A 55,895-nucleotide genomic window follows, 5' to 3' on the forward strand; every position below is an offset into this window, starting at 1 on the left:
GCTGCATGAAGTCGACCATGGCGGGGAGCTGGTCCGCGCACGACAGGTAGGCGATGACCCGGATCGCGCCGACCGCGTTGACGAACCGGAGCACCTCCTCGTCGAGCTCGCGCAGGCCGTTCTTGCGCGCGCCGCGGTTGTAGGCGGCCTCGTACTCCAGGCCGAGCCCGGCCAGGTCCCATTCGACCGGACCGTAGGTGATCAGCTCGAAGTCGGAGAACAGCGGGCCGGTCGTGCTCGCGAAGATGTTCGCGGGCGGTGAGTCGCCGTGGATGGGCTGCAGTCCGATGCCGGGGAACTTCGCCTCGAACGCGGCCTGGGAGCTGACGAGCGGCTCCAGGACCTCCCATTCGGCTCGTGCCCGCTGGAGGTCTTCCGCGGTGACGATGTCCAGGCCTTCGAGCTTTTCGAGGCCCTCGCGGACGAACCGCGGTTCCGCCGACGACAGGAACTCGAGCTCGCCGGGGTAGTTCCGCAGTGCCTCGTGCAGGTCGGCGGAGAGCTCGGAGTTCTTGACGTAGTCCGGTTCCGCGGACTTGTCCTCGTCGGTGAAGGGCCAGAAGGTGATCGAGAAACCGTCGCGCTGCACGGGTTCGCGCGGTACGAGCGTGCTCGGCGGGATGACCGGGGTGCCCTGGTCGTGCAGCCACTGCGCGACGTCGAGTTCCTGTTGCTGGCGCCGGGCCAGTGACTCGAGGGTCGTGGTGTGCGGCAGGACGGTCGGGATCCGGGCCACGACGGGCGACGGTGCGAGGTGCACGACGACGGAGAACAGTTCGTAGAGCACCTTGCCCTCGGTGATCTCCAGGCCGAGTTCGCGACCTGCCGCCACCGCGGCGTCTCGTGCGGCAGTGGTGCGGGCGGCGATGTTCTCAGGGGTCGCGAAGGCTGTCATGGCAAGATCGTGTCACGGCCCCGCGGCTCGACGCAGATCATTTACGGTGGGCCCATGGCCGACCGCCACCTGATCGACGTCCACGTCCTGCTCGTGCGCGACGGCGAGGTGCTCCTCTCCCGGCGGCGTGACGCCGACCCCCGGTTCGACGGCCTGTGGCACCTGCCCTCGGGCAAGCTCGACGCGAGCGAGTCCGTGCTCGACGGCGCCGTGCGCGAGGCCTCGGAGGAGGTCGGGGTGGTGATCGAGCCCGGCGACCTGCGGCACGTGCACACCCTGCACGCCAACGGATCCGGTGTGGAACCGAGGCTCGGGCTGTTCTTCGAGGTCCGGCGGTGGAGCGGGGAGCCGGTCAACCGCGAGCCGGAGAAGTGCTCGGAGCTGCGGTGGTTCGAGCTGGACGCGCTGCCGGAGGACTTCCTCTCCTACTCCGCCGCCGGGATCATCGGCTACCTGGCCGGGGAGTCGTTCGGGCTGCTCGGCTGGGCCCGCTGAACCAGCCCGTCCAGCACCAGGGTGATGACGCCGTCGGCCTCCGCCCGCCACTCCGGGCGCTCGTGGGCCGCTCCGATGCCGTGCAGCGCCATCATGACGGCGCCGGCCCCCACGTCGCCCCGGACGGTCCCCTCCTCGGCAGCGGCGGTCACCAGGCCGGTGACGGCCTCTTCCAGTGCCCTGCTGCCCTCGGCGAGCGTCTCCGAGCCGGTGGCCATGAGCGTGGTCAGCGTCCGGGCCAGGCCGTGGTGCTCGTGCACGTAGCCGACGAACTCGCGGAGGAACGTCGACAAGGCCTCCAGGGCGGGCGACGTTTCCCGCAGCCGGTGGGCCCGGTCGCACAGCGCGACGACCTCCTCGTGGTAGACCGCCTCGGCCAGCGCCTCCCTGGTCGGGAAGTGGCGGTACAGCGTGCCCGTGCCGACGCCGGCGAGCCGGGCGAAGTCGTCGAAGCGCAGGTCGAAGAACTCGCCGGACTCGAAGATCTCCCTGGCCTTGGCCAGCAGCGCCTGGCGGTTGCGCTGGGCGTCCGCTCGCAGCGGCCTGTCACTGCCTCGCGTTGACAAACGGCACCTGCCTCCCTAGCTTCGAAAGTGGAGATTGTCTCCACTTACATCGTAACCCACGAGGTGGACCGTGAAGATCCTGATGTTCGGCCGCGGCGTGATCGCCACCGTGTACGGCTGGGCGCTGGAACAGGCCGGGCACGACGTCGAGTTCTACGTCCGGCCCGGCCGCGCGGCGGAGTACGGGGACACGACCAGTCTCGACCTGCTCGACATGCGGCGGAGCTTGCGGGGGCAGCGCGTCGTGCGGGAGTGGCCGGTGCGCCTGCGCGAGGAACTGGGGCCGGACCACGACTTCGACCTGATCGTGCTGAGCGTGGGGCACCACCGGTTGACCGAGGCGGCGGACTTCCTGGCACCCCGCGTCGGCAGGGCCACGGTGCTGGTCTTCGGCAACATCTGGGCCGAGCCGCTGGACGCGATCGGCGCGCTGCCCGCCGAGCAGGTCGCGTGGGGCTTTCCCCTGGCGGGCGGCGGTTTCGGCGAGAACGGTGTGCTGCGTGGCGCCATTCTGCCGTCCGTCCTCTTCGGAACCGTCGGCCCGCAGGCGGAACGGGGACGGGTCGTGCGGCGGGTGTTCCGCGAGGCGGGGTTCCGGATCAGGGAGGAACCGGACTTCCGCGGCTGGCTGCTGATCCACTTCGTGTCGGACGCCGGGCTGTTCTCGCAGGGGCTGAGGCTGGGCGCGCTGGCCGATCTCGCGGGACGCAGGCGCGATCTGCGCGAGGCGTTGCTGGCCGGGCGCGAACTGCTGCCGCTGGTCGAGGCACGGGGTGTCGTCGTGGGACGCCGCGCACTGCTGTTCCGCGCGCCGACCTGGCTGGCGGCTCCCCTGTTCGCCTGGCTGACCGCTCACTTCGGGCCGGTGCGCGACAACTTCGCGACGCACTCCGACCCCACGGCCGAGGAGCCGCGGGCGATCTGCCGGGACGTGCTGGCGGAGGCACGCCGGCTGGGCGTGGCCGCACCGCGGCTGGCAGCGGCGGAACCGAGCTTCGCGGCACCCGTTCAGTGATCGCAGCAGACGCGCTCGGCCCACTCCGGCTCGTGCCACCAGTGCTTGTTCTCCGCGGACGGGAACGGGTCGAGCGCGGCCGACATCGTGAGGGCCTGCGGCTGCTGCCGGTAGGGCGCGAGCAGGTCGGGCACCCGGTGGAGCACTCCTCCGACCATGACCTGCTCGACGTTCGCCGCCGCCTTGACGTCGGCCAGCGGGTTGCCCCGGACGAACGCGATGTCCGCGGGCGCACCGGGCCTGATCGCGCCGAGCGGCAGGCCCAGCCACCTCGCCGGGTTGCGGGTCGCGGTGATGAGCGCTTCCCTCGGCGTGAAGCCGTATTCGACCAGCGCGCGCAGGTTCTGGTGCGTGGCGGTGGCGGGGCTGTCGAGCGGCGCGTCGGTGCCGGTGATGACGAACCCGCCGCCCCGGTGGACGTTCAGCGCGAACTCGACCCAGCCCTTCAACACCGCGCGGGACGCGGTGGCCGCCGGGGTGCCTTGGGCGTTGGCGTCGGCCAGGTACCGCTCGTACTCCCACGACGGGTAGAGCACGCGGGTGCGTTCGTCGGTGACCAACGACTTGTCGTCGTCGTACAGGGCACGTGACTGGAACAGCGTGGGCGTCATCGACATGCCGGACCTGGTGAACAGCGCCACCACGTCCTGGTAGGCCTTGCCCTGCCTGCTGATGGTGTGGGAGTAGCCGAGCCTGTTGGTGGCGCCGACGTGTTCCATGCCGTCCATGCCGATGTTGGCGGCCGGGTACAGGTAGTGGGACGACAGCGGGACCCGGGACCGTTGCACGGCGGCGCGTTGCAGCTCTACGGGCAGGCGGACGTAGGTCTTGATCATGTCGTAGCCGAGCTCGTGGGCGCGGCGCAGTTCGAGGTCGAGCTGGGCCTTGCTGAGCGTCGGACGCATGAAGTTGTAGTAGACGCGTGAACCGTCGACGGCCTCGCCGGTGGCGTAGAACCGCGGCCCCGTCAAGGTTCCCGCCGCCAGCGCCTCCCTGGTCTCGACCATCTGGTAGACCGGGTCACCCGGTGAGCGGACGGTCGTGACGCCGTACGCGAGCCAGACGTTGCCCTGCCGGGCGCCCCACTGGCGGCCGCGCAGGTGCCAGTGGTTGTGGGCGTCGATCAGGCCGGGGATGGCGGTGAGGCCCGACGCGTCGACGTCCGCCTTGCCGCGGTGCGGACGGATCTCCTCGACGGTGCCGTTTTCGACGACGATGTCGACGTTGCGCTTGAGCCCGTGTGCCTCGCCGTCCCAGTAAGCGCCGACGCGAACCACCTTGCGTTCGGGCGCCTTCGGCTTGCGCCAGGTCAGGCCGTGCCGGATGGTCGTGACCTTGCCGTCCAGAGTGGACTTCCGGATCCGGCCGTTGTTCAGGTACACCAACGCGTCGTCGCCGTGCCACGCCAGCGAGTCCGTGACCTCGCGGGTGATCTGGCGCGGCTCGCCCTGGAAGGTGCCCTTGCCGTCGACCGGGACGACCCACGCGACGCTCTCGACGACGAACGCGAGGTGCCTGCCGTCCGGCGACCACACCGGGCCGTCGTCGCCGCGGGTGGCGATCGAGCGGAACGGCATCGGCTCGGTGTACTTCAGCTCGCCGCTCACGAGGTCGATGCTCAGGACCTGGCTGGTGCCTTCGCGGAACCGCCGGGAGAACGGCTTCACCGCGGCGAGGGCGACCGTGCCGCCGTCCTTCGACCAGGTCGGGCGGCCGGGCTGGAACAGCGTCGGCGTGACCTGCCTGCGCGCCTGCCGGTCGGTGATCCACACCTGGCCGTCCTGGTCCAGGTAGGCGACCTTGGTACCGTCCGGCGAGAACCGCGGCGTGATCTGCGCGTGCGGCGCCGGCGCGTACAGCCCCTCCTCCCCGGAAGTGAGATCGCGCAACCACAGCTGCGCGACACCGGTGCGGTCACTGGCGTAGACGATCTTCCCGCCGTCGGGCGAGAAGTCCGGGTCGGAGTCGAAGTACCTGCCGTCCGTGAGCTTCGTGGCCTTGCCGCCGCTCAGCACGTACAGCGCGTTCAACGCGCGGAAGGCGATCTTCCCGTCACTCGACACGACCGGACCGGCGATGCCCTTGACCGCGCCGCCGGTGAGGTTCCTGGCGCGGTGCGGCCTGCGGTTCGCGCGCACCGGAACCGTGGCCTCGAACGGAATGTCCTCAGTGGACCCGTTGGCACGGCTGCGAATCCTGCCGTCGGCAGTGTAGAGAACGCTGTCGCCGGCCCAGACCGGCGCGAACCCGAAGACGTCCTCGCCCGCGACCACCGCGGTCGTCCCGAGCACCAGCTCGGCCTGCCCGGGCCGCATCCGCGTGTAGCTGGGCTGGCCGCCGGGCCCGAACGCCGCCCCGAACACCTGCGTGCCCGCCGGCGCCGTGACGAGCCGTTCGCGGACGCCGTCCAGCGTGACGGTGTCGACCGCCGCGTTGCCGACGGTGAAGATGATCCGCCTGCCGTCCCCCGACCACTGCGGCGCCGCGGCCTCGTCCGGCACGCCGGTCAGCTGCGTGATGGCGCCGGTGGCCAGTTCGAGCAGGTGTACGCCGTAGCTGCCGGCCCGGTCGCTGACGAACGCGAGGTGCCGGCCGTCCGGCGAGAACGCGGGCTCCCGGTGGTCGTACTTACCCCGCGTGAGTTGCTTGAGCCCCTTGCCGTCGAGCCCGATCACGCAGAGGTGGTAGTTGCCGTTCCGATAGGACTGGAACGCGATCTGGCCGCCCGGTCCGAACGACGGCAGCGTGGCGTCCTGCAGCTCGTCGGTGAGCTTGCGCGCCTCCCCACCGGTGTGAGGCAGAACCCAGATGGCGGTGACGAGGTCGATGGCGAGCCACTTGCCGTCCCGCGACCGCGCCACCGAGATGTTGGTGCCCTGCGTCAGCCTCACCCGCTCGCCGGGCTCCGCCTGAGCGGCGGTGCCGATCGTGAGCGCGGACGCGGCGGTGGCGACGGCGGCGGCCTGACCGGTGCGGCTCAGCAGTTCGCGGCGCGACAGTTCCACAGCGGCACTCCCCCGAATGGTGTTCCCCTAGGAACCCCACCCTGGCACCGCGGAAGCGTTGCGCCATCGACCGTTCGGACCAGCGCCCAGCATGCGGGACACTGGTCCCCGCGAACGGACTACAGGGCGAGCGCACCCTCGATGCGGGCCACCATCGCGTCCTCGGCCTCGACGACGACACCGTCGGCCTCGGCCACCTCGCGGCAGATCGCCAGCACCGCGCGCGGGAAGTCCTTGGCGTCCTCCGGCGACTTGGCCGTGAGGGTCTTCATCGAGGAGCGCAGCGCCTCCAGGACGACTGGCTCGATCTCCTCGTCGGTGCCGGCGGGCACGGACGGGCGGGCGCTGCCCAGGACGACGCGCAGGTCGGGTGACAGGTTCGCGAGAGCGCGCAGGCCGGCGAAGCGTTCCTCCAGCACGGGGCCGGGGTCGGCGTGGGAAACCAGCAGCATGGCGCCGTACACGGCGGTGCGCAGCGTGCGGCTCTCCTCGTCGGTGTAGAAGATCATGTCGCCCACTCTATGTTGTCGGGTCAGGCGGTGGTTCTGGCGTTGATAAGAGGACTCTCCAGCCCGCTTCCGGTTGCTCCTCAGCTGCGAGAACACCTGTGATGGACGTCTATCGCGGGCGAAGCGAACAAACTGACCGGTCTGTGCGTTGAGATGGGTTGAGACCGTCCAGCCCAGGAGGATGCACTCATGACGACCACCGCTACCCGGCCCCGCATCACGGTTCGGCGGGTGGTGTTCACGCTCGTCCTCTTCAGCGTGACGACGTTGCTGTTCTGGGTGCCGTTCGAAGGGCTGTTCGCGGCCAGCGCGGAGTGGCCTGACCCGGTCCGGCCGATCGCCGCCGTCGTGTTCGTCGCGGCCGCCATCACGATGATCGCGCTGTTCACCCAGCGCGGCAGCGACCGCGCCGCGCGGATCTCCCAGTTCCTGCTGGGCTTCGTGTGGATCGCGTTCGTGTGGACGCTGCTCACCGACGTCGTGCGGCTCGGACTCGCGCTGGGCGGCGTCGAGAACCCGTTCCGCTCCCGTTTCATCGCCGTGCTGCTCGCCGTCCTCATCGTCACCGTGACGGTCTACGGGGTGTACGAGGCGATGCGCGTGCCTCGGATCAAGCGCCAAGACGTGACGATTCCCCGGCTCGACCCCGCGTTCGACGGCCTGACCGTCGCCGTCATCACCGACACGCACTACGGCGCCATCAACCGCGCGAAGTGGTCGAAGGGCATGGTCGACGCGGTCAACGAGCTCGGCGCCGACGTCGCCGTGCACGTCGGTGACATCGCGGACGGCACCGCCGAGCAGCGCCTGGAGCAGGCCACCCCGCTCGGTGCCGTGAACACCGAGCACCGCTTCTACATCACCGGCAACCACGAGTACTACTCGAACGCGCAGGGCTGGATCGACCTGATGACCCGGCTGGGCTGGAAGGCGTTGCGCAACGAGCACGTGGCCCTGGAGCGCGGTGGCGCCAAGCTCGTGTTCGCGGGCGTCGACGACGTCACGGCCAGCCACTCCGGCGAGCCCGGCCACGCCGCCGACCTCGCGCTCGCGTTGCGCGGCGCCGACTCCGGCGCGCCGGTCGTGCTGCTGGCGCACCAGCCGTCCGAGATCAGGAAGGCCGTCGACGCCGGGGTGGACCTGCAGCTCTCCGGGCACACGCACGGCGGGCAGATCTGGCCGTTCCACTACCTGGTCCGGCTGCAGCAGCCGGTGGTCGCCGGCCTGAGCAGGCACAGCGACCGCACCCAGCTCTACACCAGCCGCGGCGCCGGCTTCTGGGGCCCGCCGATGCGCGTCTTCGCACCCAGCGAGATCACGCTGCTGACGCTCAAAGCTGCCTGAGGTGCACCCCAGGAAGATGACCACTGTCGTTGAACCTGACCAGCCGGGGTGACTCGCCGGTCGTGTAGCGGATGACCGTGAGCGCCGCGTGGTCGTGGTTCAGCGTCAGCCACCGCTCGGGCGGGGCGTCCAGCGCGTCCCGCACGAGCCAGCTGATCAGGAACGAGTGCGTCACGACCAGCACCGGGCCGTCACCGGGCCGGGCGAACCGCGTCTCGGCCTCGTGGGCCAGCGCGGGACCGCGAGTGCGTTCCGACTCCGGGAACCGGTCGAAGAACTCGTCGTGGTCGGGGACGAAGTGCGGCACGTAGTCGCCCGCCGCCGCCTCGGCCCGGCAGGGCACGCGCAGCACGCCGGCGATGATCGACGCGGTCTCGGCGGTCCGGGGCGACGGACCGTGGTGCACGGCCGCGAAACCCGTGCCCCGCAACCGTTCCGCCAGTGCCTCCGCCTGCTTGCGGCCACGCGCCGTCAGCCGGGACTCGTCCTTCGTCGCCTCGCCGTGCCGGACCAGGTGCAGATCTCTCGTCACACCGTGCAGTCTGCCTTGACGGCACTCGCGGCGTGATGGGCGTAGGTCGGTCCGGAGCTGTTCCAGTCCTGACCTCGGGTGACGAGCTGCACGGTCAGGTTTCCGCTGGCCCTGAACTTCCCGGCGGCCACCCACTGCCCCCGCTTGTCGACCTGCTTGATCGCGAACGACGCCATCGGGGTGCCGCCGACACCGTTGCGGTCGAAGACGTAGTACACGGTCGGGTTACCCCCGACCTGCTGCAGATCGCCCTGCGGGATGTGCACGGAGACGTCGCACGTGCCGGTCACCGCGAACGTCCACATGCCGTAGGCCGAGGTGTCGTCGCGGCGGGTGTCGCCGGACATCGGGATCGACACGAACGTCGAGCCGCACTTGCCGTCGCCGTGGTCGACCCAGCCCTTGCGGCCGTCGCGGTACGAGCCGACGCTGGTGTAGCCGCCGCAGCCGGGGCCCGTCGTGAACGACTTGGCGCCGCCGGGAGCCCTGCCGGTGTCCCCGGCGGGCGGCGGAACGGCGTTCTGCGTCGTCGTCGGCATCAGCCCCAGGGCGGACGAGGCGAGTGACGGGTCCATGCCGTTCGCCGACGTCGCCTCCGACGGCAGCTCCTCCGGCGGGGTGATCAGGCCGGGGATGTAGCTGTGCGAGGGCTGCGCGACGTCCGTGCCGCTGCCGGAACCGCCGTTGAACGTCACGATGGCGATCCCGCCGAGGACGAGGAGCGCGGCGATGGCTGCGATCGCGGCGGTACGGGGCTTGAGCGGACCGGGCGGCGGCTTCTCCTGCTGCTCCGGGACGTCACCGGCCGAGGCCCAGCGGGCGGCACCCCTGGCGCGGGCAGCCTCCATCAGCGCTGGGTCGGGCGCCAGGTGGCGCTCGGTCGGTTCGTCGGGGAACTGGGTGGACACGGAGCGCAGTGTGCCAGGGACATAGGGCCACCCAAACGCGTGGTTCTTTCACTAACGGGTTGTTTGAACTCAATGGACCGCACGCTGTGCAGGCGGCTGGGCTGTTTCGTCTACGTAACGTGACGGCAACCGGCGGAGCAGATCCTGATTCCTGACTCGTGAGTCAAGCTAAGCACCGTCCCGCACCTGCGCACACGCGGCAGACCGGACCCGAAAAACCGGATCTTGTCCCGGTTGCCGTGTCACAGAACGAAAACGCCTGCAGAACGCCTTGATCTCGTTGCCTTCCGGGGCGGCAGAACCGGTTCAGCGTCTCGATCTTCCCGCGAGAACGGCGGTAGCCAAGCTCTCCCGGCCCGCTTAAGGTGCCCGCCATGCCCTCAGGTAGACAGGCCGTCGTGCTGCTTGCCGCCCTCGTGGCGGGTTGCGGCACGGCGATCCCCGGTACCCCCGTCGCCGGACCACAGTTACCTCAGACCTCGGCGTCCCAGACCGTCACCGTCGTGACGACGACGCCGCAGCCGAGCACCAGCAGCAGCGCCGTCACGCCGCCTGCTCCTCCGCCCCCGCCTCCTCCCGTCGCGAAGTTCGGCAACCCGAACGGCACCACCGCCGTGCCACCGGAGGCCGCCGCCGAGGACACCTCGAAGCCCACCCGCGTGATCGGCACCGGCACGCCCGCGAGCTGCACGTCGCAGGCCGTGGTCGACGCGGTCGCCGCCGGCGGGGTCGTCACCTTCAGCTGCGGGCCGCAGCCGCTCACCATCCCGCTGGCCGCGACCGCGAAGGTCCGCGTGAGGACCGTTCTCGACGGCGGTGGGCGCATCACGCTGAGCGGCCAGGGTCAGCGCCGGGTGCTCGACCACAACGCGCCGAGGCTCGTCGTCCAGAACATCACCCTCGCCGAGGGCAACTCGACCGGCGACACGGCCGACGGCGGGGGCGGCGGCGCGATCATGGTGCGCGGCGGTCAGCTCAAGGTCGTGAACTCCCGCTTCGCGAACAACAGGTGCGACACCAACGGCCCCGACCTCGGCGGTGCCGCGATCCGCGTGACCGACTGGGCCGAGAAGGCGCCGGTCTACGTCACGGGCAGCACGTTCGAGGGCGGCGTGTGCTCCAACGGCGGCGCGCTGAGCAGCATCGGCGCCTCCTGGGTCGTGCTCAACAGCCTGATGAAGAACAACAAGGCCATCGGCCGTGGCGCCAACCCGGCCCGCGGTGGCACGCCGGGTGGCGGCAGCGGTGGCGCGATCTACAACGACGGCAACACGTTCACGCTGCGCGTCGCCGGTTCGCTGATCGAGGACAACCAGGCCAACGAGGGCGGTGGCGCGGTGTTCTTCGTCAGCAACGACAACTCGGGCTCGATGTCGGTCGAGGGCTCCACGTTGCGCCGCAACCCGAGCCTGGGTTTCGAGACCGTCAAGGGGATCTTCTACCTAGGCGCGGGCGGCAAGCCGAAGGTCACCGCTTCGACGATCCAGTGAGCCCGCGACCAGCAGGAGTGCGAGGCCGGCGACGGACATCGCCAGGCTGAAGCCGTAGACCCAGCGGAACCCCAGCTGCTGGGAGACACCGAGCAACGCGCCCGCGACCATGCCGCCGACGATCTGGGTGTTGCTGAACATCGTCGTGGCGTGGCCGGGGCGGCCGGGGTCGAGGCTCTGGAAGTACGTGATGCCGACGCCCATGATCAGCGAGATCACGGTGGCGTGCAGCAACTGCGCGGCCATCACCTGCCAGATGGAGTCGGTGAACACCATCAGCCCGTGGTAGCCCAACGCGATCGTCGCGCCGATGAGCACGAGTCTGTGCTGCGACATCCTGTTCGCCAGCGAGCCGAACCACAGCATCATCGGGATCTCCAGCGCCGCGCACAGGCCCATCGCGATCCCTGCGTCACCGGCCGTGCCGTGCAGTTCGGTGGTGATGAACAACGGCAGGCCGCTCACCGCGAGGCCCACGGCCCCCTGCAAAAACAGGAAAGCGGCCGAGACGACGACCATGGTGCCGCCCGCGGAGCCGGCGGCTTCCTCGGCCTTCTCCTCCTCCGCCCGCGCGGGTGGCACCGGGAGCGTCAGTGCGAGGACCGCGACGCCGAGTTGCAGCACGGCGGTGGACGCGAAGAGACCGATCCAGCCGGTCTTCGCGACGAGCAGCGCGGCCACCGGCGGTCCGGCGACCCACGCGACCGAGAGCAACGTCCGCAGCACGCTGACGACCATCGACGGCCCCTGGGAGACCTGCCGGCCGTACGCGAAGAGCTGCGGCAGCAGGGCACCCGTGATCGCGATGAACACGACGGACGTGCCGAGCAGGAACCAGTAGTCGCGCAGCACGGCGAACAGGCCGTAACCGATCGCCCCGGCGGCACCGCCCGCGGCGAGCAGGTACCGGCGCTGCACCCGGCCGTCCGAGAGCCTGCCCATGATCGTGCTCGCCACGACCTGCGCGACCGGGCTCACGATCAGGAAGAAGCCGAGCTGGAACGGCGTGACCTTGATTTCGCTGGTGAGGAACAGCGAGCCGAACGGCAGGGCGAACGCCATCGACACGCCCGACACGACGCTGATGCCGGAGAGTTGGAGGAAAGTACGGGACAAGAACGGCGAGGATGTTCTCTCGCGGAGTGCCGTCACCCGCCAATCGTGCTCTTTGAGCAGGCGATCAGGAAACTAGATATCCCATGATGCGGTCAAAGTCTCACACCACGAGGACCGCACCGTCGCGACGGTGATCTGCACCACCCCTGAGCAGGCCTGATTCGGTCATTTCGACCACCTGGCAACCACCGAAGAACATGTTCGGGGCGCGGAATCGGGTAACCGGGAGTTCACTTTCCGGTCGAATTCCCGGTTCGACGTGGAGGTGGTCTCCACTGAGGTGCATTCGCGGCGCGTCGACGGCGTCCTGGGCGGGCATGCCGCGGTCGAGCACGTTCACGAGCACCTGCAGGATCGCGCCGCAGATCCGGCTCGAACCCGCGCTGCCGAGCACGAGCTCGGCCTGGCCGTGCCTCGTCACCACGGTCGGCGCCATCATCGACGGCAGCCGGTCGCCGGGAGCGTGGCTGAAGAACCCGTCCGGCGACAGGTCCTCCTCCCCCATCATGTTGTTCAGGTGCACGCCGGCGATCGAGATCCCGGAGCCCGCGCCGTTCGTCGTGGTGACGCTGCACGCCGTGCCGTCGGCGTCGAGCACGGAGATGTGCGTGGTGGAGCCGAGGCGGTTCAGGTGCGCCTTGGGGGTGGCGAGCGCGCGGATGAGGTCCTGCTGCGACGGGTTGTCCGGCAACGCTTCCAGCATCTGCGTGAGCAACGCGCCGCCCGCGGCGGGTGGCGGGTTCGTGTGGATGTCACGGCCGCGATGCCGCACGTGCAACGGCTCGCGCCGCACGGCTTCGTAGGCTTCCAGGTCCTGGCGGGTGAGGTCGCCGCCCCTCGAGGTGATCCAGTCGGTGATCGCGCCCGCGATGTCGCCGGTGTAGAACGGCGCCGCGCCGTCGCTGCCGAGCCGGTCGAGGGCCTCGGCGAGCGCGGGCTGCACGAGGAGTTCGCCTTCTTCGAACGCGGTGAGGCCCGCGCTGTGGGCGAGCGGCAGCAGCAGCGACGTGACGTACGCCTGGTACCTGTTGACCCGATGGCCTTCACGGGCGTGCATCGCCGCCGTGGCCACCAGTTCGTGCAGCGGCGCACGGCCGTAGGTGGCGGCTTTCGCGGCACCGGCGGGCATGCCGTACGCGGCGACCGAGGACGGTCCCACGTGGAACTCCTGCTGCGCGTCACCGAAGTGGACGGTGATGGGGTCCAGCGGAGCGCGGTCCCCCGTCGTCCCGCGTCCCGGTGCGACGGCCGAGAAGTCCAGCAGCACCGGGGTCTCCCCGGCCGGGGCGATCATCATGTACCCGGCGGAGCCGAGCCCGGTCAGCAACGGCTCGGTGACGCAGGACGTCAGCATCGCCGCCACCGCCGCGTCCACGGCGTTCCCACCGGCGCGCAGCATCGCCGCGCCCGCCTGTGCGGTGAGCGGGTGGCCCGCCGCGATCGCGCCTCGCACCGTCGACCTCCAGAAGAGAAGGCGGTCAACGGTAGACCTGGGCACGGCACGCCGACCACTCGGCCCGCCGAGGTTGGAACCCCGGGCAAAACGGGTAATTCGACGACCATGGAGTGGATCACTCGCCTGATGGAGGCGCTGGGCTCGCCCGGCGCGGGCCTCGCGGTCGCGCTGGAGAACGTGTTCCCCCCGGTGCCGAGCGAGGTGATCCTGCCGCTGGCGGGGTTCACAGCCGGCCAGGGCAAGATCTCGCTGGTCGCCGCGATCCTGTGGACGACGGCGGGGTCGGTCGTGGGCGCCCTGGTGCTGTACGGCCTGGGCGCGTGGCTCGGGGTGGAGCGGCTGCGCAAGGTCGCGGACAAGATCCCGTTCGTCACCGCGTCCGATGTGGACAAGGCCGACGAGTGGTTCGACAAGCACGGCACCAAGGCCGTGTTCATCGGGCGCATGGTGCCGGTCGTGCGGAGCCTGATCTCCATCCCGGCGGGCGTGTCCGGGATGCCGATCCTCAAGTTCACGCTCTACACGGCGGCGGGCAGCCTCGTCTGGAACAGCGCGCTGATCCTCGCCGGCTACGCGCTCGGCGACAACTACGAGCTGGTCGACCGCTACCTGGGGTGGGTGTCGACGGTCGTGCTGGCCGCGCTGGCCATCGCCCTCGTCTGGTTCGTGGTCTCGCGGGTCAAGGCGCGCCGGTCGTAGAGCACCGAGGCGACCGCGATGGCCAGGCCGGCGACCGACAGCGCCACGCCGACCCACGCCGTCGAGGTGTAGCCCCACCCGGCCGCGATGGCCAGGCCGCCGAGCCACGCGCCGGCGCCGTTCGCGACGTTGAGCGACGAGTGGTTGGACGAGGCCGCGAGCGACGGGGCGTCCGGCGAGGCGTCCATCAGCCTGATCTGCAGGGCCGCCGCGAGGATCTGGATGGTGAAGCCCAGCAGGAACAGGAAGAGGAACAGGAAGGCCGGGATGGTCGCGGTGAGCCCGAAGAGCACCAGGATCACGCAGACCGCGACCAGCCCGCCGAACACCGAGCCCGTCGGCGAGCGGTCCACGAACCGGCCGCCGAACGTCGCGCCGAGCGTCATGCCGAGCCCGAACACCGCGAGGACCCACGGCACGACCCCGCCGGGCAGTCCGGCGACCTCGGTCGTCAGCGGGGCGACGTAGGAGTAGACGGCGAACATGCCGCCGAAGCCGATCATGCCGGTGAAGATCGCGAACCACACCGTCGGACGTCCGAACGCGCGGACCTCGGCCTGCATGGACGCGCCCTCGACCTTGGGCACCAGCGGCACCCAGGCCGCGATCGCCGCGGCAGTGAGGAGCGCGATCACCGCGACCGCGAGGTAGGCCGTGCGCCAGCCGATCTGCTGCCCCGCCGCTGTCGCGAGAGGCACACCCACGAGGTTCGCCACGGTCAGACCGACCATCACGCGGGCAACGGCCGTGCCGCGCCGTTCGGGAGCGACGAGCGTGGCGGCGACAACGGCCGCGATGCCGAAGAACGCGCCGTGCGGCAGTCCGGCGACGAACCGCGCGATGAGCAGCAGCGACTTGTCCTGCGCAGCAGCCGACAACCCGTTGCCCAGGGCGACCGCCAGCATGAGGCCGATCAGCATGCCCTTGCGCGGGAGCTTGGCCCCGAGCACCGCGATCAACGGCGCGCCGACGACGACCCCGGCGGCGTAGAGGCTGATCGCGTGGCCCGCTTCGTAGTCGGGGATGCCGAACGTCTCCGCGATCTGCGGCAGCAGGCCCATCGTCGCGAACTCGGTCGTACCGATGCCGAACCCGCCGAGCGCGAGAGCGGTCATGGCGCGGGTGGTGTTCAAGGGTTCCCCAATGGGTGTCAGCAGCAGAGACTAGTTAGCTACTGGAACGATTTTACGGTCTTTCTGACGCGCTTCAGAAGACTCCGGGGCGGTGCCGCTGCTCACACGCCGTTCGAGCAGTACGGACACCCCGGCGATCGCCAGGCCACCGAGCGCGAGCAGGGCTCCGATCCAGCTCGGCGCGGTGTAGCCGAGGCCGTGCCCGATCGCGATCCCGCCCAGCCACGCGCCACCGGCGTTGCCCAGGTTGAACGCCGCGATGTTCGCCGCCGACGCCAGCGCCGGCGCGCCCGCCGCGGTCTGCATGACCCGCATCTGCAGCGGCGGCACCGTGGCGAACCCGGCCGCGCCGAACAGCACGATGGTGATCGCGGCCGGCACCGGCGAGTGCGCGGTGAACACGAACGCCGTCAGCACGGCGGCCAGCGAGGTCAAGATGACGATCACGCTCTTCATGACCGACCGGTCCGCGGCCTTGCCGCCCAGCAGGTTGCCGGCGAACAGGCCGACGCCGAACAGCACCAGCAGCCACGTCACGGCACCTGACGAGAAGCCCGCGACCTCGGTCATCATCGGTGCGATGTAGGTGAACGACGCGAAGACGCCCGCGAACCCGAACGCCGTCATCAGCAGTGCGAGCCACACCTGCGGATTGCGGAAGACGGCGAGTTCACTGCGCAGGTCACCGCCCTGGGCCTTCTGCCGCGGCACGAGGAACACGATGCCGAGCAGCCCGATCACGCCGAGCACGGTCACCGCCCAGAACGTCGAGCGCCACCCGAGTTCCTGACCGAGCGCCGTGCCCATCGGCACGCCCAGAACGTTCGCCACGGTCAGACCGGTGAACATCAACGCGATGGCGCTCGCCCTGCGTTGCGGTGCGACGAGGTCAGCGGCGACGACCGAGCCGACGCCGAAGAACGCGCCGTGCGCGAGTGCCGCGACCACGCGACCGCTCATCAGCACGCCGTAGGTGTCCGCGAGCGCGGAGACCAGGTTGCCCGCGATGAACAGCACCATCAGCCCGAGCAGCATCTTCTTGCGCGGCAGGCGCCCGCCGAGAACGGTCAGCAACGGCGCGCCGATCACGACGCCCAGCGCGTAACCGGAGATCAGCAACCCCGCGCCCGGAATGGAAACGCCGAGGTCAGCAGCCACCTCGGGAAGCAGTCCCATGATCACGAACTCGGTCGTGCCGATGGCGAAGGCGCTGATCGCGAGGGCGAGCAGAGCGACAGGCATGTCACACAGTCCTTGAAGTCGTAGGTTATCGGCGTGAGCAATAGTTGCACACGCGGGCAATTGCCTGCGACTCCTGAATCGGTGAAGCGCGTCACGCGCAAGAGGCCGGTTCCGCGAGGAACCGGCCTCTTTTGTTGTTCCGCTCAGATGCGCGGGACGTCCACGAACGTACGGCCGTTGAGCGGCTGCGTCGCGCGGGCGTTGCCCGCGGTGAACAGCCCCTTGAAACGCGCGATGGTCGCGGCCGACACGTGCTGCTCGCCGGTCAGGTACCACTCGACGCCCTCGGTGAACGGCGCCGTGGTGAGCGAGCCGGTGTAGTGCAGCGTGTGGTGCCCCGAGGGCAGCAACCGGTTGAGGTCGATGGGCTCGACGTCGACCGGGGCGCCGCACTCGGGCGAGAGCTTCGCCAGCACGTCGTCCACGACGGAGTGCGAGCCGACGACCAGCGGAACGCCGACCACCAGCAGCTTGCCCTCGGCACTGCGGTGCACGAGGTGCATCTCGAGCGGGGTGTTGCGGCCGCCGAACTTGTGCTCGGACGGCGTGTGGAAGTGGAACTGGACCAGGTCGTATCTGGTGCCCGCCACCGTGACGTGGCCGGCTCCGGGCTCGACCTCCGCCTCCTCGGTCTCCTCGTGGTCGCGGGTCGTGCAGCCGCCGGCCTGGTCCGCGTCCTTGCGGATGTACTTCAACTCCAGAGCGGAGTGCCCGTAGGTCACGTCGAGCTTGGGCGCGTGCGGGTCGAACCGGATCGCGTTGGACGTGACGTTCACGGGGCTTTGCTTCGGCGTCGCCGACTCGGCCGCACCACTCGCGAAGAAAGTCGCGGTGAGCACCAGTGGAAGAAGCGCCGGAAGGGACCGCTTGATGTTCATGTCGCTACTTTTCACCCGATCGGGTGAAATGGGGAAGAGAGTGTGGTCGCGCTCTCAAAGGCCGGAAGCATTCCCGCCGCCCCAATCAGGACAAAACTGAACTGCTTCAGCCTCCGGACATGCGAACATGCAGGTCAGAATGCCGCAAATTACTTGCAACAACGACTCCGGAGACCAGTTGGTTGACGACACAAATTCGAATTGAGACGGCATGGGTCAGGGGTTCGGAATTGAAGAACGAGAACGTTCTTGATCACTATTGTCCGATTCAAGCTGATTTGCCGAATTTGCCTGAAGTGACTCCGCTGACGCAGCGCGTACGCCAAGATGAACCCATGGTGACCGTCGCCGACATCCGCGCAGTGGCGCTCACACTGCCGCGCACCACCGAACACCTCATCCGCGACCGGGTGAAGTTCCGCGTGGGCCAGATCGTCTACGCGGCCCTCTCCCGCGACGAGACCGTGCTGGGCTTCGGCTACCCGCGCGAGGAACGGGAAGCGCTCGTCGCGAGCGACCCGGTCAAGTTCGCGTTCCCCAGCCAGTCCGACATGCGCTTCCAGTGGGTGCACGCCTCGATGGCCGAGCTCGACGTCGAGGAGATGACCGAGCTCGTCATCGGGGCCTGGACCTTGTGCGTGCCCAAGAAGGTCATCCGCGCACACCTCGGTGAGGACTTTGTTTAGTCAACACTGAAGCTATCGAGCACGCCGTCGTTGAGGGAGACGAACGTGCCGCCGCGGTGCGCGGTCGGCCGGAAGCCCGGCACCAGGCCGATGCGCGTACCGGACAAGGGATCCCAGACCTCCAGCCCATCGGCGCCACACACGTACAGCAGTCCTTTGTGGCCCCACATCGGGCCGGCCGGCCCCGCGAACACGCCCTGCCGCCGCCCACCAGGAAGTTCGAACAGTTGGACGCCGTCGAGCATCGCCTCGTCGTCCTCGCCGATGCGCTGGACGGCCACCAGGTCGTCCGACACCCACGCGACCGGCTGGTCCCAGGCGTACGCGCGCTGCGCCAGACACGTCCCGATCGGCTCGCCGCCATCGGCGTGCCAGGTTTCCAGGTCGATGGCGCGCACCTGCCCCTCAGGACTCCACACCCAGCGATCGTCGAGCAGCCACCGGCCGCCGGGACTCGGGGTGAGGCGTCCGTGGAAAGCACCCGTCCCTTTCGCCTCCCGTTCCGTCAACCGCTCACCGGAGGGCAGGGCGAAGACGTCGAGCACGCTCCACGCCGTCGCCGCGACCACCCGATCTCCGGGCAGGAACGCGAGCGGATACGGCGTCCACTCGGAGCGGTAGGTGCCGCGGTCGACCTCCAGCACCACGGCCTTGGTGCTCAGATCGAGGACAACGGCCCGAGACCCGTTATCGACGCACACGGCGGCATAGCGGCCGTCCGCCGACGTGTGAAGTGCGAGCAGTGGCTTCCGGCGCTGATGCGGTTCGGCCTGGTCGACCTCCAACTCCGCCTCGCAGACGAACCCGGCCTGATCCACCAGACCCGACTCGGTCAGAGCGAGCCAGCCGTGCGGCAACGGGGCCAGGCAGCGCTCGTTGAGGGGCCGGACGTCCCAGGACTCCGCCCGCACGGTCCCCGCCACGAAGCGGTCCTCGTGCCGGATCTCGGGAGTTCCCTTCCAGCCGAGGTTCTCGCCCCCGTCCCCCGCCCTGTCCGCACACCCCTCGCAGACGGTGAGCAGCGGCTTCCCGACGCACTCCTCGCACACCACGTCGTACCGCACGCCCGAGCCGGTCAGCACGCGGTAGAAGTCCGGTGACTCCTCCGCCAGGAGGTGTTCGCACGTGCGGAGGGAACCGGCGACGGCCACGTGACCGCACTCCAGCAGCTTCACAAGATCGAGATTACTCGGCGCAGAGGCAGCCCACCCCAGGCTCGATCCACTCCCGACCGGCCCACTCGGGATGCCGCTCGACCAGCACCTCCGTCACCTCGGCCACGATCTCGTCGAGCCCCGTGGCGGAGTCGCGCCGCCGCCACGTCTCGTCCCGCAACTCCCCGAGGTAGTCCCGAACCCCTTGCAGCACCGCGACATCCCCGACGGTCCCGTGCCCAGGCACGACCACGCGGGGCTCTCCGGAAATCAGCCCGTCCAGCACGTCGATCCACGCGAGCCCGGAGACGTCGGTGTCGTGCGGCGGGAACCACGGGAAGATCGCGAACTGCCCGGTCTCGGCCAGGTCGCCGGTGAAGAGCACGCCCGCGTCCGGCACCTCGACCACCTGGTCGCCGAGCGTGTGCCCGCGGCCGGTCGGACGGAGCAGCACCGTGCGGCCACCCAGGTCGAGTGCGCGGACGCCGTCGAACACCTCGTCCGGCACCGGGACCTCGACGTCCGCCAGCCGTTCGGCGATCGTGCCGCCGAAGCCGCGGAACTGCTGCAGGTAGCCGGATCCCTTGCGCCGCAGGTCATCCGCCTGCGCGCGGTTCACCAGGTAGGAGTTCTCGAACACGGACGCTCCGAACGCGTGCTCGGGGTGGAAGTGCGTCGTCGTCAGGTGGATCCGTCGGCCGCGCGCCACCTCTTCGGCGAAGTCCCGCACCAGTGACGCGTTGGTGAGGCCGAGTCCGGTGTCCACCACGAGGATCGCCTCGGTGCCGCTGATGACGCCGATGTTGGGCACCAGGCTGACGTGCTCGTTGGGGATCACCAGCACGCCGTCGGCCACCTCGGTGGCACCGGGGACGTGGACGGCGGGATCAGAGAGGTTCATGCTCTCCACTCCACCCGCGAGGGCGGGGTGGCGTCCAAGACCATCTGCGCAGTCCCGATACCGCACGAGTATCGTGCCTGATCATGGAGTTGCGGACCCTGCGGTACTTCGTCGCCGTCGCCGAGGAGCTGCACTTCGGACGCGCCGCGCGGCGACTGCACCTGAGCCAGCCGCCGCTGAGCCGGGCGATCAAGCACCTGGAGAGCGACCTCGGCGCCACGCTGCTGCACCGCTCCCCCGCCGGCGTCACGCTGACCGACGCGGGCCACGTCCTGCTCGCCGAGGCGAGGGCGCTGCTCGACCACGCGGACCGCATCCGCGCCAAGCTCGCCAGGACGACGATCACCGTCGGCATGCTCGGTGACCACGGCGCCGCCAGGCTGGCGGCGGCGTTCCGGCGCAAGCACCCGCAGGTCGAGATCCGCGTGCGCGAGACCGACCTGACCGACCCGACCTGCGGTCTGCGCACCGGCCAGGTCGACGTCGCGCTGACGCGCGGGCCGTTCGACGAGAGCGGCCTGAAGACCCTGGTGCTGCGGCAGGACCCGGTCGGTGCGGTGCTCCGGCGCGACGATCCGCTCGCGGGCAGGGAACAGATCACCACGGACGATCTCGCCGGTCGCGACTGGTTCCAGTTCCCCGACGGCACCGACGAGATCTGGCGGAACTACTGGAACGGCGGGAGACCACGCACCGGCCCGACCGTCCGCGCGGTGCAGGAGTGCGTGCAGTCCGTGCTGTGGAACGGTTCCGTGGGCCTGGCGCCGCTCGGCCACGACCTGGGCGAGCTGGTCGTGGTGCCGCTGGCCGACATGCCACCGAGCCCGGTCGTGATCGCGTGGACCTCCGACGAACCGCTCACGCTCGACTTCGTCGAAGCCGCGACGAGGGCGTACCGCTGACCACGGTCCGCGGTCAGGGCCTGTCGAGACGGCTCACGGTCACCGCGTAGTCGCCGCCCTCGAAGGGCTTCCGGTCCCAGGTGGCGAACCGTTCGACCAGCGTGAGACCGGCCTGGGCGCAGTGGTCGTCGTAGTCCTCGGCGGTGTAGCCGCGGTCCAGGCTGAACCCGGCGACGAGCACGTTCCCGACGTGCCGCGCCACTCCCGCGACGAGCGCGGCCTGCGTGCCGGGCGGGGTGAACAGCGGCACGTTGCCCGCCATGACGACCACGTCGAACGTCCGGCCCAGGTCGAGTTCGGCCAGGTCGGACCGCACCCACGTGATGTCCGGCGCCTGCTCGCGCGCGTAGGCGAGCATCGAGGCGTCGACGTCCGCCCCGACCACCTCGACGCCGTGCCTGGCCAGCTCGATGCCGACCCGTCCGGTGCCGCAGCCGGCGTCCAGGACGGAGACCGGCCCGAACGCGCGCACGAACGTCGCTTCGCCGTGCACGTCCATCCCGGACTCGGCGAGCGAGTCGAACCTGCGCTGGTACTCCGCCCCGTTCCACACGAGTCGCATCATAGATCCGAAGATCGGCGGATGGCGGACGCGCAGGGGCGCTGCCAAGGTCGAGGTATGACGCGCTTTCTGCTGGCAGTGGCGTTGCTCGTGGCCGCGGCCTCGCCCGCACAGGCCGCACCTCCGCGGTGGGTGGGCACATGGGCGACCGCGCCGTCCTCGGCGGTCCCCGGTACCGAGAACGGCTATCCGAACTTCTCGGTGCGCAACATCGTGCACGTCAGCGCCGGCGGCAAGGAGATCCGCGTCCGGCTCTCCAACGCCTACGGCCGCACGCCGATCCTGTTCGGCCAGGTCACGGTCGCGCGCGCAGCCGGTCCGGACACTCCCCTCGCGCTGCCCGGCACCATGCGCACGCTGACGTTCGGCGGCGCTCAGTCGATCATCGCCCCACCCGGCGCCGACGTGGTCAGCGACGGCGTGGCGCTCACCGTGCCCGCCGACTCCGACCTGCTGGTGAGCGTCTACACGCCGGAGCCCGGCGGCCCCGTCACGCACCACCAGCTCACGATGCAGAACTCGTACTTCACCCGCGACGGCAACCACACGGCCGACGAGTCCGCCGCCGCCTACCGCGAACGCACCACGAACTGGCACTACGTCTCGGGCGTGGACGTCAGGTCGTCCAGCCTGCGGGGCAGCGTCGTGGCGCTCGGCGACTCGATCACCGACGGCGCGAACTCGACGTGGGGCGCGAACCTGCGCTGGCCCGACCAGCTCGCCGACCGCGTGAACACCCGCCTGGGCGTGCTGAACGCGGGCATCAGCGGCAACCGCCTGCTGCTCGACGGCGACTGGGCCGGCCCGAACGCGCTGGCCAGGCTGAACCGCGACGTGCTCACCCAGTCCGGCGTCCGCTCGGTGATCGTGTTCGAGGGCATCAACGACATCCAGCAGACCCCGCACCAGACCGACCCGGCCAAGATCATCGCCGCGCTGAAGCAGATCGCGTCCCGGTCGCACGACCGCGGCCTGCGGGTGATCGGCGCGACGATCACACCGTTCAAGGGCTGGAACAGCTACACCGAGGAGCTCGAGGCGGTGCGCCAGGCCGTGAACGCCTTCATCCGGACGAGTCCCGACTTCGACGCCGTCGTCGACTTCGACGAGGTGATCCGCGACCCGGCCGATCCGCAGCGGATCAGGCCCGACTACGACCAGGGCGACCACCTGCACCCCGGTGACAAGGGCTTCGAGGCGATGGCGAAGGCGGTGCGGGTCGCCACGCTCTGACACCCGATCGAGCGGTGCGGGTGTGCGAGCCCCCCTGGCCCGGTTGTTCGATGGAGATCAACACGAACCACCGGGTCAGGGGTCCACGCATGCGTCTCACGATTCTCGCCGCCGCTCTCGCGCTCGGCGCCACGGCCTGCGGCTCACCGAGCCCGGCACCCCAGGGTGAGGCGGCCGGCGCGAACACGCTGGCGAGCGCCACGAGCGACAAGCAGCAGCCCGCGGTGAAGGCCGAGCTGACCATGCAGGGCAAACCCGGTCTCGGCCTGCTGGTCGCGACGAACCAGGGTGGCGCGGCCGGACTGCCCGCATACCGGTGTTGTACGTGGGCAGTCCGGCCGCGCCGCCGGGGGCCGCCTCGGGCCCGGCTATCGCGGATCAGACTTCGATACAGGCCCTAATTCTTCATCCAGCGGTACTGCAGGCGCACTTCCCACGGGCGGGCGGCCCGGTCGAGGAACATCAGGCTGTCCATCCGGCAGTTGCAGGCGTTGCCCTCGCGGGTGTTCTGCGGGTAGCTGCCCCCGATCTTGTACCCGCGCGGGTCTGTAGCGGACGCCAGGTCCGGTTCCGGTTCGCCTTCGAGCTTCCACGGGTCACCGGCGGCGACATACCGGCCCGCCAGCGGATTCCCGTTGCGGTACAGGGCCATCGTGCCGGTGTCGAAGTCGAACGTCGCCGCGAGGAACACCCATTCGTTCTGCGGCAACAGCTTCTGCCACGGGTCGGTGGCCGCGAACGTCTGCGAGTCGCCGCCGTCTATCCGACGTGCCAGGGCGACCAGTTTCAGCTCGCCGTCAACCTGGATCAGTTCCAGCAGAGCGCGCACCGCGTGGCCGTTCGAGTCCCCCGTCAGGACGCCGGCCAGGCCGATTGCGCCGTAGAGGTCGGAAGGGTCGACGGAGTTCGAGTTCGGGGCCGGGTTCTGGCCCGTCATCTTCACCCAGCCCATGATCGACGCCTGGCGCGCTCCGTTGAACGCCTTCAGCGTGGGCACGCCGGTGTCGCTGTACAGGCCCGCCTTCCAGTCGTCGTTGCCGGCGGCCGCCGGGGTGATCTGCTGGAGCTGAAGCGAGTCGCGGCTGTGCCGGAACGCTCCATCGCGCACGCGCATGCCGGCTCCGCCGTTGATCAGCTGCAACGTCGTCCCCGAACGGCCGCTGTCCTGTTCCAGGGCCTTGTCGCCGCGCACCGGGTGTTCGAAGTCGTAGTAGGACACCAGGTTGTGTTGCAGAGTCGGCAGCACGGTGCCGAACGTGGCTTGCGCGGGTGCGGCCAAGCCGGTGCAGAACACCGCGGTGAACCCGAGAACGACCAGCCGCCTCATCGGATCCCCTTGCCCTGCACGCGCAGGTCGCGGACCCTGCCGACGTTGTCGAACGAGCCGAAGCCGACGCGGCCCGAGGCGAACGTCTTGTCCACGGCGGTCATCAGCGGGTACGGCGAACCGTCCAGGTACACGGCGATCTCGCCCGAGTCGGTGCACTGCTTGACCCGCACGCGATGCCAGGCCGTGTCGGTGACGGCGGGGGCCGCGCCGACCGAGCGGACCGCGTCCCACTGGTGGTCCAGGCGCAGCCGGTCGGCGTTGTTCACGACGAAGATGCCGTTGTGGGGGTAGATCTTGTTGTCCGACGAGAGGTGCGCGTAGTAGAACTCGGTGTCCGACCGGTGGCCGAACACGATGATCACGTCCCGGTTGGACTCCCCGACCGGGGTGTCCAGCCGCACCGAGGCGTCGACCTGCACCGAACCGAACTCGGGGCCCTTCCGCAGCACCGCGTACTCGAACGGGCGGCGCGGGCCCGGTCGTGCGGCGCCGGGCTGGGCCAGTACGACCTCACGGCCGGGGAACTGCCAGAGCGCAGGGGTCACCGGCTGCCACGACCGCGCCGAGCCGGTCCCGGCGACGACGTCGTGGCCGGGAGCGCAGGAGGCGAAGGTGCGGGCGCCCGTCACCTTCCAGACCTTGCCGTTCGCCTTCGCCAGCACGTAGAGCTCACCGGCCGCGTCCTGACCGAAGCGCAGGTCGACGCGGTTCGGGTCGTTCACCAGAGCCTTCATGGTGGTCAGCTGGCCGTTGACGTAGACCATCAGTTCGCGCGACGCGGCCATGGGCCCGCCCGCTCGCATCTCTCGTTCCTCGGCGTAGTAGAGCAGGCCCTTCACGCCCTCGCCGTAGACGTACTTGCCGCGCAACGCCGGGATCTTCGAGCCGCGGTAGACGAAGCCGCCCATCAACGCGTTGCCGCTGTCGGCGCACGGCCGCTGGGACGACAGCCGGTTGTGGTCGAAGCCGGTGACCGGGTAGGTGTAGCCGTACTTCGCGTCGTCGGCGGGCAGCGGGAACACACCGCACGACGGGTCGCCGCGCCGGTACTCCCAGATGCCCTCGCGCTCGCTCCAGCCCAGGTTGGCGCCCTTGCGGACCTCGTAGACCGCGTCGACGGCCTTCTCGCCGATGTGGCCCATGTACATCCGGCGGGTGACGCGGTCCCAGCTGAAGCGGTACGGGTCGCGCATGCCGTACGCGTAGATCTCGCCCAGCGCGCCTGCCTTGCGCACGAACGGGTTCGCGCGCGGGATGCCGTACTGCCCGTTCACGCCGTCGCGACCGGCCGGGTCGATGCGCAGGATCTTGCCCTGCGGCAGTGCCAGGTCCTGCGGCACCGTGGTCGAGACGCCGATGCCGCCGTCGCCGGACGCGATGTAGAGCAGGTGGTGGTCCTCGTCCCACCAGCGCGCCGCCGGGTTGAAGCCGATCTCCTGGAAGCCGTGGATGTACGAGGCGAAGCCGACCCGCAGCAGTTCGCGGTGCGTGCCGGCGAAGACGTCCGCGCGCGGGTCTGAGGCCGTCCACTCGGTGATCACGCCGTGCACCTGCGTGTCCACGGGTGAGGGCAGGTCGGGCTTCTTCGTGGTGAGCGCGGAGCCGGTCTCGGTGTGCACGGTGTAGAACTTGCCGTTGCTCCTGAAGTCCGGGTGGAACGCGGCGAACCCGAAGCCGCTGCCCAGGCCGCGGTGGGTGTGGAAGTCGGGGCCGATGGCCGCCCCCAGGTCGAGGAACGCGTGCTGGATTCCCCCGTCCAGCAGGTAGAGCTCGCCGTTCATGTCCGGCACGAACATCCGGCCGGAGCCGTCCGGCACCTCGCCGAGGTAGTTGACCCTGTTGTAGCGCACCAGTCTGGTGTCGGTCGGCGGTGGCACGGGCTGCGACTTCGGCAGCTGTGCGACCTCGGTCAGCTCCAGGCCGATGCCGGAGGCACCCGGCGTCGGCAGCGGGTCGGCGATCGGCACGTCCGGCTGCGCCGAGGCGATGGGCACGAGCAACGTCGAGAGCACGAATGTTGTCACCGTCAAAAGGGATAAGCGTCGGAACATCCCCACCACCCTGTGGGCCAGGCCGTGCAGCACGGCGACGGAAAGCGCTTTCCAACGCGGCGGAACCCGAACGCTACCCAGCTGATGAAGTGGTTACAACCTTCGCCGCACGATCAGTCCTGTCCTGTCACGGCTCCCAGCAGATCGCGGATGTGCGCGGTCGCCGACGCGAACTCCGGACGCGCCATCGTCGCGGAGTAGTCCCGTTCGGTGGGCAGGTCGACCTCGATGACCTCCTTGACCACCGCGGGCCGTTGCGTCAGCACGATCACCCGGTTCGCCAAGTACACCGACTCCGCGATCGAGTGCGTCACGAGCAAGACCGTCGTGCCGGTCTCCCGCCACACCCGGTGCAGCTCGACGTTCATCTGCTCGCGAGTCAACGCGTCCAGCGCGCCGAACGGTTCGTCCATGAGCAGCACGCGCGGCTGGTGCAGCAACGCACGGCACAACGCCACGCGCTGCTGCATGCCACCGGACAGCTCGTGCGGCAGCGCGTTCTCGAACCCGGAAAGCCCTGTCATCTCGATGAGCTCGTCGGCTCGCCTGCCCGCCTCGGCCGAGTTCATCCCGCGCATCTCGGCCTGCAGCAGGATGTTCCTGCGCGCCGAACGCCACTCCAGCAACGCGGCGCGCTGGAAGACGAAGCCGATGTCGTGACGTGGTCCGCGCACCTGCTCGCCGAGCAACGTCACCGTGCCCGACGACGGCTTCAGCAGACCGGACACCAGCTTCAGCAACGTCGACTTGCCGCAGCCGGACGGCCCGACGATGGACACGAACTCGCCCGGCGCGACGTCGACGGAGACCTGCTGGATCGCGGTCACCTCCGTGCGCTTCGACTGGAAGCGCACGGAGACATCGTCGATGGCGACAGCGGAGGCGGTTCCCAGAGTTGTGCTCATCCCTGTTGCGCTCATCCCTTCGGGGCAACGCTTTCTTCCCAGTAGGCCGACGGCTCGGAAGCCTCCTTGATGATGCCGGTCTTCTGGAAGGTCTCGATCGTCTTCTTCCAGTCCTCGACCGTGTTGACGCCCGGCGCCTTGCCCTTCGTCGCGTCGGTGTGCAGCAGCGTCAGGGTCGTCTTGAACTGCTCCAGCACCACGGTCGGCGACGGCAGCTGCTCGGCGGCGCCCTTCATCGACTCGGCCGCGGCCTCCGGCGCCTTCTCGGCCTCCGTCCACGCCTCCTGCGTGGCCGTGACCATCTTCTTCACCAGCTCGGGGTCCTTCTGCAGCATCGACTTCGACGTCAGCAGCCCGTTGCTGAAGTAGTTCAGCCCGAACTCCGAGAAGCGCAGGTAGCCCACGTCCTTGCCGGACTTCTCCTCGATGGTCGGCCCCTGGTCGGACGCGAACCCCAGCAGCACGTCGGTCCGGTTCGAGATGACCGCGGCCATCTTGCCCGCGGGGTCGATGTTCTGGATGGAGACGTCGGACTCCTGCATGCCGTTCTGCTTCAGGAAAGCCGGGAACGTCTTCGTCAGCGCGTCCCCCGCCGTGGTGGCGACGGACTTGCCCTTCAGGTCCTCCGGCTTCTTGATGTTCTTGTCGGTGAAGAACTGCACGGACGCCGGGGTCGTCTGCAGGAACACCCCGATGCTCCTGGCCGGCACGCCCTGCTCGACCGCGGTGGCCAGCGCGGACGTGTCGGCCCAGCCGAAGTCGGTCTGGCCTGCGCCGGTGGCCGTGACGGTCTTGCCGGAGCCCTGGCCCGCCTGGATCTTCAGCTTGATGCCGTGCTTCTCGTAGATGCCCTGCTTGAGGCCGTAGTAGAACGGCGCGTGCTCGCCGTACGGGTACCAGTTGAGGGTGAGCGTGACCTCCTTGGCCTCACCAGCGGCCCCGGACGTCGTGTCGCCGCCGTCACCGCAGGCGGCGACCACCAGCAACGCGGGAAGAAGACCTGCGAGCAGTTTCTTCATGCCGTGCCTTTCGCGAGAAGGGTTGTGACGGCGGCGCCGCGCCGGCTGGCGTGCCACGGCAGCATCAGCTTCTCGGCGAGGTCGAGCAGGAGGAAGAGCAGGACGCCGACCAGCGAGATGACGATCAGGCCCGCGAACAGCATCGGGGTGTCCATGTTGCCGTTGGCCTGCAGGATCACATAGCCGAGGCCTTCGTTGGAGCCGACGAACTCGCCGACCACGGCACCGGTCACGGCGAGCGTGACCGCGACCTTCAGACCCGCGAAGAGGTGCGGGAGCGCGGCCGGGAAGCGGATCTTGATGAACGTCTTGACCGGACCGCCGCCCATCGTCGCGGCGAGCTCGAGCATCTCGGTGTCGACGGATTTGAGACCGGTGACGGTCGAGATGACCACGGGGAAGAACGCCATCAGCACGGCCACGACCACCTTGGGCTCGAAGCCGAAACCGAGCCACACCACGAACAGCGGCGCGATCGCGATCTTCGGGATGACCTGGGCGAACAGCAGGATCGGGTAGGCGGTGCTCTCGATCGTCCTCGAGTAGACCATCGCGACGGCCATGAGCACGCCGAGGACACCCGCGATGACGAAGCCGAGGACGGTCTCGTAGGTCGTCACCCAGGTGTGACCCCAGAGGTACGACCACTTGTCCACCAGCAGGCCGAAGGTCTTGGCCGGTGAAGGCACGAGGTAGGCCTCGACCATGCCGGTGGCGGTGATGAGGTGCCAGATGGCGAGGCAGGCGGCGAGCAGCGCGACCGGACGCCACGTCCGCTCCACGACACCGCGCCAGCGGTCCGTCCGATTCGTGTCCACGAAACTCCCCGGGGTCTCGGAAAGCGCTTTCCAAATACGCTATGTCCGGTCCACTGAACGGTCAAGACGGGGGATCGCCGAAGCTGGACCTCACGGACAGTCGCATCGAGGGATTCCTCCCACGCCGCGCTCGTTCACCGTGTCGGGCGGAAGCGTCGCCGTCGCAGGTCATCCGAGCACCAGCACCCTCGCCAAGATCACCGCGGCCGAGGTCCGCGGATGGGGCGCGCCCGCCCCGATCCCGGTCTGACGCGTGAGACGACTGAATCGATTTTCTAGACTATTAGCCATTATCCGGTCGAGCTGTAGGTGTTGCCGGCGTGGTCGCGTCCGCGCGCGAGGTAGATGCCACGGCCGCCGGGCTCGAGGTACCGGACCGTCGTCGGCATGTACCGCATCGTGTAGCCGCAACGGCGCGAGGTGCTGCGGTTCGGCGGGCTGCCGTGCACCAGCATGGCCGAGTGCACGCTGCACGCCCCGCGCTCCAGTTCCACGTCGACAGCGCGTGACTCGTCGACGGCCGTCTCCTGGTTGAAGAACGAGTCGGCGGTGCCGGTGTGCTCGGCGGCCGCGAGGTGACTGCCCGGGATCACCCGCAGGCAGCCGTTCTCGACGGTGGACGGGTCGATCGCCAGCCACACCGTGATCGCGTCGCTCGCGGGCGAGATGCTGTCACGCCAGAAGTGCGCGTCCTGGTGCCACGGCACGGGTTTGCCGTCGCCGGCGGGCTTGCAGATGAAGTGCGACGAGAACAGCGCGATGTCCGGGCCGATCAGCGACTCGACGAGGTCCAGGACGTCCGGGTCCAGCAGCCACTCGAACAGGGCGGGGTCGGTCAGGTGCGGCACGTCCATGTGCTCGGGACGCCGCCCCTCGGGCAGGGCCGCCAGCCTGGCCTCGAAGTGCGCGGCCAGCGCCTCGAACTTCGCCGGCGCGAGCACGCCGGCGTGCGTCTCGTAGCCATCGGTCTGGAACATCGTCACCTCACGAGTAGGCCGGTCTCCTTGTCATAGCGCAGAACGCGTGCGGGCGAAGCGCCCACGGTCACCTTCGAGCCGATCTCGGGCTCGTCGTCCTCGGGTACGACGTAGCCGATCTGGTCCTCGCCGCAGTCCAGCGTCACCAGCGACGTCACGCCGAGATTCTCCACAATGGACACTTCGCCGGTGAACAGTCCCCCGGCGGCGGGCGACAGGTACTCGGGTCGCACGCCGATGATCTCCGAGCCGCGCGGCACCAGGTTCATGGGCGTCGAGCCGATGAAGTTCGCGACGAACGTGTCCGCGGGCCGCTGGAACACCTCCCGCGGGGTGCCGAGCTGCCGGATCCGGCCCGCGTCCATGACCGCGATCCGGTCGGCCAGCGCCAGTGCCTCGGCCTGGTCGTGCGTCACGAACACCGTCGTCAGCGCCAGCTCGCGCTGCAGCTTCTTGAGGAACGTCCGCGCCTCCAGCCGCAGCCGGGCGTCCAGGTTGGACAGCGGCTCGTCCAGCAGCAGCACCTCGGCCGACGCCGCGACCGCGCGGGCGAGCGCCGCCCGTTGCTGCTGGCCGCCGGAGAGCTGGCCGGGCCGCCGGTCCAGCAGGGCGCCCAGGCTCAGCCCCTCGGCGGTGCGCACGGCCGTCTCCTGCTGCACCGACTTCGCGACGCCCCGCACCCGCAGCGGGTAGGCGATGTTCTCCGACACCGTCATGTGCGGGAACAACGCGTAGTCCTGGAAGACCATCGCGATCCGCCGCTCGCCGGGCTGCAGCCGCGTGACGTCGCGGTCGCCGATCGCCACGGCTCCGTCGGTGGCGCCCTCCAGGCCCGCGATCGTGCGCAGCAACGTGGTCTTGCCGCAGCCGGACGGGCCGAGCAGGGCGAACAGCTCGCCGTCGGCGATCTCCAGGTCCAGCCCGTCCACCGCCCGCACCCCGTTGGGGTACACGGTGGACAGGTCCTCGACAGTGATGCCCGCCATCAGCTCTTGATGCCTCCGTGGAATCGGAACCCGTACCGCTTGCTCACGAACAGGTACAGCACGACCACCGGGATCGAGTACAGCAGCGAGAACACCGGGATCACCGTCAGGTTGGCGCTGCCGCCCTCGTCGTAGAGGGTGCGCAGCAGCACGGCCGCCGGCTGCTGGCCGACGTCGCGCAGCAGCAGGAACGGCAGCAGGAAGTTGCCCCATGCGTTGACGAACGCCCACACGAAGATCGTCGCGACACCGGGCCGCGCGACCGGCAGCACGACGTGGGCGAGCACCTGCCGGGGCGAGGCGCCGAACACCCGCGCCGACTCCTCGTACGACCGCGGCACGGCGTCCATGAAGTCCTTGAGGATGAAGATGGCCGCGGGCAGCATGCCGCCCGCGATGACCAGCGCCGTGCCGAACTGCGAGTTGATCAGGCCGAGCTGCAGCATCATCACGAAGATCGGCACCATCGCGGCCGTGCCCGTGACGACGCTCGACAACAGCAGGAGCAGGTACAGCAGCAGGTCCCGGCCGGGGATCCGCACCCGCGACAGCGCGTAGGCCGCCAGCGCCGCGAGCACCGTCGTCACCACGGTCGCGACCACGCACAGCACCAGCGAGTTCACCAGTGACGTCAGCGTGTACGGGTGTTCGAAGGTCGCCACGACGTTGCGCAACGTCCAGTCCGGCCAGCGCAGCCCCAGGCCGGGCTTCGCGTCGAACGGCGCCGAGGCCAGCCACAGCATCGGCACCGCGAAGAACGCCAGCACCACCGTGATCAGCACGTAGAAGCCGATCCGCCGGACGATCCACAGAGGACTCATGGCCGCCTCCGCAGAAGCCGCAGGTACACCAGGGCGATCGCCAGGTTGCCCACCAGCAACAGCATCGACATCGCGGAGGCGTACCCGAGCTGACCGCCTTCCAGCGCCTGCCGGTAGATCAGCACCGGCAGCACCTCGGACTGGTGGTTCGGACCGCCGGACGTCAGCAGGAACGGCGTGAAGTCGTTGGCCGTCCACAGGCTGATCAGCAGCGTGTTCGTCAGCACGTGCCCGCGGATGTGCGGGAACACCACGTCCCGCACGGTCTGCCAGCCCGACGCGCCCACGAGCCGTGCGGTCTCCAACTGCGAGGGCGGCACCGCGGCCAGCGACGAGGTGTAGAGCAGCATCGAGAACGCCGTGCCGCGCCAGATGTTGAAGACGATCAGGCTGGTCATCGGGTACTGCACCAGCCACGACGTCTCCGGCTGCCCGAGCAGCAGCCCCAGGGTGCCCGTGTCGCGGCTCAGCACGGCGAACCACAGGAACGCCACGACCGTGCTCGGCAGGATCCAGGAGAGCAGCACCAGGCCCTCGGTGGTGCGCCGCAGCCACGGGCTGACCGAGCGCAGCAGCCACGCGAGCAGGAAGCCGAGCACGTTCTGCCCGATGACGGCCGAGAACAGCACGAACATCGCCGTGAGCCACACCGAGTTGGTGAACAGCGGGTCGCGGACGGCCTCGACCAGGTTGTCCAGCCCGACCACCTGCGGGTTCGCCGCCGCGGCCCCGGTGAGCTGGTAGTTCGTGATGCCGATGTACAGCGTCCACAGCGCCGGGAAGACCAGGAAGATCCCGATCAGCACCAGCGCCGGCGCGACGAACCCGACGGCGCGCCGGACGCCCAGGCCGGAGCTATCCAACGTTCTGCTCGCCGACCGCCTTCACCAACGCCTCTCTGTAGGCCCGCGCGACGTCGTCGGGACTCTTGCCGGACACCACGTCCGCGGTCGCCTGCTGCAGCGCGGCCGACACCTTGGGGTAGTCGGCGAGACCGGGCCGGTACCGGGTGATCGGCAGGACCTTCTCCGCGATGAACGACAACATCGGGTCGCCGCCGAGCACCTGGTCGTTGACGTCCTGGCGCTGGGTGAGCTGCGCGGTGCCGGCGAGCGACTCCTTGACGGCCTCGGCGGAGTTGAGGAACTGCATGAACTCCCAGGCCTGCCTGGGGTACTGGGTGTTCGGGTTGATCACGCGCACGCCCCCGCCGGACATGCTCACGAAGTCCTGCCCGCCGACGCCCGCCTTGGGCTCCTTGGCCGGGACGAGCGCCCAGCCGACGGCGACGTCGCGGTCCGCCATCGCGGCCACGCCGTTCTTCGGCTCCACGACGGAACGCCAGAAGTAGTCGCTCTCCAGCAGGACGCCGATCTTGTTCTCGCTGAACAGCGTGAACGAGCGCTGCCGGCCGTTGGCCTCCTGCTGCAGCACGGGATCACCGAGCCCGCCGCCGTAGATCTTCCGGTAGAGCGAGAGGACGTCCTTGACCTGCGCCGAATCCCCTTGCCACTTCCCGTTCTCGTAGACGGGCCTGCCGGTGCCCACGAGTGCGGGCAGCACGCCCTGCATGGTCGTGGCCTCGCCCATCGCGCTGCCGGCATTGAGCTGGATCGGCGTCACGCCCTGGAGGGACTTGAGCTTCGTCCCCGCGTCGAGCACGTCCTGCCACGACCTCGGTTGCCAGTCCACGGGCAAACCCGCCTGCGCGAACAGCTTCTTGTTGAAGAACAGCACGCGCCCGTCCGTGCCCATCGGCACGCCGTACCGCTTGCCGTCGAACTCGCCGAGCCCCTGCACGGCCTCGGGGATCTGGTCCCAGCCGTCCCAGCCGGTGTCGCCGACGACCTCGTCGAGGGGCTTGATCTGCCCGGCCTGCGCGAACTCGCCGAGCCAGATGCCGTCGATCTCGATGATGTCGCCACCACCACCGGTCTTCAGGTCGAGTGCGACCTTGGTCTTGAAGTCCTCGTCGCCGGTACCGTTCTGCTCGAACTTGATCGTCGCCGTGACGCCCTTGGCCTTCTGCATCTCGGTGAACCTGGGGATCACCCAGTTCTGGATCCAGTTCGCCCCGCGCGCGTTCTTCCCGCCCACCGCCGCGTTGGCGACGATCGTCAGCGTGATCTCCTTGGCGTCGGCGTTGCGCGCCTGATCACCGCTCCGCGTCTGCCCCAGACATCCCGCCAGCAGCCCGCACGCCACCAGCAGCCCGAACACCTTTGTTCGCCCCATCGGTCCAACATGGCACTGGATCACGGCGGCCACAAGCTCTCCGCGCGCGGAAGGCGTCCGTCCGGTGCGGTGATCGGCGGTATGGTCCAGACCGATGTCTGTCGAGTTCGCGGTACTCGGTCCCCTGCAGGTCCGCGTGAACGGCAGGGAGCACCGGGTCGGCGGGTTCACCCGCCGGGCGACGCTGGGTCTCCTGCTGCTCAACGCGGGCCGCGTGGTGTCGATCAGCGAGCTCACGGCGGCGTTGTGGCCCGGCGGGCACCCGCCCACGGCGCGCGGGATCCTGCTCAACGTCGTGTCGGCGCTGCGCAAGGCCGGGCTCGACATCGTCACCCGCAAGCCCGGCTACCTGCTGCGCGCGGAACCGGATCGCGTTGACCTGCACCGGTTCCGTGCCGCCCTGCACCGCGCCGCGAGCGCACCGGGGCCAGAGCAGACCGCCGCGGTCCTGCGGGACGCGCTGGCGTTGTGGCGCGGGCCCGTGCTCGCGGACCTGGTGGCGGACGGCGTCACGTGGCCGGCGCTGGTGGAGATCACGCACCTGCGCGACGTGGCGGTCGAGGACAGGTTCGACGCCGAACTGGCGTGCGGGCGCCACCGCGAGGTGATCGCGGAGCTGGAGGCGCTGGTGAGCGATCACCCGTTGCGCGAACGCCTGCGCGGCCAGCTGATGCTCGCGCTCTACCGGTCCGGCAGGCAGGCCGACGCGCTCGCGGTCTTCCGCGCGGCGCGGGAACGCTTCGCCGCCGAGCTCGGCATCGACCCCGGGCCCGAACTGGCCGGGCTGGAGCGGGCGATCCTCACCCAGGACCCGGCCCTCGCGGCCACCCCTGGCCCGGCGCGGACCATGCTGGAACGCAAGAAGGTCAGCGTCCTCGTCGTCCGGCTGGAGCTGCCGGGAGCGGACGAGGCCGCCGACGAACGGCTGGAGACCGCGGTCGCCCAGGTGCTCAGGCACGTCGAGGCCTTCGGCGGCACCACCGTCACGACGCTCGGTTCGACCGTCTGCGCGGCGTTCGGCGCGCCGGTCAACCGCGAGGACGACGCCGCACGGGCCGTGCGTGCCGCGTTCGAGATCACCGGAGCGCATCCGGCGGCTGCCGCCGTGTCCACCGGGCCCGCGCTGGTCACGTCCGGCGATCGCGTCGAGGTCGGCGGCACGGTGCTCGACTCCGGTCTGCGGTTGCTCGCCCAGACCGGCAAAAGCGAGGTCAGGACGTGTCCGGTGACCGAAAGGGCGCTCACCCCGGCCCGGGACGACGCGCCGTTCGTGGGCCGCTCGCGCGAGATGGCCGCGCTCGTCGAGAAGTACGAGCAGGTCAGGGCGACGGGCCGGCCGAGGACGATCACGGTGGTCGGCGAGCCGGGCGTGGGCAAGAGCAGGCTCGTCCGGGAGTTCGCCACGGGCCGCCGGACGCTCACCGGCCGCACGCCCCCGTTCGCGCGTGACGACGTGTTCGCCCCGCTGGCGGAGATCGTGCGGAGCCACGCGCAGATCTTCGACACCGACGACGCCGCCGCGGTCACCGCCAAGATCCAGGCGATCAGCGACGACCCGTGGCTCGTCACCCAGCTCTGCGCGCTGGCCGGTGCCGGGCCGCAGGGCAGCGACGTGCTGATGGCGTGGCGCAGGCTGGTCGAACACCTCGCGGAGGAGCCGCTGGTGGTGGTCGTCGAGGACGTGCACTGGGCCGACGAGCTGCTGCTCGGTTTCCTGCACGGACTGGCCGACACCGCGGACGACGTGCCGTTGCTGGTGCTCCTCACCGCCCGTCCGGGGCCGCCGGTCCGAGGTGAGTCGATCACGCTGGACGCACTGTCCGAAGAGGACACCGCGCGGCTGCTCGAAACCCTGATGGCCCGCCATGACGTCGTGGCCGACGTGCGGACGTTGTTGCGCCGGGCGGCGGGCAACCCGCTCTTCGCCGCCGAGTACGTCCGCATGCTCCGCGACGGCGCCCCGGACGCCCTGCCGGAGACGGTGCAGACCGTCATCGGCGCGCGGCTCGACTCGTTGCCCCAGTTGGAGAGGTCCGTGCTGCAGGACGCCGCGGTCCTCGGTCCGGCGGTCTGGCCGGGCGCGGTCGCGGTCGTCGCGGAACGGGACGCCGCCGAGATCGCGCGCAGCCTGGAGGTGCTGGCACAGCGGGACTTCCTCAAGCGCCAGCCCAGCAAGGTCTTCGGCGAGGCCGAGTACGCCTTCAGCCACGTGCTGGTGCGCGACGTCGCGTACGACCGGGTCCCGCGTGGCACCAAGGCGATGAAGCACTACCACGCGGCCGAGTGGGTGCAGGCGCTGCCGCTGGAGCACGTTCCCCTGCTGGCGTACCACTTCCAGGAGGCGGTGTGGATCGCCGAGGCCTCCGGGAAACCGTGCGACATCATGGGCCGCAAGGCGCGGACGGCCCTGACCGACGCGGGCCGCAGGGCCACCGCACTGGCCGCCAGGGACACCGCGATCCGGTGCTACCGCGCCGCCTTGGCCGTCTGCCCGCCCGGTCACCCGGACAAGGCCGGCCTGCTCACGTTGCTGGGATCGTGCCTGGCGTGGAACGGCGAAGGGCTCGAGGAGCTGGCCGAAGCCGTCGAACTGCACCGTGGCGCCCAGAACTTCGCGGGCGCCGCGGAGGCCTCCCGGTCGTCCTGGCGCGCCGCGTGGCACCGGGGCGACCACGCGGCGGCCGAACGGCACCTCGACCGCACGATCGAGTTCCTCGCGCTGGCCGGCCCGGACGAGCGGGTGTTCGGCGTGCAGGCGTACCTCGCGCACTCCCTGACCCTCGTGGACAGGCTGGACGACGCGGTCAGCGCCGCGCGGGAGGCGTTGCGAGGTGCCACCGGCGTCGAACGGGCCATCGCGCTGGAAGCCCTGGGACTGGCCAGGGTCAAGCAGGGCGACCCGGACGGCATCGGCGACATGATCCAGGCCGTGGCCGAGCGCAGGACGGCCGGCGTCTCGCCCAGCCTGTGCCTGTTCAACACCGGCACCGCCTACGCCGTGCTCGGCGACGTCGACGCACGGCTCGCGGTGAGAGCCGAAGCACGAGTGGCCGCCCGGAGGCACGGCGACGACGACACGATCACCTGGCTCGACTCGTCGAGGTACCTGGACCTGTTCTGGGACGGCCGGTACGCGGAAGCCCTCCAGCACGTCGGCGAGTCCATCGCCCGCTCCCCCGGCCAGTCCCACCTGCACGCCGCCCGCGGCCGCGCCCGGTTGCTGACCGGCGACCTCCCCGGCGCCGCCGAGGACGCGGACCGGGCGCTGGAACTCGCGAGGAGCAAAGGCCATCCCGGCGAGTTGCAGCACCCGCTGACGTTGAAGGCCCGCATCGCGCTCCAGCAAGGCGAGCCGGCCGAGGTAGGCGAGCTGCTGACCCTGTTGCCCGGCCGCCAGATCACCGGTCCGATCGGTGTCGACCTGCCGATCGTGCTCGCCGCCGCCGGCCACGGCCCGGACTGCCTCGCCGAGGTGTCCTGGTCACGCTGGAAGGACGCCGCGCTCGCCTGCCTGAGCGGTGACCGGCACGAGGCCGCCCGGATCTACCGGGAGATCGGCTCCGTGCCGGACGCCGACGATGAGTCGCTGGTTATCGGCCGGAAATAGCGTCCGGGTGTGCCCGCGATCCCGCGCTACTTCCAGGCCAAGACCAGGTTGCTCGACCTGGTGAACGAACTGCCCGACAACACCCCGTTCCCGCCGGAGCGCGAGCTCTCGGACGTGTTCGGCATGTCCCGCACCACCATCCGCAAGGCGATGGACGAGCTCGTGCTGGAGGGCAGGCTCGTGCGCGGGGCCGGCCGTCAGGGCACCGCCGTCGCGCCTCGCAAGCAGGTCCACCGGATCAGCCTCGACGCGCTCGTGCAGGACCTCGCCGACCGCGAACAGGTCGTGGTCAGGGCCATCGGCGCGCAGGACGTCGTCAACGTCGAGTCGGTCCTCGTGCGCGGGGACGAACCGGTCGGCGTGCGGTCGACCTGCCTGCACGCGTCCCGGTTCCCCGGCTTCGCCGAGCGCTACGACGGCACGACCCCGCTGCGGAGGTTCCTCTCCGACGCCTACGGGGTCCGGTTCGGCGAGCCGTGTCCCTGGTGCACCACCGCGCTCGCCACGCCCCGCGTCGCCGGGCTGCTCGACGTCCGCCCCGCCACACCGGTGCTGTCGGTCGCGTGGCTCGGCCACGACCTCCGGGGTGCACCGGTCGAACGGTCGTGGGTCGTCCTGCGCGGCGACCGCGCGCACCTGACGATGCAGGGCCTTCGGCTCAGCGCACCTGCTCGGCCTTGAACTGCATCCGCGGCGCCGCGTAGAACTCCTGGGCCTGCACCAGCCGCAGCTCGCGCTCACCGGAGCGGTAGGTCAGGTCGATCAGGTCGAAGACGCTGGACGCGGTGCGCTCCAGTGCCAGCGCCGCGTCCTTCGTCTGCACGTAGTGGGCGGTGAACAGCGCGGCCGTGACGTCGCCGGACCCGTTCGCCTTGAACGGCAGGTGCGGGGTGCTCACCAGCCACGCCCCCGCGTCGTCCACGACGAGCATCTCGATCGTGCCCTCCTGCCGGTCGGGCCGCTCGACGCTCGTGACCAGCACGGTCGACGGGCCCATCGCGCGGGCGAGGTCGGCCGACGCGAGCGTCTCCTCGACGCTCGCCGGCTCGGTGCCGGTGAGGAAGCCCAGCTCGAACTGGTTCGGGGTGATGATGTCGGCCACCGGCACGACCCGGTCGCGCAGCAGCACGGGGATCTCGGGGGCCACGAAACAGCCGGACTTGGCGTTGCCCATGACCGGGTCGCACGCGTAGAGCGCCGCCGGGTTCGCGGCCTTCACCCTGCGCACCGCGTCGATGATCACATCGGCGATGCCCGTGCCGCCCTGGTAGCCGGACAGCACGGCGTCGACCTGGGGGAAGATCCCGCGTTCCTCCACGCCGAGCAGGATCTCGGCCACGTCCGACGGCGGCAGGAGCGGACCGCGCCACGCGCCGTACCCGGTGTGGTTGGAGAAGTTCACCGTGGGGATCGGGACGACCTCGACCCCGATGCGCTGCAGCGGGAACACGGCGGCGGAGTTGCCGACGTGGCCGTGGGCGACGACCGACTGGATGGACAGAACCTTCATTTCCCCAGCCTAGATCGCTACTCGCCGCCCCGATCGTTGACCGTAGGGTGAACGGGTGGCCGGCCGACGCACCGTACTGAAAACTTTCGCCCTGCTCCCGCTCGCCGGGTGCGCCACCCCACCTCCGAAGGACCCGATCAGCTCGTCACCACCGGCCACGACGACCAGCGCGGCGCCCGTGCGCCACGACGCCTTGTTCGAGCTGGAGAAGAAGTTCGACGCACGGCTGGGCGTCTACGCGATGAGCGACAACGGCAGCACCATCGAGCACCGGGCGGACGAGCGGTTCGCGTTCTGCTCGACGTTCAAGGGGCTTGCCGCGGCGGCGGTGCTGCACCGCAACCCGATGTCGCACCTGGACACCGTCGTCACGTACACCGAGGCCGACCTGATGAAGAGCTCGGTCATCACGAAGCTGAACGTCCGAACGGGGATGAAGCTGCGGGACGTGTGCGACGCCGCGGTCCGCCACAGCGACGGCACGGCGGGCAACCTGCTGCTGCGCGACCTCGGCGGTCCGGCGGAGCTCACGAAGTACCTGCGAGAACTGGGCGACACCGAGACGCGCATGGACCGCGTCGAGCCCGGCATCACCTCGGCCACGCCCGGCGACCCTCGCGACACCGCCACCCCGCGCTCGCTCGGCACGGACTACCAGCGGATCGTGCTCGGGGACGCCCTCGAACCGGCGAAGCGCGACTTCTTGACCGGCCTGCTGGAACGCACGGTGACCGGGGCGAAGCGCATCCGGGCCGGAGTGCCCGCGGGCAGCAGGGTCGCCGGCAAGACCGGTACCGGGGCGCACGGCACGGTCAACGACATCGCGGTCGTGTGGCCGCCGGGCCGGGAGCCGGTCCTGATCGCGATCATGTCCAGCAAGTCCGCCGAGAACGCCGAATACGACGAGGCCCTCGTCGCCGAGGCCGCCGCCTACGTCGTCAAGAACCTCACCTGACGGTCGACACGTCCGCCCACACGGTCTTGGAGTCCGGGAACCGGTTGTGCCCCCACACCTGGGCCAGGCCGTTGACCAGCAGCAAACCCCGCTGCCGGCGTCCGAGGAACCCCATCCGGCCGAGTTGCGGGAACCGGCCGGGCGTTCCGTCGTCGACCTCGACCCGCACCACCTCGCGTTCCGGCAGGCACAGCACGCGCGCGCTCCGGTTCGGGGCGGCGTGGTGGTAGGCGTTGCTCACGAGTTCCGTGGCCACCACCATCACGTCGACCACGACGTTCTCGTGCATCCCTCTCAGGAGACGACGAACCTCCGCACGCACGTTCGCGAGCGGCAGAACACCCTCCGGTAGGACGAGGTCCAGTCGTTCGGTGGACCGTCCTGCAACACCCATCAGCATCTCCAAGCGCCCTGCTGGTTCAAGGCACGAGCCTCGGTACCCCGGAACGCACAGGTCGAAACCTGCCGGCCTGTCATCACGTCTCCCTGGGAAGGACGGCCCACACGACGGTGCCACCGTGAGCCCTGTCGACACCCCAGCGATCCGACAGCCGGGCCACCAGGACCAGGCCGTAGCCGCGCTGCGGCCGGGACACCTTGCGCAGCGGCGGATGAGCACGGGCGTCGTGCGCGATCTCGATGCGGATCTTGTGGGCTTCCACGACGACGCGCAGGAACGACGGTTCCGACGTGTACCGGTAGGCGTTGCTGACCAGCTCGTTCACCACCAGCAACACATCGGCGACGGCGTCGGTGTCCTCGCCCATCAACTCCAGCCGCACCCAGCGGCGGACGGCAGCGAGTGACGGTCGTTGCCTGCCCAGGGGCAGATCCGCCGCCTCACCCGTGCTGGCTGCCTGGTCGCGAGCCAAACCGCTCCTCGGTCAGTTGATCAGTTCGGCCGCGGGTTACCCGGGTGCATCCGCCGCCAAACCAATCGTTCATCAACTTGAACTACCCTCACGGCTCGCCGCGACTCCAGGGGGAACAGCATGCCCAGGTCCTTGACGCCGTTACTGGCCGCATTGCTGGTCATGTACTCCGTGTTCCAGATGCTCATCGGTGTCGTCGCACCGCTCGCCGGCGAACTGGCCCTCACCCCGTTCCAGCTGAGCCTGGTCTTCACGGTCACCTCCGTGACGATCACCGTGGCGAGCCTGCTCTGGGGACTGCTGTTCGACGCCGCGGGCCCGCGTCCCGTGCTGTTCGCCGGACTCCTGCTGTGCGTGGCCGGCCCCGCCGGTTACGCCGCGGCGGTGGCGTTCAGCCTCGACGAGACGCTGACGCCCGACGTGGCGTTCGCGTTGGTGCTGCTGTTCCGCTCCGTGCTGTTCGGCGCGGGCCTCGCCGCGGTGCTCGTCACCGCGCTCGCCGTCGCGGGTCTCTCCACCCACGGCGAGACGGCGCGCACCCGAGCCATCGGCTTCGTCGGTGCCGCTCAGAGCCTCGGCACCGTGATCGGCCCGGTCGTCGGCGGCGCGCTCGCGGTGGCGTCCGTGTGGCTGCCGCTGTACGTCGCGCCCGTGGTCGCCCTGCTGCTCGCGCTTCTGGTCCTCGTCACCATCAAGCCTCTCGCTGCGCAGGAAGGGGAACCGGTGCAGGCCCAGCCGCTGCAGCTGGTGCCCGCTTTCGGCACGGGCTTCTTCCTGCACGTGTCGCTGGGGATGGCGCAGGTCGTCGTCGTGTACCTCTCGTCGGAGAGGCTGCGGGAGAGCACGGGCAGTGCCGAGGGCGTGCTGTTCGCCTCCGCCATCGGCCTGGTCCTGACGCAAGGGCTGCTCGTGCCGCTGCTGAAGTGGTCCCCGGTCCGGCTGATGCGGATCGGCTCCCCCGTCTCGGTGGTCGGCTACGCACTGCTCGCGGTGGCTCCGTCGTCCGCGCTGATGGCGCTGGCGTTCCTGGTGGTGGCGGTCGGCGTCGGTCTCGCGCTCACCGGGTTCGCCGCGGCGGCCTCGCTCGGCGTCGGCCCGCGGCACCAGGGCCTGGTCGCCGGGCTGGTCACCACCACGAGCGGGCTGACGTTCATCGTCGCACCGATGCTGAGCGCGCTGCTGTACGAGGTGGGGCCGCTCGCGCCCGTGCTCGCCGCCGCGCTGGCCGCCCTGGTCGCGACCGGGTTGTCGTTCGTCCCGGTGACGCCGCAGGTCTCCCGGCCGGTGGGGTGAAGCAGGCTGCTGCCGCGGTGCGAACTGAGGCTGCCGGACTGATCGACGAAGCCACTACGCTGCGCACGTGACGCGTTACCTAAGCGTGCTCGTGCTGGCACTGCTCACCGCGACGGCCGTGGCCGTCCCCGCGCAGGCCCACGCCGAGCTCAAGAGCAGCAATCCGGCGTCCGGCGCGGCCCTGGCGGCTCCGCCCGAGCAGATCGAGCTGGTGTTCAGCGCGCCCGTGCAACTGCCCGACGGGGACGCGATCACCGTCACGGGGGCCGACGGCACCAAGGTGCCGGTCACCCAGGTGCAGGCCGTGGACAGGACGATCACGGCGAAGATCGACGCGACCGCGGCCAAGTCCGGCGCGCACACGATCGCCTGGTCGGCCAAGTCCGACGACGGCGACACCGTCAACGGCACGTTCAGCTTCACGATGGCCGTCGTGGCGCAGTCCACGTCCGCCAGCGCCCCGCCGTCGTCGGTGACGCCGAGCACGCCGGTGTCGAACGCTCCCCCGTCGACCACGCCCTCGGAGTCCGGTGGCGTGCCGGTCTGGGTGTGGATCCTGATCGGGCTAGCGGTCGTCGTCGGCGCGATCCTCCTGGTCCGCCGCCGCAAGCCGGAGAACCCGTAGCCGTTCGGCCAGGAGCTCGCGTTCGGCCGGGTGTTCCGCCCGGTCGAGCGCGGCCTCCAGTGCCGCAGTCGGATCTCTCCCGAGCCGTTGCAACAGGTCCGCGCGCACGGCGTGGAACAGGTGGTAGCGGTCGAGGTCGAGCGCGTCGACCTCCAGCAGTGCCCGCTCCGGGCCTTCGGTCTCGGCCAGCGCGACGGCGCGGTGCAGGGCCACGACGGGGTTCGGCGTGAACGCCATCAGCTGGTCGTAGAGGGTGACGACCTGGTGCCAGTCGGTCGGCGGGTCGCTGTGCACGGCGTTGATCGCGGCCTGGACCTGGTACGGACCCGGCCGGTTCCAGCGCAGGCAGCGGCGCACGAGGTCCTGGCCCTCCCGCACGAGATCCGCGTTCCACAGCGCCCTGTCCTGGTCCTGGAGCAGGACGATCCCGCCGTCGCGCAGCCGTGCCTCCCGGCGGGACGCGACGAGCAGCATCAACGCGAGCAGCCCCCACACCTCGGGCTCGTCCGGCATGAGCCCCGCGAGCGCCCGGCCGAGCCGGATCGCCTCCTGCGCGAGCTCCGCCCGGTCGAGGTAGCCCTCGTTGAAGATCAGGTAGACGACGGCGAGCACGGCCCTCAGCCGTTCGGGCAGGTCGGCGTCGCGCGGCACCCGGTACGGGATGCGGGCCGCGCGGATCTTGCCCTTCGCGCGCACGATCCGTTGCGCCATCGTGGGTTCCGGCACCAGGAACGCCTTGGCGATCTCCGCCGTCGTCAGGCCGCCGAGCAGTTTCAGCGTCAGCGCGACCTGGGCGGGCAGCGCCAGCGACGGGTGGCAGCAGGTGAAGATCAGCCGCAGGCGGTCGTCGGGCACGTCTCCTGCCTCCTGCTCTTCCGGTTCGTGGCTCAGCAGTGCCGCCTGCGCCTGCTTCTCGCGGCCCTTGGCCTCCCGGCGCAACCGGTCGACGGCGCGGTTGCGGGCGGTCGTGATGATCCACCCGGCCGGAGCGGGCGGGACGCCGTCGACCGGCCACCGCAGCACGGCCGTCGCGAAGGCGTCCTGCACCGCCTCCTCGGCGAGGTCGATGTCGCCGAGCAAGCGGGTCAGGACGGACACCGCACGGCCGTACTCGGCGCGGAAGACGTCCTCGACCATCAGAACGCTGCGGGCCTGACCTCGATCGACAGCGGACTGAGCACGCCCGCCAGCCGGCGGCCCCACTCGAGCGCCTCGTCGAGGTCGGCGGCCTGGATGACCGTGAAGCCGCCGATGTGCTCCTTGCCCTCGGCGAACGGCCCGTCCGTCATCAGCACGTCGTCGTCCTTCACCCTGAGCACGGTCGCGGTCGACGGCGGGTGCAGGCCGGCGGCGAACACCCAGACGCCCTTGGCCTGCATCTCCTCGTTGAGCGCGGTGAGGTTCGCCATGATCGGTTCGAGCACCTCGGGCGGCGGGGCATCGCCGTCGGGCTGGTAGATGCTGAGCAGGTACTTCTGCGTCATGGTGGGCTCCCTTCGCCCTCTGTACGAACGGGGCGGGCCCGCTTCGACGACCATGGCGACATGATCCCGTTGATCCTCCCCCTCGACGACCCGCGAGCCGTGCCGGCCGTGGCCGGCGGCAAGGGCGAGTCGCTGGCGAGGCTCGTCCGCGCGGGCCTGCCGGGTTCCACCTCACGACCCACGCCTACCGCGAACGGAGCAGAGGGGACATCGGGTCCCACGACGAGTTCGAGATCCACGAGCCTCGTTCCGCCGAGGCCCGGCGTGGATGACGGCGCAGCTGGACGCGCTGACGGGTCCCGCGGCGTTGCTGGAGCGGCAGGCTGCGGCCCGCGGCCGTCGTGACCGATGTCGGCGCGCCCTTGTCGCACGCGGCGATCGTGGCGCGGGAGCTGGGCATCCCGGCGGTGGCGGGCTGCGGCAACGCGACGACCCGCATCGCCACGGGGGAGGTCGTCCGGGTGGACGGTGCTCGGGGCACCGTGCGGAAGGTGCGCTGAGCCCGGGTCAGTTGTGGGCGAGCACGTTCTGCATCGAGACGAGCTGACGGCGCATGCGTTCCCGCACCAGGTCGATCACCTCGGTGACCGTGTCACCCTCCGCGTAGGCCTGCACCTCGACCCACTTCAGGTCGAGCCGGGCGTGCGCGTGGATCACGGACTTGTCCGAGGTCAGGTTGACCCACGCGAAGTCGACGCGGTCCGGCGCGTAGCGGTCCAGCGAGCCGATCCGGTCGGACGCGTAGTCCCTGGCCTGCTCGGGAATGGCCTCCGCGAGCGAGACCTGGATGTAGTCCATCGCCACCTGCCTCCTCAAGGCCGTGCGGCACCGCAACGTGGCCGGTTCGACGATACGAATCCGGACGCGACGCCGAACCAGGCGTTGGTCCCGACAGGGCAGGGACTTTCTACCGAGAAGAGGGTGCGAGCACGGGACCTCGCGATGTCACCGGGATCAAGTCTTCGGTACCAAAGCGGAAACTCGCTGGTCCAGTTGCTCCTCGGTGGGCGAGCCGGTGAGCAGTTCCACGGACCCGTCGGTGCCCACGAACGCGAACGTCGGCTGCGCGGTGACGCCGAACCGCTTCCACACCGCGCCGTCCAGGTCCGCCAGGTGCGGGAAGCCGGACATCCTGTGGTCGCTCACGAACTTCTTCATCGCGTCGAGCTGGTCCTCCGCCGCGACCCCGACGAACTGGACGTCGCCGTGCCGCTTGGCCAGCGCCTCGACCGTCTCGGCCTCGGCGTTGCACGACGGGCACCACGGCGTCCAGAACCAGAGCACGACGGGCTGGCCGGCGAGCTTGTCGCCGCGGAACTCCTCGCCGTCCAGCGTCTTGGCGGTGAACTGGAACTTCTCCGGCGTCGGCGCCTTCTCCGCGCAGCCGGTGAGCAGCAGGATCCCTAGCAGCAGTCCGAGGATGCGCATACGGCTCCTCACCTCCTGCCTGGACCTACGGCCTTGCGCCGCCTCCGGTTCAGCCACCAGGCACCCGCGATCGCCAGCGCCACCACGAACGGCCACGGCCCCAGCGCCCCGACGAGCTGCACGAGCACGTTCTGAAACCGTCCGGCTCCGCGCACGACCGGGTCGATCGCGCTGCCCCCGGCCAGGAACAACCGCAGCTCGTAGACGCCGTAGTAGGTCACGTACGCACCGACCGCGATGAGGACCACGCCACCGATGCGGCCGACGTGGGGCAGCACCTTCCTGATGTGCGGTGCGAGCGCCGAACCCGCTACGGCGAGCACGGTGACGATGAGCCCCATGCCGAGCGCGTAGGCGAAGAACGCCATCACGCCCGTCTGCAGCGATGCACCCACCACGGCGAGGAAGGGGCCGATGGCGCACGAGAGAGAGGCGATGGCGAACGCGATGCCGTAGCCGTACATGGACCAGAGGCTCTTCGGCGCCGCCTGCAGTTTCGGCAGCCGGAGGTAGAGGTCCTTGCCCAGCACCAGGAGCACGCCGACGACGACCATCACGAGCCCGATCAAGACCGTCACGAACGGCAGATAGCGCTTGAGGGTCGCGGCCACCGGGCTCACGAGAATTCCGAATGCGCCGAAGAAAGTGACGAATCCGGCCGCCATCACCAAACCGGACATAAAGGCTCTTGCTGGACTGTCCCGGGCCACCAACGCCAAATAGGCGGGCAGCATCGCGAATCCACACGGGTTGACCGTGGCCACCATTCCCGCGACGACCGCGAGTGCGAACTCGTGCACGACGCTGAGGCTAGAGTTGCGCGGTGCCGGTCGAACAGTGGCTCGAAGCCATTCCCCCCTTGCTCGTGTACGCGATCGTCGGCCTGGTGATCGGCTTCGAATCGCTCGGCATCCCGCTACCAGGCGAGATCGTGCTGGTCACGGCCGCGTTGATGGCCTCGCAGCACGACGACCTGAGCCCGTTGTGGATCGGCGTGTGGGCGAGCGCGGGTGCCATCATCGGCGACAACTTCGGCTACCTCATCGGCCGGCGCGGCGGACCGCGGTTGTTCGCGTGGATGGGCCGGAAATTCCCCAAGCACTTCGGGGAAACGCAGCTCGGACACGCGCGCCGCGTGTTCCAGAAACGCGGCGCCTGGGCGGTGTTCTTCGGCCGGTTCGTGGCACTGCTGCGCATTCTCGCCGGGCCGCTGGCCGGGTCGATGCACATGAGCTACGGCAAGTTCCTGGTGGCGAACGCGACGGGCGGCATCGTGTGGGCGGGCGGCACGACCGCGGCCGTCTACTACCTCGGGGTGGTGGCCGAGAAGTGGCTGAAGGGCTTCTCCTACGCGGGCCTCGCGATCGCCGTGGTGTTCGGCGTCGCCGGGATCTTCATCGTGAAGAAGCGGCTCGCCAAGGCCGCCGAGAAGGAAGCCGAAGTCACTCCTGTGTAGTCCAGGCGGCGATCTGTGCGCGCGACCGCACGCCCAGCACGGACTTGAGGTCGCGCACGTCCGCCTCCACGGTCCTCAGCGACACGTGCAGCCCGTCGGCGATCTGCTTGTTCGTCAGCCCTTCCGCGACCATCGCGGCGACGCGCAGCAGCCGTTCGTCGCGCCACGAGAGCGCGCCCTCCTCCGGTTCGGCCTGCGGACGCGGCGTCGTGACCGAGACCCCCGGCAACGCGAACTGCCGGACCGACTCGAGCATCGTGAAGTCGGGTTCGAGCAGCGACCGCGCCCGCAGCCGTTCCGCCATCTCCTGCCCGACGGTCCCCGGCATCAACGCGAACTTGTGCAGCGCGACCTTCTCAGCCTCAGTCAGCAACGCGTAACACCGGTCGAACGCGGCGTGCAGCGACCGGTGGTGCGCCGGCGCGTCCCGAGGCCCTGACGTGAGCACGGCGAACCGGTCGTCCAGCCGCGCCACGAGCTCCTCCAGCGTCAGCACGCGCACCAGCCGTGCCGCGAGTTCGAGCGCCAGCGGCAACCGGTCCAGCCGCGCGCACACGACGTCCAGCAGCGCGGCGTTCTCGTCGAACTCGCTGTCGAGCGCCACCGCCCGGTCGACGAACAACCGCTTCGCGTCACGCGCACCGAGCGGCTTGAGCCGGTACACCTGCTCCCCCGGCACGTTCAGCGGCTCATGGCTGGTCGCAAGAACGCGGAACGAGGGATGCGCGGCGATGAGCTCCGCGCACCCGGCCAGCACGCGCTCGCAACCGTCCAGCACCAGCAGACCGGGCCGCGGGGCGCCGGCGAGGAGGTCCGGAACCCCGGTCACGTCCGCCAGCTCCACCAGCAGGACGTGCTGCCGGTTCGCGACCAGCTCGTGCACGAGTCGCGACTTGCCGACCCCCGGCGGCCCGGTGACGGTGACGATCCTGTTGCGCGCCAGCAATGTGGTGAGCTCGGCCAGCTCGGTGCTGCGGCCGGCGAACGTGTCGAGGCGCGGCGAGGCGGGCACGACACCGCGGGCACGCCTCCGGTACGCGCGCTGACGGCACGCGCCGGAGCAGTACTTGGCGGTGGTCAGCTTGGTACCGCACTCCTCACACGTCATCCGGCACCGCCTGGGCGCCGCGGGGCAGGCTCGCGCAGGGGTCCCCTCAGGCTTCGGGTCCCCCGCGTCCCACGGTGGTCAGCAGCTCTGACACTCCGGCTCGTCGCGCCGCCAGCGCTGCGGGCACGCCGGCTCACCGTGCCCTCGCCGTCCGCGCCGCCAGCTGGGTCCGCGAGCTCAACCCCAGCCGCGACAGCATCTGCGTCACGTGCGACCGCACGGTCGCGACCGAGATCCCCAGCCGCACCGCGATCTCGGTGTTGGTCAGCCCGTCCGCGACGAGGGCCGCGATCTCCTGTTGCCGCGCGGTCAGCGGTCCGTCCTGTCGCGGCGCGTTCACGTACGCGAGCAACCCCGCGTGGTCGAGCCGCTCCCCCATCGCCCAGGCCCGTGATGCCCGCCGTGGGCCGGCGGAGGTCAGTGCCAGGTCGCGTGCGTCCGCCACCATGCGGTTCCAGGGTTCCTCCTGGCGAGAGCCCCGTTTCCGGCGGGTGGCGGCCGCGGCGGCCATCAGGACCACGGCGCGGTCGGCGTCGCCGCGGTGTGCCGCCACTACGCCCAGGCCTTCGAGCAGGCACGCCTCCGAGATGGCCGCGGGGGCTCCTGCTCGCAGGGCGATGGTGAAGTGGTGCTCGGCCTGGTCCACGTCGTTCGCCGCCAGCGCGATCACGCCCGCGGTGTGCCGGCAGGCCATCAGGCGGAAGCCGTCCAGGACGCCGAGCGACAGCGATTCCAGCGCGGCCGCTAGTGCTGCGGTCAGGTCGTCCAGGCGCATCAAGAGCCAGGCATGGTTGTTCAAGAACGTCATCAACAGTTCCGGGTCGCCCAGAGAACGCGCTGCGGCCACGGACCGTTCGTTGGCGGTGTGCGCTCCGGTGAGGTCGGAGTTGATCCCTCGCGCGTAGCCCAACGTGTTCCACCCGCGGGCCTCCCAGGCCGGCTGGCTCATGGCCGGGTGTGCGACGAGGGCCTCCGCGTACCGCAGTGCGGCGGTCTTGTCGCCGGTGGCGCCGGCCAGCCAGGCCGCGCGGAAGAGCAGCAACTCCGCGTGCGACGTCAGCGGGCCGTGCGCCAAGGCGGTGGCAGCCATGCGCATCGCCTCGTTGTAGGAGCGGTGCAGGTGCCAAACGTGCACCACTCCCGCGACGAGCCACGTGTGGCGCGGGTCGGTGCGCGGTGTGCGGCCGACGGCCTGCAGCAGCTGGTGTTCCTGGCTCTCCAGCCAGGTGTCCATCCCGGCCGTGACCACCGGGGCCGACGAGATGGACTGGATCGTCGCGGTCAGCGAGTCGGCCAGCAGGTCGAACGCCGCGTCCGCCTCGCCGCTCTCCTCCAGGCGTGCCAGGCCGAACAGGCGGATCGACTCGAGCATCCGGAACCGCGCGTTCGACGACGACGGCGAGCGCACCACCAAAGACTTGGCGCGCAACGAGGCCATCAGCCGCACGACGTCCGCCCGGTCGCCGCACACCGCGCCTGCCAGGTTCAGGTCGAAGTCACCGATCAGCGCGGAGAGCCTGCGCAGCGCGGACTGTTCCGCCTGCGACAGCAGGTCGTAGCTCCACCCGATCACGGCGTCGAGCGTGCGGTGGCGCGCGGGCACGTCGGTGCGGGCCGCGGCCAGTTCGATCGCCAGCGGCAGGTGGTCCCGCACCGAGTCGGCCAGTTCCGGGGCACCACCGCATTCGACGAACAACTGCCGCGCGTCGGCCGGCGACAGCGGGCCGACCTCGACGCACATCTCCCCTGCCAGGTCGAGAGGTTCGCGGCTGGTCACCAGGACGCGCAGGCGCGGGCACGCGGCGAGCAGCTCCGCCACCGCCGAGGCGGCCTCGTGGATCAGGTGCTCGCAGTTGTCCAGCACCAGGACGCGATGATCGGCCAGTGCGCGCTGCACGGTCTCGTGCAGTGGCGCACCTGGCTGCTCCCACACGTTCAGCGAGAACGCGATCACGTGCCACAGCAGGTCGGGCCGGCGCACGGGCTCCAGTTCGACGACGGCGTCACCGAGGCGCAGTTCGGCCGCCAGCCTGGACTTCCCCGCGCCGCCGGGACCGACGAGCGTCACCAGCCGGTGCCGCCGCAGCAGCCGTCGCACGGTGGTCAGTTCCCGCTCGCGTCCCACCAGACGAGAGCGCGAGTCCACCGACCACCACATGCGCGCGATTCTAGGAGCGGGGGCGATGCGAACAATCGTCGCCCGAGAAATGCAATACCGGTCACAAACCGGTTTGAACTGCGCGAACGCCGATCCCCGGAGGCGGGGACCGGCCGCCTGCTGAGACGGCGGTCCCTCACCCTCCGTCAGCACGCCGCCGTGCGCGGAACCACCGGAACGCCAGGCTGATGTCTCGTCCAGCTGAAGTTTGCGGTGGTGCAGATCTGTGAGCTGCGGTCCGCAAGGTAGCGCGGACGGCTGTTGTCCAGGGCTGGTTTGCGGATTCCCGGCCCCGGGTCGTCGATGTTGGCCAAGGGCCAGGGCGGGAACGAACCGTCTGTCGTGGTCGTGGAGGCCGGGGAATCGGCTCGATCGCGGTGTCCAGAACGGTGAGGACACTGGCTGTGGGCGTTCGAACTGCTCGCCTGCGAGCGCGAGGGTGTCTCCTTCGATGCCGGGGAGCGTGGCGTTGCCGGCGCTGGTCGGTGGGTGTGCGTGGAGCTTGGCGGCCCGTGTCTCGCGTTGGGAGCGCGCTACCCAAGCGGGCGATCGGCGAGGAGATGATCTCCTGGCACCCTGATTGATCACTGGGCAGTATGGGAAACATGCCTGCCATTCCCGAGAGCTCCGCCGTCATCGCCGATGTGGCCGTGGAGAACGACTACGACGGCTTCGCCGAGGCGTACACGGCCGAGAACGAGACCAGCCTCCTCAACGCCTACTACGTCCGGCCCGCGATCGTGGACCTGGCCGGCGACGTGGCCGGTCGACGAATTCTCGACGCCGGCTGCGGTGCTGGTCCTGTGTCCGCGGCGCTACGTGATCGGGGAGCCGTCGTGAGCGGCTTCGACCGCAGCGCCAAGATGGTGGAGCTGGCCCGGCAGCGGCTCGGCGACGACGTGGACCTGCGGGTCGCCGACATAACGGGCCCGCTGCCGTACCCCGACGGCGCGTTCGACGACGCCGTCGCCGCTTTGGTGCTGCACTACCTGGAGGACTGGACCGCACCTCTGGCTGAGCTGCGGCGGGTGCTGAAGCCCGGTGGCCGGCTGATCGTGGTCGTCAACCACCCCATCCTCCTCAAGATGGTGCATCGCGAGACTGACTACTTCGCGACCACCAAGTGGTCCGACGAGTACGACTTCAACGGCCAGAAGGCCGTGCTCACCTACTGGCACCGGCCGCTGCACGCGATGACCGATGCCTTCACCGCAGCAGGCTTCCGCACCGCCGTCATCAGCGAGCCGCCTGCGGCGCCGGAAGCCCACGAACTCTTTCCCGACGAGATGGCGAGGTTCCCCTCCGGGGCCTTCCTGAGCTTCATCTTCTTCGTCCTGGAGGCCGCCTGACCACGGCGTGGCACATGGGTGGCCTCAAGGTCGCGGCACGCTTGCCCTGACCTTGAGGCTGCGTACAGGCGCCACAGGCCGTTGGCAAGGAACCAACGCGGTTGTTGAGAATGCGCCAAGTTCAGGCAGAACGTGTGGCGGCCCGCAAACCAGCTCGGACGCCGTGGCAAGCACCGCGAACTTGCCCTGGACACCGCAATGTTCGGCTGGACAGGACAGCTGACCTGACTGATCTGGCAGACACGTCTTGTGGCACCGCGATTACGCGCGGTATGGTCTAGACCTTCAATCGCCGCCGCGATGTAACGGGAGTACGCACACATCAAGGCAAAGGAAGACACATGAAGATTGGACGCAAGGTTACGGCCGCCATGGCCGGCGTTCTCGCTGCACCGTTGATCGTCGTGGCACTCCCCTCCGGCACGGCGTTCGCGCACGGCTACATCAACTCGCCTGCGAGCCGTCAGGCGCAGTGCGCCAGCGGCGCCGTCAAGGACTGCGGTGCCATCCAGTGGGAGCCGCAGTCGGTCGAGGGTCCGAAGGGCCTGCAGAGCTGCCACGCCAACCTGTCGCAGTTCTCGGTGCTCAGCAACGACAACAAGGGCTGGAAGGTCACCAACACCGGCCGTTCGGTGACGTTCAACTGGACGTTCACCGCGCGCCACCGCACGCGTGACTACGACTACTTCGTCGACGGCCGCAAGGTCGCGACGTTCAGCGGCAACAACCAGCAGCCCCCGTCCAGCGTGTCGCACACCGTCAACGTGGGCTCGGCGGGCCGGCACAAGGTCCTCGCCGTGTGGAACATCGGTGACACGCCGATGGCGTTCTACTCCTGCATCGACATCAACGCGAGCTGATCACTGACCGCGTGAGGTCCCCTTCCTCTCACGCAGCAGCTCACCGACGTCGAACGGCATCAGGTTCAACGGCGGACCGGACAACGGTTTCCGCAGCGCGTCGAGGATCTCCGCGTTCATCCGCTCGATGATCGAGCGCGCCTCCTCGTCGGTCGCGGCCGCCAGGGCACGGGCCCTGGCGGTCTCGGCCTGCTTGCGCAGCACCAGGGAAGGGGGCAACCCTGTCGTGCCCTCTTCCTCCCGGACCTTCCTCCTGATCCACCAGTCCTCTTCGAGCGCCTCACCCGCGCCGGGCAACGGTTTTCCCGCGCTCGGCAGGTCGTCGAACTCACCTCGCTCCTGGGCCTCGCGGATCTGCCTGTCGATCCACGACTCGAAGCCCATTCCGGGCGGTTTCCGTTGTGTCATGGGGAGAACCTCCTGACCGCCGCTCCGATCGCCTCGCCGAAGGCGGGGCTGCCCTTGTGGCCACTGTCGTCCACGAGGGTCAGCTCGGCGTCCGGCCACGCCTGCGCGAGCGCGTAGGCCGTGTCCGCCGGGCAGCTCATGTCGCGCCTGCCGTGGATCAACGCGGCCGGGATGCCGGCGAGCCTGCCGGCGCCTCCCAGCAGGTCGTCGACGAAACCGCCGCGCGCGTAGTAGTGCGCGATGATCCGCGCGAGCGCGATCAACTCGTCCGACGCACGATCGGCGAACACGTCCGGTTTGCCGAAGTTCTCCAGCGACAGCACCGTGTCCTCCCACCGGCACCACTCCAGCGCCGCCTGCTCCCGGACGGCGCGATCCGGGCTCCCCAGCAGCTCCGCGTACGCGCGGACGACGTCGGGCGCGCCACCGGCGTGCGCGCTGAACCTCGCCCAGGCCTCCGGGAAGAACCGGGAAACGCCCTTGTAGAGCCAATCCAGCTCGCGCTGCGACGACAGCGTGACCGCGATCAGGATCATCTCCGAGACGCGCCCGGGATGCCGTTGCGCGTAGGCGACCGCGAGCGTCGTGCCCCAGGAACCGCCGTACAGCAACCACTTCTCGATGCCGAGGTGCTCGCGGAGCTTCTCCATGTCCGCGATCAGGTGCTCGGTGGTGTTGACGCCCATGTCCGCGGCCGGGTCGCTCGCGTGGGGCGTGCTCAGGCCGCACCCGCGCTGGTGGAAGATCACGATGCGGAACTTCTCCGCGTCGAGCGACTTCCGCGCGCCCTTCGCCGGGCCGCCGGGGCCGCCGTGGAGGAACACGGCGGGCTTGCCGCCGGGGTCGCCGACGGTCTCCCAGTAGACCTGGTTGCCGTCGCCGACGTCGAGCATGCCGTGGTCGTAGGGCTCCATGGGACGAGCGTACCGAGCTACACCGACAAGATCTTCCAGGTCAGTCCGGCGTCGTCGGACCGGTGGACCTCGGCGAACTCCTGGCCGGGCCCGCCGCGCACCAGCGTGGCGTGGCGCGGGTCCGAGAACGCCAGGTCCTCGAACGGTGGTCCGCCCAGCGTGAGCGGCGTGTCCCACTTCGCGCCATCACCGCGGTGCACGAACGACCAGTCGCGCCCGGTCGCGGCCACGAGCGCCGCTTCCGGCGACACCGCGAAACCGGTCGTGATGCCCTCACGCGGCGGCACGCCGACGGTCTTGAACGGACCGCCGCCCGTGGCCTGGCGCAGTTCCTTCGTCATGTTCCCGAAACCGGGGTCGAAGCTGCACAACGCATAACGGTCGGTGCCGGCCGTGCCGAGCCGGGTGGCCGAGAACTCCGTGCACGGCGCCGGTTCCTCCAGCCAGCCCGCCGGTGACCGCGTCCAGTACCGGCTCTCCACGCCGATCGTGGACAGCGACACCTGACCGGGAGCGATCTCACCGCGCGACTGGCCCTTCACCTCGACCCCCGGCACCGGCTGCCACGAGCTGAACCACAGCTCGCGGTGGAACAGCCGCGACGACGTGCCGTCGTAGATCACCGCGAGGAACCCGGAGTCGTCGAAACCAAGCGCGCCAACGGTTCCCTTGATGCCGGACGGTTCCCAGCGCGTGCCGCCGTCGGCGGTGGCGAACAGCTGCTCGCCGTCGGTCACCACGCCCGCCGAGTCGTTCGCGAACAGCACCCGCAGCCGGTCGGTCTCCGGCACGGACAGCGCAGGGGTCCTCACCCGCGTCCACGACGCGCCGCCGTCGAGCGTGCGGACGAGCTGTGGGCAGTTCGCGGTCTGGCACAGGGTGTCGAGCCCGAGGACGAACCCCCGGTCAGCGGACGTCCACGACGTCGACGCGGGCACGACCCCGGTGCCCGCGTGCGCGACGGAGGCGGTCAACCCGGTCAACAGCAACGAAACAGCAAGGACAGCAATGCGTTTCCCCCACATCGCCTTCTCCCCTCAAGAGGCTGGTTCCCACTCAACACCTCTCGCCCGCGCGGCGGCAACCACCCACAACGACACCAAAACCCCCGCACCGCCCGCGATGACGAGGATCAGCTGCGGCCCCAGCACGTCGATGAGCAGACCACCGGCGATGTACGACACCGCGGCCGCCACACCGATCCCGCCGTAGAAGTTGCCGAACACCCTGCCCGTCCGATCACCGGGCACGAGCCGCTGGATCAGCGTGCTGTGCGCGACGTCCATCGCCGCGATCCCCAGACCCCGCACCGCTTGCAGCGCGAACGCGGACGCCACGCCCCACGCGAGGCCGGTGAACAGGTTGCCGGCGCTGCTGATCAGGAACCCGGTGACGAGCAACGTGACCATGCTCCACCGTGCGGAACCCCTGGCCAGCAACGCATAGCCGAGCAGCAGACCAATGCCCACCGCGCCGAGCACGACACCGGCCACGCTCTCCGACTCGCCGAACACCCCCATCGTCAGCTGCAGCACCGCGACGTCGTCGATGGCGGTGCACGCGACGACCCCGCAGAAGCCGAGGAACACGATCCGCAGCGGCCGGTTGCGCCAGATCTCGCTCACCCCGGCCTTCACGTCGGTGAACACCGTCTCCCCCGGCTCGGCCGGCACGACGAGCTTCGGCAGGCGCAGCAACAACAACGCCGACAGGCCGAACGAGACCGCGTCCACGAGCAGCACGCCGCGGGTGTCCATGAACTGCAGCAGCACGGCGGCGAGGAAAGGCCCGATGACGTCGGCGCTGTTGGATCCGAGGCCCAGCGCCGTGTTGGCCTGTGCGAGGTCCTTCGAGGCGACCAGGCTCGGCACCGCCGCCCGCGAGGCGGGGATGAAGACCTGCCCGATCACGGCCCGCACACCCACCAGCGCGAGCAGGACCGGCAACGGCGGCAGCGTGAGCGCGATGACCGCCAGCAGCACGCCCTGCGCGACCTCGCAGACGA

Annotated in this window: 56 protein-coding genes (2 of these 56 running past the window's edge); 18 read left to right on the forward strand and 38 right to left on the reverse strand. The window is 70.0% G+C overall.

The window, feature by feature from the left end; genetic code table 11:
• Positions 1-895, reverse strand: the 5' portion of a protein-coding gene (locus DFR72_RS23485) for a phosphotransferase (RefSeq protein ID WP_090064888.1). Its footprint begins 44 nt before the window's first position; 895 of the gene's 939 nt are visible here — the first part of the coding sequence; it begins with the start codon at positions 893-895; its stop codon lies off the left edge, out of view.
• 54 nt (positions 896-949) lie between these two features.
• On the opposite strand from DFR72_RS23485, the gene DFR72_RS23490 reads away from it, so the two are divergent.
• Positions 950-1,390, forward strand: a complete 441-nt coding sequence (locus DFR72_RS23490; protein ID WP_090064889.1) for an NUDIX hydrolase — start codon at positions 950-952, stop codon at positions 1,388-1,390.
• On the opposite strand, the gene DFR72_RS23495 is transcribed toward DFR72_RS23490, so the two are convergent.
• The gene (locus DFR72_RS23495; protein WP_090064890.1) at positions 1,345-1,956 is read right to left on the reverse strand and encodes a TetR/AcrR family transcriptional regulator; all 612 of its coding nucleotides are present in this window, start codon (positions 1,954-1,956) and stop codon (positions 1,345-1,347) included. The two genes, DFR72_RS23490 and DFR72_RS23495, sit on opposite strands and share 46 nt — an antisense overlap.
• Positions 1,957-2,026: 70 nt before the next feature.
• Between DFR72_RS23495 and DFR72_RS23500 the strand changes: the two genes are divergently transcribed.
• Positions 2,027-2,971 carry a ketopantoate reductase family protein gene (locus tag DFR72_RS23500; RefSeq protein ID WP_090064891.1) on the forward strand — a complete coding sequence of 315 codons (945 nt, stop codon included), beginning with the start codon at positions 2,027-2,029 and terminating at the stop codon, positions 2,969-2,971.
• Here the strand turns inward: DFR72_RS23500 and DFR72_RS23505 are convergent.
• Both DFR72_RS23505 and DFR72_RS23510 read right to left on the reverse strand, forming a co-directional pair.
• A complete protein-coding gene (locus DFR72_RS23505) occupies positions 2,965-5,976 on the reverse strand; it encodes an amidohydrolase family protein (protein WP_245983398.1) in 3,012 nt (1,003 codons plus the stop codon). The genes DFR72_RS23500 and DFR72_RS23505 overlap by 7 nt on opposite strands.
• 119 nt (positions 5,977-6,095) lie before the next feature.
• Positions 6,096-6,485: a hypothetical protein gene (locus DFR72_RS23510; RefSeq protein ID WP_090065237.1), complete on the reverse strand. Its 390-nt coding sequence runs from the start codon at positions 6,483-6,485 to the stop codon at positions 6,096-6,098.
• A 189-nt stretch (positions 6,486-6,674) separates the two neighbouring features.
• On the opposite strand from DFR72_RS23510, the gene DFR72_RS23515 reads away from it, so the two are divergent.
• Positions 6,675-7,829, forward strand: coding sequence for a metallophosphoesterase (locus DFR72_RS23515; protein ID WP_090064892.1), 1,155 nt, complete (start codon positions 6,675-6,677; stop codon positions 7,827-7,829).
• Here DFR72_RS23515 and DFR72_RS23520 read toward each other — a convergent pair.
• Both DFR72_RS23520 and DFR72_RS23525 read right to left on the reverse strand, forming a co-directional pair.
• Positions 7,816-8,361: a histidine phosphatase family protein gene (locus tag DFR72_RS23520; protein WP_211335501.1), complete on the reverse strand. Its 546-nt coding sequence runs from the start codon at positions 8,359-8,361 to the stop codon at positions 7,816-7,818. The genes DFR72_RS23515 and DFR72_RS23520 overlap by 14 nt on opposite strands.
• Positions 8,358-9,269 (reverse strand): hypothetical protein, encoded by a 912-nt coding sequence (locus DFR72_RS23525; protein WP_090064893.1) that lies wholly within the window; start codon positions 9,267-9,269, stop codon positions 8,358-8,360. The genes DFR72_RS23520 and DFR72_RS23525 overlap by 4 nt, the downstream gene beginning before the upstream one ends.
• Positions 9,270-9,643: 374 nt before the next feature.
• Here DFR72_RS23525 and DFR72_RS23530 point away from each other — a divergent pair, with 374 nt between their 5' ends.
• Positions 9,644-10,759, forward strand: coding sequence for a hypothetical protein (locus DFR72_RS23530; protein ID WP_090064894.1), 1,116 nt, complete (start codon positions 9,644-9,646; stop codon positions 10,757-10,759).
• Here DFR72_RS23530 and DFR72_RS23535 read toward each other — a convergent pair.
• Together DFR72_RS23535 and DFR72_RS23540 are read right to left on the reverse strand one after the other, a co-directional pair.
• Positions 10,712-11,875: an MFS transporter gene (locus DFR72_RS23535; RefSeq protein WP_245983399.1), complete on the reverse strand. Its 1,164-nt coding sequence runs from the start codon at positions 11,873-11,875 to the stop codon at positions 10,712-10,714. The two genes, DFR72_RS23530 and DFR72_RS23535, sit on opposite strands and share 48 nt — an antisense overlap.
• Before the next feature lie 100 nt (positions 11,876-11,975).
• A complete protein-coding gene (locus DFR72_RS23540) occupies positions 11,976-13,328 on the reverse strand; it encodes a gamma-glutamyltransferase (RefSeq protein WP_211335502.1) in 1,353 nt (450 codons plus the stop codon).
• 108 nt (positions 13,329-13,436) lie between these two features.
• Here DFR72_RS23540 and DFR72_RS23545 point away from each other — a divergent pair, with 108 nt between their 5' ends.
• Positions 13,437-14,030: a DedA family protein gene (locus DFR72_RS23545; RefSeq protein ID WP_090064895.1), complete on the forward strand. Its 594-nt coding sequence runs from the start codon at positions 13,437-13,439 to the stop codon at positions 14,028-14,030.
• Here the strand turns inward: DFR72_RS23545 and DFR72_RS23550 are convergent.
• From DFR72_RS23550 to DFR72_RS23560, 3 genes are all read right to left on the reverse strand, one after another.
• Positions 13,937-15,145: an MFS transporter gene (locus tag DFR72_RS23550; protein ID WP_090064896.1), complete on the reverse strand. Its 1,209-nt coding sequence runs from the start codon at positions 15,143-15,145 to the stop codon at positions 13,937-13,939. The two genes, DFR72_RS23545 and DFR72_RS23550, sit on opposite strands and share 94 nt — an antisense overlap.
• Positions 15,146-15,193: 48 nt before the next feature.
• The gene (locus tag DFR72_RS23555; RefSeq protein ID WP_090064897.1) at positions 15,194-16,405 is read right to left on the reverse strand and encodes an MFS transporter; all 1,212 of its coding nucleotides are present in this window, start codon (positions 16,403-16,405) and stop codon (positions 15,194-15,196) included.
• A 143-nt stretch (positions 16,406-16,548) separates the two neighbouring features.
• Positions 16,549-17,283 (reverse strand): carbonic anhydrase family protein, encoded by a 735-nt coding sequence (locus DFR72_RS23560; RefSeq protein WP_090064898.1) that lies wholly within the window; start codon positions 17,281-17,283, stop codon positions 16,549-16,551.
• Between the two features lie 335 nt (positions 17,284-17,618).
• On the opposite strand from DFR72_RS23560, the gene DFR72_RS23565 reads away from it, so the two are divergent.
• Positions 17,619-17,969 (forward strand): MmcQ/YjbR family DNA-binding protein, encoded by a 351-nt coding sequence (locus DFR72_RS23565; RefSeq protein WP_090064899.1) that lies wholly within the window; start codon positions 17,619-17,621, stop codon positions 17,967-17,969.
• Here DFR72_RS23565 and DFR72_RS23570 read toward each other — a convergent pair.
• The gene (locus tag DFR72_RS23570) at positions 17,966-19,144 is read right to left on the reverse strand and encodes a YncE family protein (protein ID WP_090064900.1); all 1,179 of its coding nucleotides are present in this window, start codon (positions 19,142-19,144) and stop codon (positions 17,966-17,968) included. The genes DFR72_RS23565 and DFR72_RS23570 overlap by 4 nt on opposite strands.
• A 10-nt stretch (positions 19,145-19,154) precedes the next feature.
• On the reverse strand, positions 19,155-20,024 hold the full coding sequence (locus tag DFR72_RS23575) for an MBL fold metallo-hydrolase (RefSeq protein ID WP_090064901.1): 870 nt from the start codon (positions 20,022-20,024) through the stop codon (positions 19,155-19,157).
• 83 nt (positions 20,025-20,107) lie between these two features.
• On the opposite strand from DFR72_RS23575, the gene DFR72_RS23580 reads away from it, so the two are divergent.
• Positions 20,108-20,926, forward strand: coding sequence for a LysR family transcriptional regulator (locus tag DFR72_RS23580; RefSeq protein ID WP_090064902.1), 819 nt, complete (start codon positions 20,108-20,110; stop codon positions 20,924-20,926).
• 13 nt (positions 20,927-20,939) lie between these two features.
• Here DFR72_RS23580 and DFR72_RS23585 read toward each other — a convergent pair whose 3' ends face one another.
• Complete coding sequence (locus tag DFR72_RS23585; RefSeq protein WP_425459911.1) at positions 20,940-21,479, reverse strand: class I SAM-dependent methyltransferase; 540 nt, start codon at positions 21,477-21,479, stop codon at positions 20,940-20,942.
• Between the two features lie 66 nt (positions 21,480-21,545).
• Between DFR72_RS23585 and DFR72_RS23590 the strand changes: the two genes are divergently transcribed.
• Together DFR72_RS23590 and DFR72_RS45030 are read left to right on the forward strand one after the other, a co-directional pair.
• Positions 21,546-22,721 (forward strand): SGNH/GDSL hydrolase family protein, encoded by a 1,176-nt coding sequence (locus DFR72_RS23590; protein WP_090064904.1) that lies wholly within the window; start codon positions 21,546-21,548, stop codon positions 22,719-22,721.
• Between the two features lie 89 nt (positions 22,722-22,810).
• Entirely contained in the window at positions 22,811-23,122 is a 312-nt protein-coding gene (locus DFR72_RS45030) for a hypothetical protein (protein WP_143086680.1), read from the forward strand.
• Here the strand turns inward: DFR72_RS45030 and DFR72_RS23595 are convergent.
• From DFR72_RS23595 to DFR72_RS23640, 10 genes are all read right to left on the reverse strand, one after another.
• A complete protein-coding gene (locus DFR72_RS23595) occupies positions 23,119-24,048 on the reverse strand; it encodes a LamG domain-containing protein (RefSeq protein WP_090064905.1) in 930 nt (309 codons plus the stop codon). The two genes, DFR72_RS45030 and DFR72_RS23595, sit on opposite strands and share 4 nt — an antisense overlap.
• Positions 24,045-26,075, reverse strand: coding sequence for a PQQ-dependent sugar dehydrogenase (locus tag DFR72_RS23600; RefSeq protein WP_245983401.1), 2,031 nt, complete (start codon positions 26,073-26,075; stop codon positions 24,045-24,047). Before DFR72_RS23600 ends, DFR72_RS23595 begins: the two co-directional genes overlap by 4 nt.
• Positions 26,076-26,215: 140 nt before the next feature.
• Positions 26,216-27,007, reverse strand: coding sequence for an ABC transporter ATP-binding protein (locus tag DFR72_RS23605; protein WP_211335503.1), 792 nt, complete (start codon positions 27,005-27,007; stop codon positions 26,216-26,218).
• Positions 27,008-27,018: 11 nt separating this feature from the next.
• On the reverse strand, positions 27,019-28,026 hold the full coding sequence (locus DFR72_RS23610; protein ID WP_090064907.1) for an ABC transporter substrate-binding protein: 1,008 nt from the start codon (positions 28,024-28,026) through the stop codon (positions 27,019-27,021).
• On the reverse strand, positions 28,023-28,844 hold the full coding sequence (locus DFR72_RS23615) for an ABC transporter permease (protein ID WP_245983402.1): 822 nt from the start codon (positions 28,842-28,844) through the stop codon (positions 28,023-28,025). Before DFR72_RS23615 ends, DFR72_RS23610 begins: the two co-directional genes overlap by 4 nt.
• Before the next feature lie 290 nt (positions 28,845-29,134).
• Positions 29,135-29,821, reverse strand: coding sequence for a phytanoyl-CoA dioxygenase family protein (locus tag DFR72_RS23620; protein ID WP_114773738.1), 687 nt, complete (start codon positions 29,819-29,821; stop codon positions 29,135-29,137).
• Positions 29,822-29,823: 2 nt separating this feature from the next.
• A complete protein-coding gene (locus DFR72_RS23625; RefSeq protein ID WP_090064909.1) occupies positions 29,824-30,807 on the reverse strand; it encodes an ABC transporter ATP-binding protein in 984 nt (327 codons plus the stop codon).
• On the reverse strand, positions 30,807-31,628 hold the full coding sequence (locus DFR72_RS23630; protein WP_090064910.1) for a carbohydrate ABC transporter permease: 822 nt from the start codon (positions 31,626-31,628) through the stop codon (positions 30,807-30,809). Before DFR72_RS23630 ends, DFR72_RS23625 begins: the two co-directional genes overlap by 1 nt.
• Entirely contained in the window at positions 31,625-32,491 is an 867-nt protein-coding gene (locus DFR72_RS23635; RefSeq protein ID WP_090064911.1) for a carbohydrate ABC transporter permease, read from the reverse strand. Before DFR72_RS23635 ends, DFR72_RS23630 begins: the two co-directional genes overlap by 4 nt.
• The gene (locus tag DFR72_RS23640; protein WP_090064912.1) at positions 32,484-33,863 is read right to left on the reverse strand and encodes an extracellular solute-binding protein; all 1,380 of its coding nucleotides are present in this window, start codon (positions 33,861-33,863) and stop codon (positions 32,484-32,486) included. The genes DFR72_RS23635 and DFR72_RS23640 overlap by 8 nt, the downstream gene beginning before the upstream one ends.
• Before the next feature lie 94 nt (positions 33,864-33,957).
• Here DFR72_RS23640 and DFR72_RS23645 point away from each other — a divergent pair, with 94 nt between their 5' ends.
• Positions 33,958-37,470, forward strand: coding sequence for an ATP-binding protein (locus DFR72_RS23645; protein WP_090064913.1), 3,513 nt, complete (start codon positions 33,958-33,960; stop codon positions 37,468-37,470).
• Positions 37,471-37,479: 9 nt separating this feature from the next.
• Positions 37,480-38,151: a GntR family transcriptional regulator gene (locus DFR72_RS23650; protein WP_090064914.1), complete on the forward strand. Its 672-nt coding sequence runs from the start codon at positions 37,480-37,482 to the stop codon at positions 38,149-38,151.
• Here the strand turns inward: DFR72_RS23650 and pdxY are convergent.
• Positions 38,129-38,980 (reverse strand): pyridoxal kinase PdxY, encoded by an 852-nt coding sequence (gene pdxY / locus DFR72_RS23655; protein ID WP_090064915.1) that lies wholly within the window; start codon positions 38,978-38,980, stop codon positions 38,129-38,131. The genes DFR72_RS23650 and pdxY overlap by 23 nt on opposite strands.
• Positions 38,981-39,035: 55 nt before the next feature.
• Between pdxY and bla the strand changes: the two genes are divergently transcribed.
• Complete coding sequence (gene bla / locus DFR72_RS23660) at positions 39,036-39,935, forward strand: class A beta-lactamase (protein ID WP_090064916.1); 900 nt, start codon at positions 39,036-39,038, stop codon at positions 39,933-39,935.
• On the opposite strand, the gene DFR72_RS23665 is transcribed toward bla, so the two are convergent.
• Complete coding sequence (locus DFR72_RS23665; protein ID WP_342768669.1) at positions 39,928-40,335, reverse strand: ATP-binding protein; 408 nt, start codon at positions 40,333-40,335, stop codon at positions 39,928-39,930. The two genes, bla and DFR72_RS23665, sit on opposite strands and share 8 nt — an antisense overlap.
• A gap of 76 nt (positions 40,336-40,411) precedes the next feature.
• Positions 40,412-40,807: an ATP-binding protein gene (locus DFR72_RS23670; protein ID WP_114773740.1), complete on the reverse strand. Its 396-nt coding sequence runs from the start codon at positions 40,805-40,807 to the stop codon at positions 40,412-40,414.
• Positions 40,808-40,927: 120 nt separating this feature from the next.
• On the opposite strand from DFR72_RS23670, the gene DFR72_RS23675 reads away from it, so the two are divergent.
• Together DFR72_RS23675 and DFR72_RS23680 are read left to right on the forward strand one after the other, a co-directional pair.
• Positions 40,928-42,100 (forward strand): MFS transporter, encoded by a 1,173-nt coding sequence (locus DFR72_RS23675; protein ID WP_090064919.1) that lies wholly within the window; start codon positions 40,928-40,930, stop codon positions 42,098-42,100.
• Positions 42,101-42,167: 67 nt separating this feature from the next.
• A complete protein-coding gene (locus tag DFR72_RS23680; RefSeq protein ID WP_090064920.1) occupies positions 42,168-42,725 on the forward strand; it encodes a copper resistance CopC family protein in 558 nt (185 codons plus the stop codon).
• Here the strand turns inward: DFR72_RS23680 and DFR72_RS23685 are convergent.
• Together DFR72_RS23685 and DFR72_RS23690 are read right to left on the reverse strand one after the other, a co-directional pair.
• Positions 42,666-43,862 (reverse strand): RNA polymerase sigma factor, encoded by a 1,197-nt coding sequence (locus DFR72_RS23685; RefSeq protein WP_090064921.1) that lies wholly within the window; start codon positions 43,860-43,862, stop codon positions 42,666-42,668. The two genes, DFR72_RS23680 and DFR72_RS23685, sit on opposite strands and share 60 nt — an antisense overlap.
• Positions 43,862-44,209 carry a YciI family protein gene (locus DFR72_RS23690; protein ID WP_090064922.1) on the reverse strand — a complete coding sequence of 116 codons (348 nt, stop codon included), beginning with the start codon at positions 44,207-44,209 and terminating at the stop codon, positions 43,862-43,864. The genes DFR72_RS23685 and DFR72_RS23690 overlap by 1 nt, the downstream gene beginning before the upstream one ends.
• A 380-nt stretch (positions 44,210-44,589) precedes the next feature.
• Between DFR72_RS23690 and DFR72_RS23695 the strand changes: the two genes are divergently transcribed.
• Positions 44,590-44,709: a PEP-utilizing enzyme gene (locus tag DFR72_RS23695; RefSeq protein ID WP_245983432.1), complete on the forward strand. Its 120-nt coding sequence runs from the start codon at positions 44,590-44,592 to the stop codon at positions 44,707-44,709.
• Between the two features lie 7 nt (positions 44,710-44,716).
• Here DFR72_RS23695 and DFR72_RS23700 read toward each other — a convergent pair whose 3' ends face one another.
• From DFR72_RS23700 to DFR72_RS23710, 3 genes are all read right to left on the reverse strand, one after another.
• Positions 44,717-45,007, reverse strand: a complete 291-nt coding sequence (locus DFR72_RS23700) for an HPF/RaiA family ribosome-associated protein (RefSeq protein WP_143086681.1) — start codon at positions 45,005-45,007, stop codon at positions 44,717-44,719.
• A gap of 156 nt (positions 45,008-45,163) precedes the next feature.
• Complete coding sequence (locus DFR72_RS23705; RefSeq protein ID WP_090064924.1) at positions 45,164-45,637, reverse strand: TlpA family protein disulfide reductase; 474 nt, start codon at positions 45,635-45,637, stop codon at positions 45,164-45,166.
• Positions 45,638-45,645: 8 nt separating this feature from the next.
• Entirely contained in the window at positions 45,646-46,437 is a 792-nt protein-coding gene (locus tag DFR72_RS23710; RefSeq protein ID WP_245983403.1) for a cytochrome c biogenesis CcdA family protein, read from the reverse strand.
• Between the two features lie 23 nt (positions 46,438-46,460).
• On the opposite strand from DFR72_RS23710, the gene DFR72_RS23715 reads away from it, so the two are divergent.
• Positions 46,461-47,093, forward strand: coding sequence for a DedA family protein (locus DFR72_RS23715; protein WP_090064925.1), 633 nt, complete (start codon positions 46,461-46,463; stop codon positions 47,091-47,093).
• Here the strand turns inward: DFR72_RS23715 and DFR72_RS23720 are convergent.
• Together DFR72_RS23720 and DFR72_RS23725 are read right to left on the reverse strand one after the other, a co-directional pair.
• Positions 47,080-48,201 carry a helix-turn-helix transcriptional regulator gene (locus DFR72_RS23720; RefSeq protein WP_090064926.1) on the reverse strand — a complete coding sequence of 374 codons (1,122 nt, stop codon included), beginning with the start codon at positions 48,199-48,201 and terminating at the stop codon, positions 47,080-47,082. The genes DFR72_RS23715 and DFR72_RS23720 overlap by 14 nt on opposite strands.
• Positions 48,202-48,334: 133 nt before the next feature.
• Positions 48,335-50,359, reverse strand: coding sequence for an ATP-binding protein (locus DFR72_RS23725; protein ID WP_090064927.1), 2,025 nt, complete (start codon positions 50,357-50,359; stop codon positions 48,335-48,337).
• Positions 50,360-50,964: 605 nt separating this feature from the next.
• On the opposite strand from DFR72_RS23725, the gene DFR72_RS23730 reads away from it, so the two are divergent.
• Together DFR72_RS23730 and DFR72_RS23735 are read left to right on the forward strand one after the other, a co-directional pair.
• The gene (locus DFR72_RS23730; protein WP_090065244.1) at positions 50,965-51,708 is read left to right on the forward strand and encodes a class I SAM-dependent methyltransferase; all 744 of its coding nucleotides are present in this window, start codon (positions 50,965-50,967) and stop codon (positions 51,706-51,708) included.
• Between the two features lie 341 nt (positions 51,709-52,049).
• Complete coding sequence (locus tag DFR72_RS23735) at positions 52,050-52,568, forward strand: lytic polysaccharide monooxygenase auxiliary activity family 9 protein (protein ID WP_090064928.1); 519 nt, start codon at positions 52,050-52,052, stop codon at positions 52,566-52,568.
• Here DFR72_RS23735 and DFR72_RS23740 read toward each other — a convergent pair whose 3' ends face one another.
• The 4 genes in view from DFR72_RS23740 to DFR72_RS23755 are tightly spaced (at most 17 nt apart) and all read right to left on the reverse strand, a layout consistent with a single transcriptional unit that may run on beyond the window.
• Complete coding sequence (locus DFR72_RS23740; RefSeq protein WP_090064929.1) at positions 52,569-52,976, reverse strand: DnaJ family domain-containing protein; 408 nt, start codon at positions 52,974-52,976, stop codon at positions 52,569-52,571.
• A complete protein-coding gene (gene pip, locus DFR72_RS23745) occupies positions 52,973-53,890 on the reverse strand; it encodes a prolyl aminopeptidase (protein ID WP_090064930.1) in 918 nt (305 codons plus the stop codon). Before pip ends, DFR72_RS23740 begins: the two co-directional genes overlap by 4 nt.
• Positions 53,891-53,907: 17 nt before the next feature.
• Positions 53,908-54,915 carry a beta propeller repeat protein gene (locus DFR72_RS23750; protein ID WP_143086682.1) on the reverse strand — a complete coding sequence of 336 codons (1,008 nt, stop codon included), beginning with the start codon at positions 54,913-54,915 and terminating at the stop codon, positions 53,908-53,910.
• A 12-nt stretch (positions 54,916-54,927) separates the two neighbouring features.
• Positions 54,928-55,895, reverse strand: partial view of an MFS transporter gene (locus DFR72_RS23755; protein WP_211335504.1) — the 3' portion only. Its footprint extends 232 nt past the window's final position; the window shows 968 of its 1,200 coding nt (coding positions 233-1,200); the start codon falls outside the window, past its right edge — the gene reads right to left on this strand; it ends in the stop codon at positions 54,928-54,930.

The sequence above is a fragment of the Lentzea flaviverrucosa genome, assembly GCF_003350445.1.
Lineage (GTDB): Bacteria > Actinomycetota > Actinomycetes > Mycobacteriales > Pseudonocardiaceae > Lentzea > Lentzea californiensis.

Bases quoted from the DNA above. Each gene is read 5' to 3' on its own strand.
- DFR72_RS23490 (WP_090064889.1), top strand. From the start codon at position 950: ATGGCCGACCGCCACCTGATCGACGTCCACGTCCTGCTCGTGCGCGAC.
- DFR72_RS23510 (WP_090065237.1), bottom strand. From the start codon at position 6,485: ATGATCTTCTACACCGACGAGGAGAGCCGCACGCTGCGCACCGCCGTG.
- DFR72_RS23515 (WP_090064892.1), top strand. From the start codon at position 6,675: ATGACGACCACCGCTACCCGGCCCCGCATCACGGTTCGGCGGGTGGTG.
- DFR72_RS23530 (WP_090064894.1), top strand. From the start codon at position 9,644: ATGCCCTCAGGTAGACAGGCCGTCGTGCTGCTTGCCGCCCTCGTGGCG.
- DFR72_RS23545 (WP_090064895.1), top strand. From the start codon at position 13,437: ATGGAGTGGATCACTCGCCTGATGGAGGCGCTGGGCTCGCCCGGCGCG.
- DFR72_RS23550 (WP_090064896.1), bottom strand. From the start codon at position 15,145: ATGACCGCTCTCGCGCTCGGCGGGTTCGGCATCGGTACGACCGAGTTC.
- DFR72_RS23555 (WP_090064897.1), bottom strand. From the start codon at position 16,405: ATGCCTGTCGCTCTGCTCGCCCTCGCGATCAGCGCCTTCGCCATCGGC.
- DFR72_RS23560 (WP_090064898.1), bottom strand. From the start codon at position 17,283: ATGAACATCAAGCGGTCCCTTCCGGCGCTTCTTCCACTGGTGCTCACC.
- DFR72_RS23565 (WP_090064899.1), top strand. From the start codon at position 17,619: ATGGTGACCGTCGCCGACATCCGCGCAGTGGCGCTCACACTGCCGCGC.
- DFR72_RS23575 (WP_090064901.1), bottom strand. From the start codon at position 20,024: ATGAACCTCTCTGATCCCGCCGTCCACGTCCCCGGTGCCACCGAGGTG.
- DFR72_RS23580 (WP_090064902.1), top strand. From the start codon at position 20,108: ATGGAGTTGCGGACCCTGCGGTACTTCGTCGCCGTCGCCGAGGAGCTG.
- DFR72_RS23590 (WP_090064904.1), top strand. From the start codon at position 21,546: ATGACGCGCTTTCTGCTGGCAGTGGCGTTGCTCGTGGCCGCGGCCTCG.
- DFR72_RS45030 (WP_143086680.1), top strand. From the start codon at position 22,811: ATGCGTCTCACGATTCTCGCCGCCGCTCTCGCGCTCGGCGCCACGGCC.
- DFR72_RS23595 (WP_090064905.1), bottom strand. From the start codon at position 24,048: ATGAGGCGGCTGGTCGTTCTCGGGTTCACCGCGGTGTTCTGCACCGGC.
- DFR72_RS23605 (WP_211335503.1), bottom strand. From the start codon at position 27,007: ATGAGCACAACTCTGGGAACCGCCTCCGCTGTCGCCATCGACGATGTC.
- DFR72_RS23610 (WP_090064907.1), bottom strand. From the start codon at position 28,026: ATGAAGAAACTGCTCGCAGGTCTTCTTCCCGCGTTGCTGGTGGTCGCC.
- DFR72_RS23620 (WP_114773738.1), bottom strand. From the start codon at position 29,821: ATGTTCCAGACCGATGGCTACGAGACGCACGCCGGCGTGCTCGCGCCG.
- DFR72_RS23625 (WP_090064909.1), bottom strand. From the start codon at position 30,807: ATGGCGGGCATCACTGTCGAGGACCTGTCCACCGTGTACCCCAACGGG.
- DFR72_RS23630 (WP_090064910.1), bottom strand. From the start codon at position 31,628: ATGAGTCCTCTGTGGATCGTCCGGCGGATCGGCTTCTACGTGCTGATC.
- DFR72_RS23640 (WP_090064912.1), bottom strand. From the start codon at position 33,863: ATGGGGCGAACAAAGGTGTTCGGGCTGCTGGTGGCGTGCGGGCTGCTG.
- DFR72_RS23645 (WP_090064913.1), top strand. From the start codon at position 33,958: ATGTCTGTCGAGTTCGCGGTACTCGGTCCCCTGCAGGTCCGCGTGAAC.
- pdxY (WP_090064915.1), bottom strand. From the start codon at position 38,980: ATGAAGGTTCTGTCCATCCAGTCGGTCGTCGCCCACGGCCACGTCGGC.
- DFR72_RS23665 (WP_342768669.1), bottom strand. From the start codon at position 40,335: ATGCTGATGGGTGTTGCAGGACGGTCCACCGAACGACTGGACCTCGTC.
- DFR72_RS23675 (WP_090064919.1), top strand. From the start codon at position 40,928: ATGCCCAGGTCCTTGACGCCGTTACTGGCCGCATTGCTGGTCATGTAC.
- DFR72_RS23685 (WP_090064921.1), bottom strand. From the start codon at position 43,862: ATGGTCGAGGACGTCTTCCGCGCCGAGTACGGCCGTGCGGTGTCCGTC.
- DFR72_RS23690 (WP_090064922.1), bottom strand. From the start codon at position 44,209: ATGACGCAGAAGTACCTGCTCAGCATCTACCAGCCCGACGGCGATGCC.
- DFR72_RS23700 (WP_143086681.1), bottom strand. From the start codon at position 45,007: ATGGACTACATCCAGGTCTCGCTCGCGGAGGCCATTCCCGAGCAGGCC.
- DFR72_RS23705 (WP_090064924.1), bottom strand. From the start codon at position 45,637: ATGCGCATCCTCGGACTGCTGCTAGGGATCCTGCTGCTCACCGGCTGC.
- DFR72_RS23720 (WP_090064926.1), bottom strand. From the start codon at position 48,201: ATGACGTGTGAGGAGTGCGGTACCAAGCTGACCACCGCCAAGTACTGC.
- DFR72_RS23725 (WP_090064927.1), bottom strand. From the start codon at position 50,359: ATGTGGTGGTCGGTGGACTCGCGCTCTCGTCTGGTGGGACGCGAGCGG.
- DFR72_RS23730 (WP_090065244.1), top strand. From the start codon at position 50,965: ATGCCTGCCATTCCCGAGAGCTCCGCCGTCATCGCCGATGTGGCCGTG.
- DFR72_RS23735 (WP_090064928.1), top strand. From the start codon at position 52,050: ATGAAGATTGGACGCAAGGTTACGGCCGCCATGGCCGGCGTTCTCGCT.
- DFR72_RS23740 (WP_090064929.1), bottom strand. From the start codon at position 52,976: ATGACACAACGGAAACCGCCCGGAATGGGCTTCGAGTCGTGGATCGAC.
- pip (WP_090064930.1), bottom strand. From the start codon at position 53,890: ATGGAGCCCTACGACCACGGCATGCTCGACGTCGGCGACGGCAACCAG.
- DFR72_RS23750 (WP_143086682.1), bottom strand. From the start codon at position 54,915: ATGTGGGGGAAACGCATTGCTGTCCTTGCTGTTTCGTTGCTGTTGACC.